The organism is Curtobacterium sp. MEB011 (assembly GCF_030209655.1).
In the GTDB taxonomy this organism is placed as follows: domain Bacteria; phylum Actinomycetota; class Actinomycetes; order Actinomycetales; family Microbacteriaceae; genus Curtobacterium; species Curtobacterium poinsettiae.
Genome location: NZ_JARVRN010000006.1, coordinates 340,448 through 398,118 on the forward strand (window position 1 = coordinate 340,448; position 57,671 = coordinate 398,118).

A 57,671-nucleotide genomic window follows, 5' to 3' on the forward strand; every position below is an offset into this window, starting at 1 on the left:
GCCCGACCCCGTCGTGACGATGTTCATGTCGGTGTCGGCGGCGGAGTCCTCGGTGTAGGCCAGGTCGAGCATCGGCTCGCCCTTGACGATGCCGACGGAGATCGCCTGCACACTGTCGGTGAGCGGGGTGGCCTTCTTGGCGATGAAGCCCTTGGCGCGCCCCCACTCGATCGCGTCGACCATCGCGACGTACGCGCCCGTGATCGACGCCGTGCGGGTGCCGCCGTCGGCCTGCAGCACGTCGCAGTCGATGACCAGGGTGTTCTCGCCCAGGGCCTTCGTGTCGACGACGGCCCGGAGCGACCGGCCGATCAGGCGGGAGATCTCGTGCGTGCGGCCGCCGACCTTGCCCTTGATGGACTCGCGCTGCATGCGCTCGTTCGTCGACCGCGGCAGCATCGAGTACTCGGCGGTGACCCAGCCGGTGCCCTTGCCGGCGAGCCAGCGGGGCACGCCGTTGGTGAACGACGCGGTGCAGAGCACCCTGGTGTCACCGAACGAGATGAGCGCGCTGCCCTCGGCCTGCGAGCTCCACCCCCGCTCGATCGTGACGGGACGGTGGTCGGTGGCGGTGCGGCCGTCGACGCGGAGTGTGTCGGTCATGGGGTCCTTTCGGTGCGGGGCAGCGTGATGGCCCCCGTCTGGAGGTGGCCGACGCTCGAGACCTCGGGTCCGAGGAAGCGCCGGGCGAGCCGGATGAAGCCGTTCTTGTCGTCGCCCGTCGCCTCGAACGAGTAGGTCGGGGCGGTGGTCGCGGTGCGCTCGAGCCCGTGCTCCACGAGTCGGCGGTAGACGTCGTTCGCGGTCTCCTCGGCGCTGGAGACGAGCGTGACCTCCGGACCCATGACGAACTGGATCGCGGCGGACATCAGCGGGTAGTGGGTGCAGCCGAGCACCAGGGTGTCGACGTCGGCGGCGCGGATCGGGTCGAGGTACCCGGCCGCGACCGCACGGAGCGACGGCGACGAGGTGTCACCCGCCTCGACGAACTCGACGAACCGCGGGCACGCGGCCGTGGTCAGCCTGACGTCGGCAGCGACCGCGAAGGCGTCCTCGTAGGCGCGCGACGCGATGGTGCCGACGGTGCCGATGACCCCGATGCGGCCCGTCCGGGTCTGCTTGACGGCGGCGCGGGCGGCCGGCTGGATGACCTCGACCACCGGGATGCCGTACGCCTGCTCGTAGCGTTCGCGGGCGTCCCGGAGCACGGCGGACGAGGCGGTGTTGCACGCGATCACCAGCGCCTTGACGCCCTGGTCGACCAGGTCGTCCATGACCTCGAGCGCGTAGCGGCGGACGTCCGCGATGGGCTTCGGACCGTAGGGCGAGTGCACGGTGTCCCCGACGTACCGGATGCTCTCGCGCGGGAGCTGGTCGATGATGGCGCGGGCCACCGTGAGCCCACCGACCCCGCTGTCGAAGACTCCGATCGGTGCATCCGTCACGGCACCAGCGTACCGACGCCCGCCGACGAGCACCGACGCGACCACGCGCGCCACGCTGGCCGGGCGCACGGGGTGATCCGGGCCTCCCCACCGGCACGTCACTAGTGTCGGAGACGTGACCAGCGCGCTCCTGACGGACCAGTACGAACTCACCATGGTCGACGCGGCCCTGAAGGACGGGACCGCCGACCGGCGATGCGTCTTCGAGGTGTTCGCCCGGCGGCTGCCGGACGGCCGCCGCTACGGTGTCGCGGCCGGCCTCGGACGCTTCCTCACCGCCCTCGGCGACTTCCGCTTCGGCGACGAGGAGATCGGGTTCCTGCGCGACCGCGGCGTCATCGACGCCGGCACCGCGGCGTGGCTCGCCGACTACCGGTTCACCGGCGACGTCCGGGCGTACCGCGAGGGCGAGGTGTACTTCCCGAACTCCCCCATCCTGCAGATCGAGGGCACCTTCGCCGAGGCCGTCGTGCTCGAGACCCTCGCGCTGAGCATCTACAACGCGGACTCCGCGATCGCCTCGGCCGCCGCCCGCATGGTGTCCGCCGCAGACGGCCGCCCGCTCGCCGAGATGGGTTCCCGCCGCACCGGCGAGTGGAACGCCGTCGCCGCCGCCCGTGCCGCGTACATCGCCGGGTTCGGCGCGACGAGCAACCTCGAGGCCGGGCGCACCTGGGGCATCCCGACGATGGGCACCGCCGCGCACGCCTTCACGCTGCTGCACGACTCCGAGGAGCAGGCCTTCCGCTCGCAGCTCGACGCGCTCGGCAACGCCACGACCCTGCTCGTCGACACCTACGACATCGAGGCAGCCGTGGAGACCGCCGTCCGGCTCACCGACGGCAAGCTCGGCGGCGTCCGGATCGACAGCGGTGACCTGCCGTCGGTCGTCGCCGCGGTGCGCGCACAGCTCGACCGGCTCGGCGCGACGAGCACGAAGATCACGGTGACGAACGACCTCGACGAGTACACGATCGCCGCACTCCGAGCCGCCCCGGTGGACTCGTACGGCGTCGGGACCTCGGTGGTCTCCGGCTCGGGGCACCCCGCCGCCGGCATGGTGTTCAAGCTCGTGGCACACCGGGACGCCGACGGTGGTGACTGGGTCCCCGTCGCCAAGAAGTCAGCCGACAAGGCGTCGATCGGCGGCCGGAAGGAGGCGGGCCGACGCCTCCGCAACGGCGTCGCCACCGCCGAGGTCGTGCTCACCGGAGCGCAGGTCGGTCCGGATGAGCGACCGCTCCTCGTCCCCGTCGTCACCGGCGGCGAGGTCGACCCGGCGTTCCTCGGCACGCAGGGCGTCGAGGCCGCACGCGCGCACCACAAGCGCGCGAAAGCGGAGCTGCCCGCCGACGCGTCGCGCATCGGACGTGGCGACCCCGCCATCCCGACCCTGGTGATCTGACGTCGCGGCGCGCGCCGCGCACATCGTGTCGCGTCGCGTCGCGTGCCCGCTTGGTGAGCAGGAATGGTCGCCTGCCCGACGGCGACCCGACCGCTTCTGCTCACGATGCGCAGCCGGCGGACGCGGCAGACGGACAGGAGGCCCGTGGCGGCGTCGCCACGGGCCTCCTGTCCGCCTGGCGGTCGCGTCTACTCGGACTTCATCTTCTCGTAGATCGCCTTGCAGTCCGGGCAGACCGGGAACTTCTCCGGGTCGCGGCCCGGGATCCACTTCTTGCCGCACAGGGCCTTGACCGGCTTGCCGGACAGGGCCGACTGCAGGATCTTGTCCTTCTTGACGTAGTGCGAGAACCGCTCGTGGTCACCGGGTTCGATCGCTTCTTCTTCGAGGAGCTTCTCGAGCTCCCGGTCCATCACGTCGAGGCCGCCGCCTGGTTCCGTCATGCTCATGGTTCCAGGGTACGACGGTCCGCCCTCGGGCGCGCCGCCCGTCCCGCTCGTCGCGCTGTGCCGCTGGGCCGTTAGTCGCGCTGTGCCGCTGGTTGCGTCGTGCCGCTAGTTGCGCTGTGCCGCGGCGAGCAGGTCGGGGCCGCGTCGGTCGAACAGGCGTCCGCCGACGGAGATACCGATGACGAGCACGACGGCACCGACCCCGATGCCCACCAGGAGCGTCAGCACCGACCACGGCTCCGGACCCTGCACGACGGCGAGCACCGCGAGACAGGCGGCGGGGACCGTGCAGAGCACGATGCCGATCACCATGGAGGCCTGCGCCACCGTCGCCGTGACGCCGGCGGCCTGCGGCTGCTGGAACGGGTGATCGCCCGGGCGCACCGTCGGGTACGGCATCAGCACCGACAGGACGCTCGACAGCCCGAGGCCGGACAGCAGTGCACTCGCACTCACACCGATGAGCAGCGGGAACGCCGCCCAGTCGCCGAACAGCCGTGCGGAGAGCGCGGCGCCGGCGACGATCGCGGGCGCTCCCACGACCAGCACGGGCACGACGCGACCGAGCCGATCGCTCCACCCGGGCGCACCGGAGGCGACGTGCAGCCACACGGCCGTGTTGTCGTAGGAGACGTCGTTGTGCGGCAGGAACCCGGCGATGAGGGCCATCAGCGGCAGCGGCACGAGCGCGGTCCACTGCCACGGCACCCCGGCGACACCGAGCGGGATCACGACGATCGGCACGAGCAGGATGATCAGGTACGACGTGCGGTACCGCGGGTCGCGCACCCAGTAGGTGAGCGCCCGGGCGGCGACGGCGGACACCGGGGCCGACCCGAAGCGGTCGAACCAGCCGAGGCCCTGGTACCGGCGAGTGCGGGGTCGGTCGTCGACGGTCTCGAGGGCACGGCCGACGAGCGACCACCACGCCCACGCGAGGAGTGCGACGACGACGACCGCGATCAGGAGCTTCAGGAGGCCGGCACCGACGTGGCCGCTCGCGACCTCGGCCGGCACGGCCCAGGCGGCGCCCCAGGGGGTCCACCCGGCGACGTCCGCGACGCGCTGCATCTCGGCGCCCTGCGGATCGAGCCACTCGACGCGCAGCAACAGCGCCACCGTCGGGATCGAGAGGACGACGATGACGAGGGCCACCAGCCACCCGGCGTCCCGGGAGCGGTCCGGGCCGATCAGCCGCGAACCGACGGTGCAGCACACCCGGATCAGCAACGCGCAGGTCGCGACGCCGAGCAGACCACCGACGACCGCGAGCAGTCCGAGCCCGGGGTCACGGGCCCAGGCGACGACCTGACCGGCCGCGACGACGACCACACCGATGACGGGGATGCCGACGAGTCCGGCGACCACGAGCCCGATCGCCAGGCGACGTCGCTCGATCCCGAACACGGCGAAGCGCCGCGGGTCGAGCTGGTCGCTCCGCCCGACGACGAGTGGCACGACCGTGAACCCGAAGGCGATCAGGGTGCCGACGGGCACGACCACGGCGCGTGCGACGTCCGGGTCGGCGTCGCCGAGCGCGATCGTCCGCGACGCGACGAACACGGCGGCGAGGAGACCGACGAGGCTGGCGAGCACGACGGCGACGGAACGGCGGGCGGTGCCGCGGACCTCGCCCGCGAGCAGGTCCGCCCTCAGCCGGAGAAGCTGTGCAACCATTCCATGCTCTCTGCGACGACACGACCGCCGGCGAGTTCGACGAACTTGTCCTCGAGGCTCTTGCGGCCGCGGACCTGGGCCATGGTGCCGGACGCCAGGACCTTGCCGCCGACGATGATGGCGACCGAGTCGCAGGTGCGCTGCACGAGCTCCATCGAGTGGCTCGACAGCACCACGGTGCCGCCGCCCCGGGTGTAGCGGCGCAGGATGTCCGTGATCGTCGCGGCGCTCACCGGGTCGACCGACTCGAACGGCTCGTCGAGCACGAGCACCCGCGGTGAGTGGATGAGGGTCGCGGCCAGGGCGATCTTCTTCGCCATGCCGACGGAGTAGTCGGCGACCTGGCGCCCGAGCGCCTCGCCCAGCCCGAAGGCCTCGGCGAGGTCGGCGCTGCGCTTCCGGGCGGTGGTGCCGTCGAGCCCGCGGAGCGTGGCCGAGTAGTACAGCAGCTGCGCACCGGTCAGCCGGTCGAACAGGCGGAGCCGGTCCGGCAGGACTCCGAGGCTCCGCTTCGCGGCCGTGGGGTCGGCCCACACGTCGTGGTCGAGCACGGTCACCGAGCCGGCGTCGGGGCGCAGCAGTCCGGTGATCATCGAGAGGGTCGTCGTCTTGCCGGCGCCGTTCGGGCCGACCACGCCGAAGATCGAGCCCTGCCGGATCTCGAGGTCGACCTCGTCGACGGCCAGGGTCTGTCCGTACCGCTTCACGAGGCCGCTCGCCGCGAGCACCACGGGTTGGAGCGTCTGGGGTTGCTTCGGCGCGGCGGTGCGGGGTGCACGCTTCTTCGCCGCGGGCGAAGCGGCGGTGGTCGCCTGGTCGGCGTCGCCCGTCGCGTCGTCGGCGGCCGTCGGCGCGGGAGGCTCGGCCTCGGTCCGCGGGGCGGCCTTCGTCGGGCGCTTGGTGCGTCCCTTGCCGCCGCGCGCCTTCGCGGGGCGCGGCGCGGCTGCCGGGGTCGGGGCGTCTGCCGGGCCCGGAGCCTCGTCGGAGCGGGCGTCCGTCACGCCGTCGGCGCGGGTGCCCGTCGTCTCGTCGGTGCTGGCGTCCGTCGTCTCCCCGGTGCGGGTGACCGTCGTCTCGCCGGTCATCGCGTCATCAGTGGCGGTGTCGTCCGCATCCGTGTCCCCCGTGTCGTCGTCTGCTGCGTCCTCCGCAGCCGCGGCGGTGTCCGCGTCGTCGGCGTCCCCCGCCTCGGTCATCCAGGCAGCGTCGGCCGTGGCGTACACGTCCTCGTTCTCTGCTCGCGCTGGCATCGACCCACCGTACCAACGGTCTCCGACCGGCGGGGACCGAGTCGGCCAGGGTCACGAATTGAGTACGAAGCGCGCCGACCCGTACCCAGCGAGGGGGTGTTTCCGTATCATTCACCAGGGCACGAAGGAGTGTTCACCACTTGGAAACCTGCTCCAGCAGGCGATCCCGGCGGCCTCCTCGCAGCGACTTCCACGTCGACGCGACCGGTTCTCGGGCAACTCGGACGTTGGAAGCGCAGACTCGACGAGGCCCGCCCGTACCCCAGGGTGCGCGGGCGGACACCAGAAGGGACCAGCATGACCACGCAGATAGTGATCCTCGCAGCGGGGATGGGCAGCCGGCTCGGCCGCAGCCTGCCGAAGCCGCTCACGGAGCTCAGTGACGGCCGCACCATCATGCAGCAGCAGTTCGACAACATCCGCGCCGCGTTCGGTTCGAGCGCCCGCGTGACGATCGTCGTCGGCTACAAGTCGGAGCACATCGTCGAGGCCTTCCCCGAAGCGAACTTCGTCTACAACGAGTCGTACGACTCCACGAACACCTCGAAGAGCCTGCTGCGCGCGCTCAAGGCCACCGGCAAGAGCGGTGTCCTCTGGATGAACGGCGACGTGGTCTTCGACCCGATGGCGCTCGTCCGTGCGGCCGACATGATCGACGAAGGCCGTTCCTTCGTCAGCGTCAACACCGACAAGGTCTCCGACGAAGAGGTCAAGTACACGGTCGACGCCGAGGGCTTCATCCACAAGCTGTCCAAGCAGGTCGTCGGGGGTCTCGGCGAAGCCGTCGGGATCAACTACGTCTCCGCGGCCGACAAGCAGGCCCTCATCCGTCAGCTCGGTCGCGTCGACGACCAGGAGTACTTCGAGGGCGGCATCGAAGCTGCCATCGCCGAGGACGGGCTACGCTGGACGCCGATCGACATCTCCGACCTGTACGCGGTCGAGATCGACTTCGCCGAGGACCTCGAGCGCGCGAACAACCTGTTCGCCTGAACCACCCGTCAGGACCCCTCGGCGGTTCCGCCCGAAGGGAAACCGTGACCACAGCGAGTGCGCCGACCGCGCCCGCGGCTGCCGCACCTGCGAGCGCCCGGAGCGCCGGTCGGCGCTATCGTCAGGCCCTCTGGCTGCTGACCGTCCGCGACCTCCGCGTCCGCTACTCGACGTCAGCGCTCGGCTACGTGTGGTCGATCCTCGACCCGCTCGTGATGTCGGGGATCTACTGGTTCGTCTTCACGCAGGTCTTCCACCGCGGTTCCGTCGGTGAAGATCCGTACATCGTGTTCCTGCTGTCCGCGCTGCTGCCGTGGATGTGGTTCACCGGCGGGGTCTCGGACTCCACCCGGGCGTTCATCAAGGAATCGAAGCTCATCCGCTCCACCACCATCCCCCGCACGATCTGGGTGGCACGGATCGACGCGTCGAAGGGCATCGAGTTCCTGCTGAGCCTGCCGGTCCTGGCGGCCTTCGCGATCGCGACGGGTGCGCACCTGCACTGGCAGGTCGTGTTCTTCCCGTTGGCGATCGTGCTGCAGTGCGCGCTGGTCTACGGCCTGGGGCTCATCGTCGCGCCGCTCGTGGTCTTCTTCCGCGACCTCGAGCGGGCCACCAAGCTCGTCCTGCGGTTCCTGTTCTACGCGTCCCCGATCATCTACGGCACCCACGCGCTGCCCTCTGCACTGCGCGACATCGCCGCGGTCAACCCGCTCACCGGCATCTTCGGCATGTACCGTGCGGCGTTCTTCCCGGGCCAGCTCGACTGGCTCGAGGTCTGCGCGTCGGTGGTCGTGACCGGCATCGTGCTCGTGATCGGGTTCGCGGTGTTCCGCCGCAGCGAGCACCGCGTGCTGAAGGAGCTGTGATGACCGCGACCGACCAGACCCGGCGCACCGAGACCGTCGCACCGGTCATCTCCGTCCGCGGCGCCGGCATCTGCTTCAAACGCAACCGTCGGGCGAGCCGGAACTTCAAGGACCTGTTCGCCGGGCGTGGACGCCGCAAGCGCGCCGACGAGTTCTGGGCCCTGCGCAACGTGTCGTTCGACGTCCGCCCGGGCGAGGCGATCGGGGTCGTGGGACGGAACGGCCAGGGCAAGTCGACCCTGCTGAAGCTGGTGGCCCAGGTCATGTTGCCCGACGAGGGCCGCGTCGACGTGGGCGCCGGCGTCGCGCCGCTCATCGAGATCACCGGTGGGTTCGTCGGCGACCTCACGGTCCGGGACAACGTGTACCTGACGGCCGGTCTGCACGGCATGTCACGGGCCGAGATCCGCGATGCCTTCGACGAGATCATCGAGTTCGCCGAGATCGCGGACTTCGTCGACACCCCGTACAAGCACCTGTCGAGCGGCATGAAGGTCCGCATCGCGTTCGCCGTGATCTCCCGGCTCGACGAACCGGTCATCCTGGTCGACGAGGTCCTGGCCGTGGGCGACAAGGCCTTCCGCGAGAAGTGCTACAAGCGCATCGAGGAGCTCCTGGCCGGCGGTCGGACGCTGTTCTTCGTCTCCCACAGCGACAAGGACCTCCGTCGTTTCTGTGATCGCGGGCTCTACCTCGACAAGGGTCGTCTGCAGCTCGACGGCACCATCGAGGCCGCGCTCGCCCGGTACGCGGCGGACTACGGCTCCTGACCGGCCGGGGTACTCCCCCGCACGAACGCGCGCACCGGTGGCCCCCTCCACAGCCCCCGGTCCTCGTGGCCGCAACCGGGGTCCCGCCGTCGGACCCTCCCCCTAACGTTCCCCCCATGCACCACCCACCAACCGCGTACGCCGTCCCGTTCGCCGTCGACCGATCGCACGCACCGCGCCGGTACGACCTCGTCAACACCGGCTCCGAGCCGGTCGACGGGCTCTCCCTCACCCATCTGGGCAACGGCTACTGCCCACCGCTCGCGGTGCGTCGCCTCGACCCGGGCCGTTCGCTGTCCCTGGCGGTCTTCGGTGCCGACCCCGAGGACACCGGGGTCGTCATCGTGCGGTGGCGCCGACCCGACCGCTCCGAGTACCTCTGGCGGATGTCGCTCGTCGGGCCGGGCCTCCAGCCGTGACGCGGCCCGAGCACCCGGCACCGGAGATCCGGGGTGACGACGGAGCGTCAGCGCCCGTCGCGTTCGGCGGCGACGGTCCGCCACCGTTCCAGCAGCCACTCCACGGCGGCGTGGAACCGCTCCGTGGCGGCGCCCGGCGTCGTGTCGCCGAAGTACCGGGCGACCCAGTGCTGCAGACGTGCGAGCTCCTCGGCGTCGCTCGCAGCGGCGTCGACGCGGGCGATCACCGATGTGGCGTCGGCCGCGGTCAACCAGTTGGCGTCGCTCAGGTACCCACGCTCGTCGACGTCGGCCTCGGGCGAGACCGGACGCGTGACGATGAGCGGCTTGCCCACCGCGAGCCGGTCGTAGATCATCGCGCTGATGTCGGTGATCGCCACGTCGGCGTCCGCCAGCTGCCAGCCCAGGTCACCACCGTCGTCGTACAGGTGGTGCGCCGCAGGGTCGGCGGTGTTCGCGGCGCTGATCGCCGCGACGATCCGTTCGTGCGCCGCGCGGTACGCCGGGTCGAGCACGCCGCTGCGCGGGTGTGGGCGGTACACCAGACGGTGTCGGCGCGACGCGAGCACCTGGTCCGCGATGACCGTGCCGTGCGACGCGATCGACCCGTACGCCGCGGCGCCGCGGTCGCCCTCCCACGTCGGGGCGTAGAGCACGACGGTCCGGTCGTCGTCCGGGTACGGAGCCGCTCCGGCGAAGTGGTCGGCCTGCGGGCGTCCGATCGCGATCGTCCGGGCGTCCAGGTCGTAGTCCCACAGTGCCTCGGCCAGTCGGTCACGCGCGGCATCGCCCGCGACCAAGGCGTAGTCGTACGCCTTGAACTGGTTCGTGGTCATGTACATCTTGTCGCTCTCGCCGTGGTTGACGAAGACGTGCCACATCCGCCCGTACCGCATCATCTGGAAGTTGCGGGCGTTCTGGTTGACGTACAGCACCACCTTCGGCGCCTGGGTGTCGACGAAGTGCTCGAGGTCGACCACCTGCCGGGCGTAGACCGCGGGCACGGGCGACTCGTCGAGCAGCGTCAGCATGGTCCCCGGGCTCCGCGAGATGATCGCCACCGGGTGCGTCTTCGCGAGCTCGGCCAGCGGTGCGTACCACTGACGCACCTGGTACATGTTGACCGGGCCGTCGGCGAAGTACACGGCGATCTCGATCGAACCGGGCTTCGGCTGCCGCGCGGACGGCAGTCGCTGTGCGAGCTGACGACGGCTCCGGCGTGACGTCAGGAGTCGCTCGGCGAGCCGCAGTGCGGTCCGTAGGTCGCTGATGATCGACATGGTGCTTCTTCCGGGTCTGCTCTGGCGGGACGGGGCTGACGGGTCAGACGACCGGTGGCCGCCCTGCGATGGTCATCCGTGCGACTGTGAGCCAGCCCATCGGCCGGGCCGGTCCGCAGTCGGTCGTCCAGCCTTCACGGATCGCTCCGAACCAGGTGGCCAGCCGGCGGGGATGACGCCACCAACGTGCGATCTGGATCACGGCCCACGACCCCACGTACAGCGGCCGCAGCACCGCCGGCAGGTTCCGGCGAGCGAGCCACACCCGGTTGCGGGCGTTCAACCGGTAGTACTCGGCGTGCCGTGCCGGGTCGATCGCGGGGTGGTGCGCGACGAGGTCCCCGGCGTACCAGGTCCGTCGCCCGGCGTCCCAGACGCGCCAGGCGAGCTCGATGCCCTCGTGGGCGTAGAAGTACTCGGCGCCCCAGCCACCGACGACCCGGTACACGTCCATCGGCAGCACGACGGCGCCTTCCCAGACCGAGAAGACCGGCGACGAGTGGTCCGGTTCGCCCTTGCGGATGCGCGGCACCCACCGGCGCGGGTTCGCGGCGCCCGTGGGGTCGACGACCCGTGGTTGCACGAGGCCCAGCGACGGGTCGTGCTCGAACAGCGCGATCGCGTCCCGCAGGAACGTCGGCGACGGCACGGATGCGTCGTCGTCGAGGAAGAACACGTAGTCGCCGTCGACGGCCTCGGCCCCGGCGTTCCGCCCCGCAGGGATCCCGACGTTCTCGGGCAGGGCCAGCGCGCGCACGCCGTCCGGCAGCCCGGTCGGCGCCCAGCCGTTGCCGACGCAGACGACGTCGAGCTCGACACCCTGCTGCGCGAGCACACTGTCCAGACCGCGGCGCAGGTCGTCCGGCCGGGTGCCCTGCGACAGGCTCACGACGGCGACGCGCGGTCGTTCGCGGTGCACCACCGCGTGGCGACGGCCGGTGCCGGGGACGGTCGTGCCCTCGGTCACGCCTTGACCCGCTTCGACGCGATGATCGCCAGGAAGTGCCCGGCCGTCGCGAGCACGGCCAGCGGCAGCAGTGCACCGACCAGGATCCGGCTGGCCAGCGGGTCGCCGATCACCAGGGCGACCAGGGCGAAGACGAAGGCGAGCATGCTCAGCTCGACCGAGTGGTACAGACGATGGAACGGCAGGAACTTCGCCAGTCGGCGGAGCGAGGCGAGCTTGCGGCCGGACGGCGCGGTGGAGGCGTCCCGCCGGTCGACCAGCTTGTCGAGCCCGGCGTTCGCGCGGGCCACGTGCACCATGTCGTTGAGGGCCTTGTTCAGCACGATGACCAGGCCGAGTGCGCAGCCGATCGTGGTCCACATCCAGTCCGCGTCGTGGATCGGCCACGTGGCGGCCCGGATGCCGAGCGCGACCGGGATCAACCCCTCGGTCGTGTAGTGCCCGACCTTGTCCAGGAACACACCGGCGGGCGACTTGGTGCCACGCCACCGTGCGACCTCACCGTCGGAGCAGTCGACGAGCATCTGCAGCTGGCCGAGCACCAGCGCCAGTGCCGCGCCCCAGATGCCCGGGATCAGCAGGGCGGCAGCGACGCTCCACCCGACCAGGATCATCAGGCCGGTGACCTGGTTCGCACTGACACGGGTCTTCAGGAGCACCCAGGTCAGGTACGGCGAGACGTCGCGCAGGTACAGCGATGCGGTCCAGTGCTCGGCGTTGGCGCGCGCACGGACCTCGTCCGGCTGGGCGACGGCGCGGAGTTCGGCGATCGAGGTCGGCCGTGCGGATCCGCGGCCGGTCGTGGGCTGGTCGGTCATTCGGTCACCGTCCCGTGTGGGTGGTCAGCTCGGACGTGCGGGTCAGGAACCCGATGATGAACCCGAGCCCCCATCCCACGTGGATGCAGGGCAGCACGACGAGCAGCCAGAGGAGCGTCGGCAACCCGGAACGGCGCGCCACCGCGACCGACCCGAGCACGACGAAGAGCAGGTAGACGACGGGCACCACGAACCCGAGCAGCGCCCAGGCGAGCGGGGTGGCCAGCGCGGCGCCGACGATGCCGACGAGCCCGGCGACGATGCCCAGGGCCATCGCCGCGACCATGGCCGGCGGCACGAAGTACCGCAGCCCGTTGTTCGCCGGGAACCGACGGGCGAGCTCGCCGCGCCAGAGACCGGTGGCGACGAACTGCCGCACCAGGCGCTTCAGGCTCGGCCGCGGGCGGTACGTGACGACGAGCTCCGGCGTGAACCAGACGGTCCCGCCGGTCTGCCGCAGCCGCCGGTTGAGCTCCCAGTCCTGTCCGCGCTTGATGCCCTCGTCGAAGAGTCCGACGTCGAACAGCCGCTCCCGTCGGAACACCCCGAGGTAGGCGGTCTCGGCCGGGCCGGCGGTGCCGCCGACGTGGTGCGGCGTGCCACCCAAGCCGACGCGACTGCCGTAGGCCAGCGCGACGGCCCGTTCGAAGGGGGTCCGGCCCTCGGCGCGCATGATCCCGCCGACGTTGTCCGCACCGGAGTCCAGGAGCGTGCGCACCGCGATGCGCGTGTAGTCGGTGGGCAGGACCGAGTGCGCGTCGACACGGATGACGACGGGGTGCACGGACGCCCGGATCGCGACGTTCAGCCCGGCGGGCGTCGAGCCGATCGGGTTGTCGATCGCGCGGATCCGCGGGTCGGCTGCGCTCATCTCGGCGACGAGCTCGTTCGTGCCGTCGATCGACGGTCCGAGCGCGAGGATGACCTCGAACGGGCCCGTGTAGTCCTGGTCGAGCAGACTGCCCACGGCGGCCCGGACCTCGGTGACCTCGTTGAGCACGGGCATCACGTACGAGACGCCCGGCAGGGGCTGTCCGTCTGACTGCATGCGTACCTCGGGGTGCTGGCTGGCGGCACGGGACGCACCGGGGCGGTGCCGCCCCGCAGAGCGACCATGAGCCTATCAAGAGGCCGAACCGCTCACCTGCGTCGGCGCGGGACGCATCCCGTGACGGACGGGAGGCCCGGCGCACGTCGTGCCCCGGGCCTCCTGTCCGCCGTGTGGTGGCGTCAGCCCTTGCTGTCGAACGTCCCCAGCTTCACGTCGGCCTGGCGGGTCTGGCCGTCGCGGATGAAGCTGATCGTCGTCGAGGCGCCACCCGCGAAGAAGCGCACCTGCGCGGTCAGGTCGGTGGCGTTCGAGACGGACGCCGAGCCGATCTTGGTGACGACGTCGCCCTTCTGCAGACCGGCCTTCGCCGCGGCACCGCCGTTGGAGACCGACTTGATGAGAGCGCCCACCTGCGTGGCGCTGGCCTCGTCGGTGGCGTCGCCGACGGTTGCGCCGAGGAGACCGTGGGTCGCCGAACCGTTGTCCTTGATCTCGTTCGCGACCCGCTTGACCAGGTTCGCCGGGATCGAGAAGCCGACGCCGATGCTGCCGGCGGCCGACTCCGACGACGACGAGCTGCCGGCCGAGGCGATGGCCACGTTGATGCCGATCAGGCGGCCCTTCGAGTCGAGCAGTGCGCCGCCGGAATTGCCCGGGTTGATCGACGCATCGGTCTGGATGACCGGGAGCGAGACCGTGGTGTTCGCCGACGAGCTGCTGCCGTTGTCCCCGTTTCCCCAGAAGTCGAAGGGACCCGAGCCGCCGTTGCCGCCCTCGTTCGAGTCGCCGCCCTCGCTGGGGGCGCTCGAGGTGACCTGGATGCTGCGGTTCAGCGTCGAGACGATGCCGTCGGTGACGGTGTTCGACAGACCGAGCGGAGCGCCGATCGCGACCGCGGTGTCGCCGACGTTGAGCTTGGACGAGTCCGCGAACTCCATCGGCTTGAGGTCGGTCGCGTCGATCTTGATGACCGCGAGGTCGACCGTCGGGTCGGTGCCGATGAGCTTGCCCGCGTAGATCTTGCCGTTCGAGGTCGTCACGGTGATGCGGCCGTTCGAGCTGTCGCCGTCGAGGGTGACCACGTGGGTGTTGGTGACGATGTAGCCGTCCTTGCTCATCACCACACCGGAACCGGTGCCGGCCTCGTTGCTCGCGGACACGTTGATGGTGACGACCGACGGGGTGGCCTGTGCCGCGACGGCGGTGACCACGGTGGCGGAGTCGTAGTCGTTGACGGTCAGGTTGCCGCCCTGCGACGAACCGGAGGACACGACGCTGCCCCCGTCGTTGGTCGCCGACGAGGCGAGCCACCCGGCGCCGCCACCCACGAGCCCCGCAACGACGACACCGGCGATGATCGGCAGGAGCAGCTTGTTGCGGCCCGAGCGGTCCTTCGTCGTCGTGGTCGCGGCTGCGCCGGAGGCGTCGTCGCTGAAGTAGTGGCCGTTGCGCTGGTTCGAACCGTCGACGTCACCGAAGCCGCTCGTGGCCGACTGCGGGGCCGGTGCGGACGCGGTCGCGTACTCGGAGGACGAGCTCGGCGCGGCCGAGGACGTCGGCTGGGCGTACTCGCCGTAGCGGGGACGGTCGCCGACCGGCTGGCCGTACGGCGACTGCTGGCCGTACGGCGACTGCTGGCCGGCGGGGTTCTGGGGCTGCTGGCCGTACTGGCTCTGCTGGCCGTACTGCGTCGGCTGGCCGTACTGCGACGGCTGGCCGTACTGGCTCTGCTGGCCGTACGGGTTCTGGCTCTGCTGGGCCTGCTGGCCGTACTGCGACTGCTGTCCGTACGGGTTCTGGCTCGGCTGCGGCTGCGACTGGCCGTACGGTGACGTCTGCTGCCCGTATCCGCCCTGCTTCGCACCCGAGGAGTCACCGGAGACAGCCGGGTACGGTGCGGTGTAGCGGTCGGTCGGGTGCTCCGTCGACGACGGGATCACGTCCGTGTTGTCCGGGGTCGTCTCGTCGCTCGGGTTCTGGTTCTGGTTGTGGTTCTCGTCCTGGTTCGGGCGAGGGGTCTCGTCCGGCTGGTCGGAGTCGTTCGGCATCGACGTGTTCCCTCTCGTGGCCGCTGCTGCGGCGTCCTCACTGGCGGCAGGCGGAGCCGCATCGTCCGGACGGCGGTCGTCGCCCTGCCCGTTGGGCGTGGTGTCGGTCATGCTGGACGTGCTCCTTTCAAGCTTGTGCAGTCTGTCGCAAGCACCTGAGCGGTCCTTCTGTCGAGGCTGCGAGCCACCCCTGGCGATCTTATGCGTGCGCTGAACGACGGGACCCAGTCCACAGCGGGACGGACAGCTAGGTTGGGGACCGTTCAGCGCGACACGTCGTCGCCCGCACCGGAGGGAACCACATGCGCCAGGCAGGACCGTGGCTGCGAGCCGCCGACGGAGCGATGCTGCTGGGCCCCGACGGGGTCCCCGCACCGACGGTGTTCGCCGAGATGAGCGCCCTCGCCGCCACCACCGGTGCGGTCAACCTGGGGCAGGGCTTCCCGGACGAGGACGGTCCGGCCGCGGTGCTCGAGGCCGCGGTGCAGGCGATCCGCGACGGCGTGAACCAGTACCCGCCGGGCCGCGGCACCCCCGACCTGCGAGCGGCGATCGCCGAGCACCAGCAGCGGTGGTACGGCCTCCAGGTCGACCCCGACCGCGAGGTCCTGGTCACCGCCGGCGCGACCGAGGCGCTGGCCGCGACGCTCCTCGCCCTGGTCGAGCCCGGCGACGAGGTGATCACCTTCGAGCCGTTCTACGACGCCTACGGGGCACTCGTCCGGCTCGCCGGCGGCGTGCACGTCACGGTCCCCCTCACCGCACCCGACTTCCTGCCCGACGAGCGGACGCTCCGGGCGGCCTTCACCGACCGCACCCGCGCCGTGCTCGTGAACACCCCGCACAACCCGACCGGACGGGTCCTGCCCACCGAGGTCCTGCAGACGATCGTCGACCTGGCCACCGAACGCGACGCCGTGATCATCACCGACGAGGTCTACGAGCACCTGACGTTCGACGTCCCGCACACGCCCATCGCCACTCTGCCGGGCGCCGCCGAGCGGACCGTCTCGGTGTCGAGCGCTGGCAAGACCTTCAACACGACCGGCTGGAAGATCGGCTGGCTCACCGCTCCCCCGACACTCGTCGACGCGATCACGACGGTCAAGCAGTACCTGACGTTCGTGAACGGCGCACCCTTCCAGCCGGCCGTCGCCGTGGGCCTCCGTCTGCCCGACACCGTGTTCACCGGCATCGCCGCCGACCTGCGCGCGAAGCACGAACTGCTCGCCGACGGGCTGACGGCAGCGGGCTTCGACGTGATGCGACCGGACGGCGGGTACTTCGTCCTCGCCGACGCCGCCCCCCTCGGGTACGACGACGCCCGCGCGTTCTGCCTCGAGCTGCCCGCCCTGGCCGGGGTCGCCGGGGTGCCGGTCTCGGCGTTCGTCCGCCCGGACCACGTCGCCGGGTACCGGTCCCTGGTGCGCTTCGCGTTCTGCAAGCGTCGGAGCGTGCTCGAGGACGCCGCCGCACGTCTGGCGACCCTCGGATCGCGCCCACGCGCCTGAGACGCGACCGCGTCGGGACGCGACGGACGTGTCAGCGCTGCCCCGGGCCTCCAGGCGGGGTGCGCACGGACACGTCGTAGCGCCGCAGCGACAGCGACGGGTTCACCCGACGGACGGTGTCCGTGACGGTGGTGTCGATCGTGGCGGTGAGCAGGACCGGCGCGGCGCCGGCCGAGGCGACTGCGACGCCCGACGGGTCGAGGACGACCGAACCGCCGATCCCGATCGGCGGCGTCTGGCCGACCCCGACGATCCAGACGGTGTTCTCGATCGCACGTGCGGTGAGGAGCGTTCGCCAGTGGTGTTCCTTGCCGGGGCCACGCACCCACTCGGCAGGGAGCACGACGACGTCGGCCGCACCGGTCTCAGGGGCGGCGAGTCGACGGGTGACCTCCGGGAACCGCAGGTCGTAGCAGGTCTCGAGACCGATGCGGAGCCCGCCGAGTGTGAAGACCGGGAGCTGCTTCGGGTCGCCGGACTCGATGCGGTCGGACTCCCGCGACCCGAACGCGTCGTAGAGGTGGACCTTCCGGTACGTCGCCGCCAGGTCCCCCGAGGGGAGCACCGCGACCAGGGTGTTCCGGAAACGCTGTGGCGTGTCCGCCGACTCGGCGACCCCGACGACCAGGGCGATGCCCGTCGCCCGGGCGATGTCGCGGAGGCCCGTGACGAACGGGCCGTCCAACGGCTGTGCGGCGGCCACGAACCGATCGTCGATGTCTGCGGAGAAGTACGAGGTGTACTCCGGCGTGACGAGGAGGTCCGCGCCCCGGGCTGCCGCGTCGACGGCGGCGGTGCGCACGGTGGCGAGGTTGGCGACGGGATCGTCCACGGGGGCGAACTGCGCCGCCGCGATCGTGAGGGTGGCCATGCGGCGAGCGTACCCGGGGGCCGGCACACGAAGAAGGCCCCGGTCCTGTTGGACCGGGGCCTTCATGTGACGCTTGGTTGCGGGGGCAGGATTTGAACCTACGACCTCTGGGTTATGAGCCCAGCGAGCTACCGAACTGCTCCACCCCGCGGCACGTTTAGAAGCCTACACGGGGCCGTGGCGGGACACAAATCGAGTGCCCCGCCACGGTGTGTCAGTTGTCGTTCTCGGCTGCTGTCGCTGCCTCGATCGCGTCCTGGAGGCGCTGGTCGGCTTCCGCCGCAGCGACCAGGTCGTTGTCGGCGTAGGCCTCCTGGCGGTCCTGCAGGGCCGCCTTGGCCTCGGACAGCGCCTTCTGCAGCGCGTCGTTGTCGGTCGAGCCGGAGCCCGTCGAACCACCGGTCGAACCCTCGCCCGAGCCCTCGCCCGACCCGGACGAACCCGAACCGGAGCCCGCGTCCGAGCCGGATCCGCTGCCGGAACCGGAACCAGAACCGGACCCGCTGCCGCTGCCGCTCGCACCGGAGTCACCCGCTGCGGCGCCCGAGTCACCACCGAACAGCGAGTTCAGGGCCTCGTCGAGGGTGTCCTCGAACGCGATCTTGTCGCCGAAGGCCACCAGGACCTTCTGCAACAGCGGGTAGGAACCACTCGAGGTCGACTGGACGTAGACGGGCTGGACGTAGAGGAACCCACCGCCGACCGGGAGCGTGAGCAGGTTGCCCTGCTTCACGGTCGAGTTGCCGCGCTTCAGGATGTTCAGCTCCTGCGACACGTTCGAGTCACCGTTGAACAGGCTCTGCACCTGTCCGGGCCCTGGGATGTTGTCGGTCTTCGGCATCGTCAACAGCGTGAGTTTGCCGTAGCCCGACCCCTTCTCGCCCTTGCCGGCACCACCTGCATCGGAGTTCACCGCCAGGTAGCCGGTCAACACGTTGCGGTTGTTCGCGCCCGCGGTCTGCTGTGGGATGTACGTCGTGTACAGCGAGTAGGCGGTCCCCTGCCCCGGCACCTTCATGGTCAGGTAGTACGGGTCCTGCAGGTTCGCGCGGTTGGCCGTCGTCGTGGTCTGCGCCCCGAGCGCGTTCGTCGACGTCGCCGCGGTGTCGGCGTCACTGTCCGACGTCGCCGTGCTCGTCGGTTCCTGCGGGGTGTTCCACGCGTCGTCACCCGAGTAGAACGAGTTGGCGTTGGTCACGTGGTACGTGCCGAGGATCGAGCGCTGCACCTTGAACAGGTCGGTCGGGTACCGCACGTGGTCGAGGAGTTCGGCGCTCATGCTCGACACCGGCTTCATCGACGTCGGGAAGATCTTCTGCCACGTCTTCAGGACCGGGTCCTTCGTGTCCCACGTGTACAGGGTCACCTTGCCCGTGTAGGCGTCGACCGTGGCCTTGACCGAGTTCCGGATGTAGTTCACCTGGTCGGTGCGGTACGTCGAGGACTCGGCACCCGCGATGCTGTCCGACAGGCTCTGGCTCTGCGAGTACGGGTAGGCGTCGCTCGTGGTGTAGCCGTCCACGACCCACTGGATGCGGTGGTCGACGATCGCCGGGTAGGCGTCGCTGTCGACGGTCAGGTACGGCGCCGCCTTCTGCACACGGGTGATCGGGTCGCGGTCGTAGAGGATCTGCGAGTCCTTGTTCACCGCGTTCGAGAGCAGGATCTGCTCCGACTGGAACTTCGCGGCGTAGACGAGCCGGTTGAAGAAGTTGCCGAGGCTCGGCCCGCCGTTCCCGGCGTACGTGGTGGTGGCGTTGCCGCCGTTGTCGTCGTCGGAGCCGGACGGGTAGTCGAGCTCGACGTTCTTCGTGCCCTTCGGCGCACCGACGATCGAGTACGGCGGCGAGGTCTCACCGAAGTACACGCGCTGCTGGAAGTCGCCCAGCGCACCGTTCGACGGGATGCCGGACTCGAGGAACACCGGCTTGCCGTCACTCGCGCGCTGGTTGCCGTAGGCCGCGGTGACGCCGTACCCGTGGGTGTAGACGAACGCCCGGTTGTACTGGGTGTTCGCGGCCGAGCTGAGGCCGTCGAGGTCGATGTCGCGGACCGCGATCACGGTGTCCTCGGTCTCGCCCTTGACGTCGTAGCGGTCGACGTCGAGCTCCTTCGGGAACTGGTAGTACTGCCGGTACTGCTGCAGCTGGCTGAACGTGTCGGAGACGATCTTCGGGTCGATCAGGCGGATGTTGGCCGTCGTCTGGGCGTCCTGCGCCAGTGCGCCCGAGCTCGCCTCGGTCGTGGCGTCGTAGTTCTGCTCCTCGACACCGGCGACCCCGTACGCGTCACGGGTGGCCTTGATGTTCCGCTCGATGTAGGCGGACTCGAAGGTCCGCTCCGAGGGCTTCACCTGCAGCCGCTGGACGACCCACGGGTAGATGCCGCCGATCACGATCGCGGCGACGAGCAGCAGGCCAGTGCCGACGATCGAGATGCGCCAGCGGCCGATGACCGCCGTCAGGATGAAGAGCAGCGCGACGATCGCTGCGATGCCCGCCATGATCTCGCGACCCGGGATCACCGCGTTGACATCGGTGTACTGGGCACCGGTGATGAGCGAGTTCGACTTCGTCAGCGCCGCGTACTGGTCGAGCCAGAGGCTGACCGCCTGCAGCGCGATGTAGAGCGCCGCAGTGACCGCGAGCTGGATGCGCGCAGCGCGGGAGATCCGGACCTCACGACCACCGAAGCGGAGTGCGCCGTAGAGGTAGCTCGCGGCGAGCGCGGCGAGTCCGGCGATCAGGACGACGGCCGACGAGTAGGCCACGATCGAGCGCCAGAAGGGCAGCTCGAACACGTAGAACCCGATGTCCAGGCCGAACTGCGGGTCGGTCTTGCCGAACGGCGTCCGGTTGAAGTACTCGAGGACCATGCTCCAGCGGCCGGCCGTCGAGAGCCCGGCGAAGATGCCGAGCACCACGGGGATGCCGATCATGACGGCGCGTCGCAGCGGCTCGATGACCTGCTGGTAGCGGTCGAGCTGCGAGTTGAGCTTCGCGTAGACCGGACGGAACCGGAACGCGAGCGCGATGCTCACGAAGACCGGGACCGCCATGCCGAGGAAGCCGGCCACGAACATCAGCGTGCCGGCGATCCACCGGGTCGTGAGGACCTGCTGGAATCCGAGCTGCGCGAACCACGCGTAGTCGGTGTACAGGCTGGCGAAGATGAAGAAGGCGATCACCAGTGCGGCCAGCACGATGATCGTGACCACGATCGGGACCCGCGGCGAGCGCCGCCCCGAGGTGGACGAGGTTGTCGTCACTTGATGTGCTCCAGACGTGTCGGACCGGCGGGCCCGGCTCGCGGCGGGCCGTCAGTGACACTGATCCTATGGGACCGGACCGGGCGTGAAGCTGTACGGGGGCTCAGGGACGGGTCAGGAACCGCAGCGGGCGAGCTTGGCGGTGCTCTTGCCGTCGGCGATCGTCTGCAGGTCGGTGACCGCCTGGTCGAGGGTTGCGACGCTGTAGACGTCGAGCCCGTCCGGCACGTGCCCGACGACCTCGTCGCAGTTGTCCGCGGGGGCCAGGAAGACCGTCGCACCCGCGTCGGCCGCCCCGTAGAGCTTCTGGCGGATGCCGCCGATGGGACCGACCTCGCCGTCGGCGGTGATCGTTCCGGTACCCGCGACGTGCTTGCCGCCGTTGAGCTTGCCCGGCGTGATCTCGTCGATGATCCCGAGCGCGAACATCATGCCGGCGGACGGCCCGCCGACGTCCTGCAGCCGGATAGACACCTTGAACGGGAAGTCGTAGCGCTCGGTGACGCCGACGCCGAGCAACGCCGTGCCCTGCTCGCTGCGGGGCGTGACCCGGAGCTCCTTCGTCGCGCCGCCCCGCTCGACGGTGACGGTCGCGGGTCGCGAGGTGCCGTGCTGCGCGACGGCTTCGCGCAGGCTCGTGGCGTCGGCGTTGGTCGTGAGCGACTTGCCGTCGAACGCCGTGATCACGTCACCCTTCTCGATCGCACCGTCCGCTGCCGAGCCCTCCTGCACGGCGCTGACCTCGAGCTCGGTCGGCAGGTCGTTCCCCTGCTGGATGAGCGCGGCTGCGACGGCCGACTGCTGCGACGCCTGCATGTCCGCGGAGTCACGCTCGTTGACCTGCTCGGTGGTGGTGCCGCTCGGGTAGATCGCCTCGACCGGGATCACCGCCTGCGACCGGGTGAAGATCGCGCGGATGACGCTGGTCCACGACGGGCGGTTCGTCGCGTCGCCCTGGATGCCGACGGTGAGCATGTCGAGGGCACCCGCCGTCGGGTACGTCTCGTGCCCGGAGACCTGGATGAGCTTGACGTCCTTCGCGTCCTTGCCGGTGCCCTGCTGCTGCGTGCCGATGGTGTTGTAGACCGGTCCGGGCACCTCGATGAGGTACGGACTGGGCAGCAGGCTCGCCAGCAGGCCCAGCACGACGGCGCCGATCAGGAACGCCCACCCGACCCTCCGGGCACGCGAGCGACGACGGGGCGCGGGGGCGAAGAGGGTCACGCGGGGTCCTTCCAGATGGGCACCCGCGCCTGGCGGCAGGGTGGTCGCCCACGCCTGGCAGCGGGGCTGTTCGCCCTGGGCGCAGCACTTCGGGCGTTCCCACGGGGGCATCCCAGGTGCGGCCCCGTGAGCAGCGATTAGCGTAGTCGGCATGCCTGATGAACCACAGCCGGGGCCGGACGACGACTTCCAGGAGATGCTGCGCAAGCTGCTCTCGGGCGAGGGGCAGATCGACCCGTCGCAGCTCGCCGGTGCCGCCGGTCTGCCGAACGACCCGGCCTCCGTGGCGAACCTGATGAGCCAGCTCCAGCGCGCCGCGCAGTCCGGCGGCGACGGCATCGACTTCTCGGCCACCGCCGAACGTGCAACCGCCATCGCCCGCGACGGCGGTCACGCAGTCGACCCGGCCACCTCGCAGGCGGCCGACCAGGCGTTCCAGGTCGCTGCACTGTGGCTCGACGAGGTGACGACGGTCGCCGAACTGACCGCAGCCCCGAGCCTCTACACGCGTGAGCAGTGGGCGAAGGCCACCACCCCGGTGTGGACGCAGATCGCCGAGCCCGTCGCCTTCAGCATCGCCGACGCCCTGACCGAGGCGATCGACCAGCGTGCGCCCGAGCAGCTCAAGGCGATGCTCGGGGACGTCTCGAAGGCGATGCGCGGCATCGGCGGAGCACTCTTCGCGATCCAGCTCGGCCAGGTCGTCGGGCAGCTCTCGAAGGAGGTCGTGTCCGGCGGCGACGTCGGCGTGCCGCTCCTCGACGAGCAGGTCGCCGCGCTCCTGCCGCAGAACGTCGCCGAGTTCGCCGAGGGCCTCGACGTCTCCGAGGACGAAGTCCGCATCTACCTGGCCGTCCGCGAACTCGCGCATGCCCGGCTCTTCCGGTCGGCACGGTGGCTCCGGCTGCACATCATCTCGTCGATCACGGACTACGCGCGGGGCATCCACATCCCGTTCGACCGCGTCGAGGAGCTCGCGGCCGACATCGACCCGACCAACCAGGAGCAGCTGCGCGACGCACTCGCCTCGGGTGCCCTCATCCCGCCGCGCACTGCCGAGCAGGACGCCGCACTCGCGCGGCTCGAGACGATGCTCGCGCTGGTCGAGGGCTGGGTGGACACGGTGACCGCCGCGGCGACCGTCCGTCTCCCCAAGGCCGGAGCGATCGCGGAGATGGTGCGGCGTCGTCGGGCCGCCGGTGGCCCCGCCGAGTCGGCGTTCGCCACGCTGGTCGGCCTGGAGCTGCGTCCGCGCCGTCTGCGCGAGGCCGCGGCGATGTGGCAGCGGGTGACCGACGAGCTCGGTGCCGAACAGCGCGATGCCCTGTGGGCACACTTCGACCTCGTGCCGACCTCGGACGACGTCGACGCGCCCGACGCCCTCGTCGCACGGCTGCGGAACCCGTCGCAGACCGACGAGGACGACGCGTTCGACAAGGCACTCGAAGACCTGCTGAACGACTCGACCGGGGCACGCCCGCACGAGGACGAATCCGGCCACGTGGCCGACGACCCCGAGGGCGGATCGGGCGACGGTCCAGGGGACCACACGGGCGACCCGCCCCGCTGAGTTCTCCACAGATCCGCTCCGTGACCCCACGCGTGCCGCCCACTCCGGCACCGTGGGGTCATGGGCATCCGCATCGATCCGACACTCGAGTTCGTCTGGCGTGACCCCGCCACGGTCCAGCTCGGGGTCGATCCCCCGCGTGCCGTCGTCGCTGTGCCCACCACCGGGGAAGAGCGGTTCCTCAACGGCCTCCGGCGCGAGACCGGGCACGACGTGCTGTCCGGCCTCGCGGTGGCATCGGGCTGCTCCCCGGAACGTGCGGCCGGGGTGCTCGGCGCTGCGTCGCCCGCAGTGGTCGAGGTCCTGCCCGAGCCGCTCGAACGCATCGAGGTGCACGGCCCCGGCGTCCTCGCCGACACCGTGGCGACGTTCCTCACCGGCGAGGGCGTGACGGTCAGCCGAACCACCTCCCCGGCCGGGGGTCCCATCACACTGCCCGACCCGGAACCCCGGCTCGCGGTGGTGGTGGCCGACCACGTGGTCGACCCGGCGCTCCGTGCCGCGTGGACCCGTCGTGGCGTGCCGCACCTGGCGGTCGTGGTGGGGGACGGCCGGGTCCGCCTCGGGCCGTTCGTCGTGCCGGGAGCCGGCCCCTGCCTGCAGTGCGCGGAGTACGCACGCGTCGACGACGACCCGGCCTGGCCGGCCATCGCGGCCCAGGTCTGGGGTCGGCACCCAGCGCCGCTGTCGCCGTGGCGGTCGGCGGCGGTGGCCGCAGCCACGGCACGGATGCTGCTGGAACGGCTCCCGCTCCGGACGCAACGTGCCGAGCCCGACCAGGTCGTCTTCGAGCGGGACGACCTGTCCGTCAGCCGTTCCCCGGTCCGGCCCCATCCGCGATGTGCGTGCCGAGCGCTGCCAGGAACCGACTCGGAGCCCGGGCTCCCCCACGCGTGGACCCCTGTTGCGACCACGTGATCGTGACGGATCGGCGGGCGCGGGTCAGCCCGACGTAGAACAGCCGTCGTTCCTCGTCCACCTCGGTGTCGGTCGACGCGTGCGAGATGGGCAGCAGCCCCTCGGCGGCGCCGGCGATGACCACGTGCGGCCACTCCAGACCCTTCGACGAGTGCAGCGTCGCGAGCGTGACGGCGTCGACCTCGGGTTCGTGGTGCGTCGCCGCGCGATCGACCAGGTCCTGGGTGAACTGCTGCATCGTCGTGCCCGCGGGGGCGTCCTCGGCCAGGCCCATGATGGCCTGCAGCGCCTCCCACTGCTCGCGCACTGCGCCCGTGCCCTCGGGCGGCGTCTCCGTCCAGCCGCTGACCTGCAGCACGAGCCGGACCCGTCGGGTCAGCTCGTCGTCGGTCTGCCGGATCGCCTCGCCGCGCATGTGGTGGACGGCGAGCTTGACCTCCGGGCGGTTGAAGAACCGCGTGCCGCCCTGCACCCGGTACGGGATCCCGTTCCGGCCGAGGGCGGACTCGAGCGCGGCGGACTGCGCCCCGACGCGGAAGAGCACGGCGCAGTCCCCGAAGGACGCGCCGGCCCCGACGAGCTCCGCGATCCGGCGGGCGATGGTCTGCGCCTCGTCACCGTCGTGGACGCAGGCCAGCACGACCGGGTCCGGGCCCGGTTCCTGGCTCTGGGCCACCAGGTCGAGCGCCCCGGGCTGACCGCGCATCAGCGTGTTCGCAGCGGACACCACCTCGCGCGTGGAGCGGTAGTTGCGTTCGAGCCGCAGGACCGATCCGCGCGGGAACTCCGACCCGAACCCGAGCAGGTAGTCGCTCGACGCCCCTGCGAACGAGTAGATGGTCTGACTGGCGTCGCCGACGACGCACAGGTCGTCGCGCCCGCCGAGCCAGGCGCGCAGCAGGTCGTGCTGCACCGGCGAGACGTCCTGGTACTCGTCGACGACGAAGAACCGGTACTGCTGCCGCACGTACGACGCCACACGGGGCTCGGACTCGACCATGCCGAGGGTCGCCAGCAGGACGTCCTCGAAGTCGAGCTGCCGCCGGTCGTCCTTCAGCCGCTCGTACGCCTTCATCAAGTCGATGACCCGGCGCGGCGTGGTGTCGCGCGGCATCACCCGGTCAGCGGCGGCGGCCTCGTACTCGTCGAGCGAGAGCATCTGCACCTTGCGCCACTCGACCTCGGCGGCCAGGTCGCGGAGCACCGGGGTGTCGACGTGCATGCCGACCGTGTCGGCGGCGTGCGCGATCATCCGCCCCTTGGACTCGACGATCTTGGGGGCGTGCCCGCCGACGGTGTCCGGCCAGAAGTAGCTGAGCTGCGCCATCGCTGCGGCGTGGAAGGTGCGTGCCTGCACCGTCCCGGCACCGAGCGCGCGCAGTCGCGACCGCAGCTCACCAGCGGCACGGCTCGTGAACGTCAGCGCGAGGACGTGGTTCGGGGCGTAGGTCCCCGTGGCGACCCCGTAGGCGATGCGGTGCGTGATCGCACGCGTCTTGCCCGTCCCGGCACCGGCCAGCACCGCGACCGGTCCGAGCAGTGTCCGGGCGACCGTCCGCTGCTCGGTGTCGAGCGCGGCGAGCAGTTCGTCGGGCGACGGCGGACGGGGTTCGACAGCCCCTGCGCCGGCTGTGCCGCGCGGACCGGCGACGCTCACGGCAGGTCCAGCGGCCCGCCGTACCACTCCTCGATGATGGCGCGGGCGATCGAGGTGCGTCCGGGCAGCAGCAGGGTGTCCCCGGCACGCTCGCGGATCTCGTCGCGCGAGAACCACCGCACGTCCAGGATCTCCACACCGTCGGGGCGGGCGGTCGTCGGGTCACCGCCTGCTGCACGCGCACGGAAGCCCACCATCAGCGACGCGGGGAACGGCCACGGCTGCGAGCCGAGGTACTCGGGCTCCTCGACGCGGACGCCGGATTCCTCCCAGACCTCGCGGCGGACGGCGTCCTCGAGCGACTCCCCCGGCTCGACGAACCCGGCGAGGAGCGAGTACCGGTCGGCGTCCCACGCGGCGTTCGAACCGAGCAGGATCCGGTCGTCGGCGTCGACCACCCCGACGATGATCGCCGCGTCGGTCCGGGGGAACAGGTCGTGCCCCTCCGGGTCGCGACGGACCCATCCACCGCTCACGACGGCGGTGGGCGATCCGGTGCGCGGGGAGAAGCCGTGCACTGCGTGCCAGTTGGCCATCGCGACGGCTTCGACCGCCAGTCCCTGGTCGCGCGGCGAGAGCTCGGTGCCGAACATCCGGAGGCTCTGCCAGGCGTCGTCGTCGGGTTCGATGGCGGTTGCCGTCGCGCTGTCGATCAGCGCAGCGACGAAACGGGTCCCCGCCGCGGCGTCCGGGGCGTCCGAGACAGCTCGGCCGAGGTACAGGGTGACGGTCTCGACCGGGATCTGGGCCGCGGTCACGAAGCGCAGGGTCCCGTCGGCGTTCCGGAGCATCTCGGCGCCGCGGACCGGCAGGTACCGGGTGCGCTCGTCCTGGCGCAGGACGCGCTCGAGGTCGTCGGTCGTGCGGAACTCGGCGTCGCGGTCGAGTTCGTTGCGGGAGAGCGGGAGCCGGGCGGCGAACTCGACGGTCACGGCGGGAGAGCTCCTCGGATCGGGTGCGGACGTGCAGGAGACGTGCGGTGGGCGTGCGGGCCGCCGAACAGCGTGGCGTGCAGCCGTGCACGCGTCACGCGCCTACCCTGAGGGGCATGGCGGGATCCCAGTTCACTCTAGCCGCGTTGGCGACGACGGCCGTTCCAGGTCTCCTCGTCACGGGCACGCGCACGCTCGGCTCGGCCGCGGCCGGCGACTACGAGTCGGCGCTCCTCCGCGACGCCGACGGCACCGAGATCGTCATCCGCCGCCCCCGGAACCAGCGCGCCGAGGCCCGCCAGTCGGCCGACCTCGTTGCCATCCGGGCGCTGAGCGCCGGGATCCGCACCCGCTTGCCGTTCGGCGTCGTCGAGTACCGCGGCCAGGCACCGATCGGATCGACGCGCGCCATCGTCACGACACGGCTGACCGGGACCCACCCGACGCTCGCGTCACTCGTCGAGCGCCCCGACCTCGCCACCAGCGTCGGCCGTGCCGTCGCCGCGATCCACCAGCTGCCGACGAGCTTCGTCTCCGACGCGGGCCTGCCCTCGCTCACACCGTTCGAGGTGCTCCGGTCCGCCGTCTCGGTGATGGACCGTGCCGTCGCGACCAAGCTCGTCCCCGCCGCGCTCGTCGAGCGTTGGGAGGGCGCCGCACGCGACCAACAGCTCTGGCAGTTCACGCCGACCGTCGTGCACGGCTCGCTCGGCACCGGCGCCCTGCTCGTCGACGGTGACGCGGTCACGGGGATCCTCGACTGGGGCGAGCTGCGGCTCGGCGACCCGGCCAAGGACCTCGCCTGGGTGCTCGCCGGCCGTCGCGACGCGTTCGAAACCGTCCTCAGCGCCTACGAAGCGAACGGCGGCGGTCGCGACCGCCAGCTCGCACAGCGTGCACGTGTGCACCACGAGCTCGAGACAGCGCACTGGCTGCTGCACGGCGTCCAGGCGAAGAGCACCGAGGTCGTCGACGACGCCGTCGCGATGATGCACCGCCTGGTCGACGCTGTGCACGCCCCGAGTGCGGAGCCGCTGCAGTCCGTGTCGCCGGAGACGATGGAGATCGGCGAGGTGGAGCAGCTGTTGTCCTCCACCGAGCGTCGCCACGGCTGACCCCGGATCGCGCCGCCGCACGTCGGTCACGACTCCCCGCTCGGTTCCGCGGGGCGGTCACAGATCGTCGGCTGCGTCGCGTCCATCCGACGGTCTGTGACCGCTCGCTGCGCCGAAGGCGGGGTGTCGTGACCGGTTCCGGTCGTCGGCTCGCGTCCGGGACGCGACCGTCTGGAGGCCCGGTGCCGGTCCGGCGGACCGGCACCGGGCCTCCAGGGCGGAGCACGACCGGCGGAGCACGACCGGGCGGAGCACAACCGGGCGGAGCACGACCGGCACAGCGCGCTGCAGGCGCAGTGCGGCGACACGGCAGGTGCGGTTCTTCCGGCACGTCCCGTCAGGCGCGTCCAGCGGCGGGCGCCGCGCGCGACACGGCAGGCGCGGCAGGTCCGGCGCGGCCCGCGCCGGACGCACCGCGGGCGGTCGCGCGCGCCTTCCGCCTGCCGCGGGACGTCAGCTGCCGATGGCCTCCGACCACGCGCGCTCCAGGCCGGCGCGGTCCAGCAGCTCGGACGGACGGACCTCGAGGTCATCGGCGACGAAGTAGAACACCGCGTCGACCTGGTCGAGCGGCCGTCCGGTGAACTCGGCGTACGCGACGCGGTACAACGCGAGCTGCAGGGTGCGACGAGCCAGGTCGTCTGCCCCCGAGGGAGCCTTGCCCGTCTTCCAGTCGACGACCTCGGCACGCCCGTCGATCTCGTAGACGGCGTCGAGCTTGCACACGACGCTGTGCCCGAGGAACGGGATGTGGATCTCGCGTTCGACCTCGATCGGTGTCAGCCCGGCCCACCGTGAGCGGGCGAACGTCGCCTGGAAGTCCGCGAGTCGGCGGGCGTCGTCGTCGGTGACCACGGCGTCCGGCGATGCGTCGACGAGGTCGTCGGCGTCGAGGTCGAGCTCGCCGTCCCAGACGTCGAGGGTCTCGAGCCCGCCACCGCTCCGCGCCCGCTGCTCCACCCACTGGTGGAAGAGCGTGCCGAGACGGGTGGCACGGTACGGTCGCTCGGGCATCGGCCGGCGGAGCCGCTCGGCCACGGAGTCGGGTTCGGTCAGGTAGTCCTTGAAGCCCGACGCCGGGACGCGGTGCGGGACGGCGACCGCGTGCTTCGCGTTCCGGGTGGCGTGCCGTTCGGCGAGCAGCAGGTCGATGTCGGCGGCGAAGCGCCCGGCGGCTCCGGGGTTCGCGTTCCGCACCCGCTCGGCCGCAGCCAGGACCCGCGGCGCCCGCTGCCCGAACGGCACGTGCGGCCAGGTCTGGGTCGCGCCGCTCTCCCCCATCGGGTTCTCGTCGTGCACCGTCGTCTCCGGGATCGCCGCGCCGTCGATGACGTCGGCGTCCACCAGGTCGCGCAGGTAGCGGCTCGGTTCGGTGGGTCGGACCCCGCCGGCCCAGAACGAGCCGGACACCAGCAGGTCGTGCTTGGCGCGGGTCAGGGCGACGTAGGTGAGCCGGCGTTCCTCGTCCTCGTTGCGGGCCTTCACCTGTTCCTTGAAGGCGTCGATCGCCGTGGTGACGTCCTTCTGGGTCTCCTGTCCGCGCCAGGCGAGCCGGGGCAGCTCCGCGGCGTCCCCGCGGAACTCGTACGGCAAACGGCCGAACCCGAGCCAGCCGGACGAGCCCTCCTGCGGACGCGCGGGCAGACCGCCCTCCACCATCCGGGGCACCGCGACGGCGTCCCACTCGAGCCCCTTGGACCCGTGGATCGTCAGGATCTGCACGGTGCCGGCCTCGGGCTCCTCGGAACGCGGGCCCATGTCGTCACGCCGGGCTGCGGCGTCGATCCAGCCGAGGAACGAGCCGAGGTCGGCGCGGTCGTCGGTCGACACGAAGCCGGCGAGCTCGTCGATGAAGGCGTCGAGGTACGCGCCGCTGCCCTGTTCGTGCGCGGCGACCTCGATGTCGAGTCGCATCTCCTGCACGACGAGCGTCACGAAGTCGACCAGGTCACTCCCCGCGCGTGAGCGGAGCATCGCGAGCTGCCCGCCGAGCGCGCGCATCCGGCTGCGACCGGCGGCGGTGATGCCCTCGAGCGCACCGTGCTCGTCGGGCGCGGTCGCGACGAAGTCGAGCGCGTCGACGATCGACCCGTGCTCCCCTGCGGCGACCGAGGCCCGGAACGCCGCGGTCAGGTCGTCGTCGAGACGCTGCTGGGTGTGGTCGCGCTGGAACAGCCACCGGGCGAGCTGGTGCAGGGCGACGATGTCCGCCGCCCCGACCCGCCACCGCGAGCCCGCGAGCAGCCGGATCAGGTCGTTGCCGGCCGCCGGGTCGTGCAGCACGCGCAGGCATGCCACCAGGTCGACGATCTCCGGGCGCTGGAGCAGTCCTCCGGTCCCGAGCACGTGGTACGGCACCCCGCGGGCACCGAGCGCCGCTGTGAACGCCGCGAGGTCCTTCCGGGCCCGCAGCAGCAGCGCCATCGAGCCCGCCGGGGCCCGCCGGCGGTGGTCCTGGAACCACGCCGCGACCTCGTCGGCCTCTTCCGGCAGGGTCTCGGGGAACACCACCCGCACGGTGCCGGCGTCGGCGCCCGGTCGCGGCGAGAGCCGTTCGACGTCGACCTCGGACGCCTCGGACAGCGGCGCCACGATCGCGTTCGCCCCCGCGAGCACGTCGACCGGGTTCCGCCAGCTCGTCGACAGCGCGAAGGTCACCGGCTCGGCCACGCCGGGTTCGTCGCCCCCGAAGTCGTGCGGGAACCGGGCGAGGTTCGCCGCACTCGCCCCACGGAACCCGTAGATCGACTGGTGTGGGTCGCCGACCGCCATCACCGAGTGCCCGCGGAACAGCCGGGCGAGGAACCGGGTCTGCACCACCGAGGTGTCCTGGTACTCGTCGAGGAGCACCACGCCGTACCGACTCCGCAGGTCGTCGACGACGCGCGGTGCCGACTCGGCCGCGGCGAGCGCCAGGGCGATCTGGTCGGAGAACTCCACGAACCCGCGGTCGACCTTCTGTCGACGGAACTCGGCGACCAGGTCGGCCAGGGGTTCGAGGGCGCCGATGGCGGCGACCGCGTCGGTGATCGCCTTGTACGGCTTGCCCCGGTTGCCGGGGAGTTCGAGCAGCTCGGAGAACTCGATGGCGAACCGGCGCAGGTCTTCTGGTTCGACGAGGTGTTCGGAGGTGGCGCCGGCGAGCGCGACCACGGCGGCGGTCAGGGTGTCGACGTCGCGGTCGAGTCCGGCGAGCCGGTCGTCGCGGGCGGCCACCACGACCCGACGGGCGAGCTGCCAGGCCGAGGGTTCGGTCAGCACCTGGGACTCGCCGTCGCGGCCGACGAGCAGGGCGTTCTCGCGGAAGACCGCGTTCGCGAAGGCGTTGTACGTCGAGACGGTGGGCGCTTCGAAGGCGTCCCCCGGGGTGATCAGCCCGACGTCCTCGAGCGCGCGGATGCGGTCGTTGATGCGGACCGACAGTTCGCCGGCGGCCTTGCGGGTGAAGGTCAGGCCGAGGACCTCGTCGGGGCGGACGAGCCCGTTGGCCAGCAGCCAGACCACGCGCGAGGCCATCGTCTCGGTCTTCCCGCTGCCCGCTCCGGCGACGACCAGCGCAGGCACGAGCGGCGACTCGATGACGGCGCGCTGCTGGGCGGTGGGACGGGGGCGGCCCAGCGCGTCGGCGATGGCGTCGGCACCGTGCCGGATGACGGGCGGCGCAGCAGCAGCAGCCGTGTCGGTCGTCTCGGTCGGGTCGCTCACCAGGTCACCTCCGCCACCACGTGGATCCGGCACTCGACCCCGGTCCGGGCCTTCTCGCAGTGGTCGTCCACGTTCGCCACGAACGTCCGGCCGGCCATGCCCCGCGCCACACCGTGCAGGCGCTCGCGGTACGCCTCGCGCGCCTCGGCGTCGAACGCGTGCTGCGTCCGCTCCGAGAAGGCGTGGCCACCGCGGGGGTTCTGGACGAAGACCAGCCGCGCATCGGTCATCGGGGAGCCGGCGGGTACACCGTCGACCGCGCCGTCCTCGACCGCGAGTTGGTAGGCACCGAGCTGCGGGTGTTCCGGCATGTCGTTCTTCTCGCTGGGCATCGAGCGGCCGGTCTTCAGGTCGACGACGCTGACACGGCCGTCGGGGTCGACCTCGATGCGGTCGATGCTCCCCCGGATGCGTGCTGGACCGGTCACGAGCGCGAACGAGGTCTCGGCGCCGAGCAACTGGCGCCCGGCGCTGGCGAAGGTGCGGAGGTAGTCGCTCAGTCCCTCGATCATCCGCCGCGTCCGCGCGCGCTCGCGGTCGGCGACCCAGGGCGACTCGAACGTGAGCTCGTCCCACCGTGACTCGACCCGCTCCCACAGCGACTCGACGTCGATCTCGGTGGCGTGCTCCATCGCTTCGTGCACGATGGTGCCGATGCCCATCGCCGGGCTCGGGGCACCGCCACCGAAGGTCTGCGCGAACCAGTGCACCGGGCACTCCTCGAAGGTGCCGATCCGTGACGGCGACACCGACACGGCCGGCGCGACGGGCTCCCCGCCCTCGACCTCGGGCACGGGCTCGGCGTCGAGGTCGACCAGGGGTTCGTCGGTGGTCGGCTCGGCGAGTCCGTACCACTCGTCCGGAGCCGCCCCGGGTACCTCTGCCTCGGCCAGGCGGGCCAACGCGGACGCGGCTTCGTGGTCGCCGGAGCCCACCACCCGTCGGCGCAGCGACCCGGCGAGCCCGCGCAGCGAAAGTGGATGAACGGTCGGCTGGCGGTCCGGCGGGACCGGGACGAGACGGACGAAGGGCGACGGTGACTCGTCGTCGTTCGCGACGGTGCCGATGACGACCTGCGTGGTCGCGCGGGACACCGCCCGGGCGAAGAGTCGGAGTTCGTCGGCGACGACGGCGGCGCGGTCGTCGATGGGCGAACGCTCGACACCGGCGGCCGCGCGCACCAGGCCGTCCGGGTCGAGCAGGCTGCCGCGCACCCGGGTGTTCGGCCAGACACCGTCCTGCAGGCCGAGCACCACGACCACGTCGCACTCGAGTCCGATCGTCGCCGAGGGGGTCAGCACCCGCACACGGCCGGCGGTCCGGTCGGGGCCGATCGAGTCCTCGGGCAGGTCGGCACCGAGCAGGTCGTCGACGAAGACCCGCGCGGGGGCGTCCGGCGTGCGCTCGACGAAGCGCTTGGCGGCGGTGAACAGGCCGACGACGGCGTCCAGGTGGCGGTCGGCCTCCCCCGCACCCACACCACCGGCGGCGGACTGGGCACCCCACGACTTCGCGAGGCCACTGCGTTCCCAGAGCCCCCAGAGGATCTCCTCGATGCTCGACCCCGCATCGGCGTCGGCACGCGCCTGTACCAGGCTCCGGGCAAGTCGGGTCGCACGCCGCGCGAACCCGGCGTCGACCGTCGCCAGTCGCTCCGGTGCGCCCAGCGCCTCGACCAGCAGTTCGTCGGCGGTGCGGCTGCCGTCGCCCGCGAGCTCCTCGCGCCGCAGTGCGAGCCGGAGTCTGCGCATCGCCAGGGTGTCGAGGCCGCCGAGGGGACCCGTGGCGAACGCGGTGGCCAGGGCGGCGTCGAGCGGCAGGACGTCGAGCGCCACCGCAGCCGCGTCGAGCAGCGCCCGCGCCGCGGAGTCGTCGCGCGGACGGACGGGCGCCGCGCCGGCGGTCGCCGGGACCTCGGCCACGGAGAGCGCCCGCACGAGTTCCGGGATGGCAGCGCCGCTCCGGGTGACCACGGCCATCCGGTGCCACGGCACGCCGTCCAGCAGGCGGTGTTCGCGGAGTCGACGAGCGATCGCGACCACGAGGGCGGACCGGCTGGCAGCTTCGAGGTGGACGACGGCGTCGGACCGCGCGTCCTGGTGGCTCGCCGCGGCGCTTCTCTGTCGTCCGGCCGCCGCGGTGCCGATGCGGCCCGTGACGCCGGAGACCAGGGCGCGGATCGGCGCGGGGTGCCGGTGGACGGCGCCGAGGAACAGCTCGTCGACGCGGTCCACCCCGAGTCGCACGGCGAGCCGTCCGAGCACGTCCGGTTCGGCGCCGCGGAACGCCGAGGCGGCGATGTCCGGGTCGCCGAACGCGACGATCTGCACCCCGGAACGCGCGAGGGCTCCGAGCAGGGCGATCTCGCCCTCCACCAGTTCTTGCGTGTCGTCGACGACGACCAGCCGCAGGGCGGCGATGCTCGCGGGGAGCTCGTGCCGCAGCACCGCGGCGGTGGCGTACGCCACGAGCTCGCCGGAGTCGAGTCCGGTCGGCCGGAACGCGGTGACCGAGGCGCGGTAGTCGTCGACGAAGTCACCCACGGCGTGCCACTCGGGTCGACCGAGCTCGTCGCCGAGTTCGCGCATGTCGTCGGGCTCGACACCAGCGGCGACCGCGCGCATCATCACGTCGCGGAGTGCGGTGCGGAACCCGGCGCGTTCACGGACGACCGCGGTGATCGGGTCGGGCCAGGCCGGACCGGCTGCGTCGAGTTCGTGCCCGGCGAGCAGGTCGGCGATGATCCGGTCCTGCTCGCCACCGGTCAGCAGCGTCGGGGGTTCCTGCCCCTGCACCGCCGCCGCGTGCGTGACGATCTGGAACGCCAGGGAGTTCACGGTGCGTGCGAGGGCCCCGGGAACGACCCGGTCGACCGTCCGCGCCAGTCGGTCGCGCAGCGCCGTCGCCGCTGTGCGTGCAGAGGTCAGTGCCAGGACCGTCGCGTGCCCGTCCGGGGTGATCGCATCGGGGCGGTTCAGGCGGTCGGCGACCAGGCGAGCGAGCGTGGTCGTCTTGCCGCTGCCCGGGGCGCCGATCACCGCACCGTGGCGGCCGTCCGGCAAGGCGAGCACCGCAGCCTGCGAGGGGTCGTCGACCAGTGCGCGCGCGAACCCGGTGTCTTCGGGAGCGGGCATCAGCGTGGTCTGCGGCACGCTCGTACGGTACCGAGGACCGCCGACAGCACCGCCCCGGACGCGCGGGGCACCGGTCGTCCGACCGCCCGAGTGCGCCCGCGGCGAACGGCCGATGCCGCACGGGACCGCTCGGATACGCTGTGCTCGTGGACATCAAGATCGGCATCATCAACAGCCCGCGCGAGATCGCGTTCGAGACCGCCCAGACCGCGGACGAGGTCGAGAAGGCCGTGTCCGAGGCGCTCACCGCGAAGTCGACGCACCTGTCGCTGCAGGACGACAAGGGCCGTCGCTTCATCGTCCCCGTCTCGGCCCTGGCGTACGTCGAGGTCGGCGCGGAAGAGGCACGGCGCATCGGCTTCGTCGCCTGACGACGTGGAACTGCTCTTCGCCGTCCTCGGCGGCATCATCATCGGCGCGGTCGCGCATGTGATCCTGCCGTGGCGGTCGAACCGCGGCGTGCTCGTCGGCCCCGCTGCCGGCGGCATCGCCGCAGCCGTCCTGTGGGAAGCGCTGACCTGGGCCGGGTGGCGGTACGACGGCACCTGGATCTGGGTCGTGGCCCTCGTGGGGGCCGGCGTGGTCGCAGTCGTGGTCGAGTGGCTCCTCGGAACCCGGCGCGACAAGGGCGACGCCGCGTACTACGAGCAGCTCAAGACGCGCGGCGCCTGACACTCGGGCAAGCCCGACACCCGAGCAAGCCAACGATCGAGCAAGCGTGACGCTCGATCGAGCGTGAAGCTCGAGCGGGCCTGCCGCTCAAGCCGTCAGGCCGAGCGCGTCCATCCGTCGGGTGTGCGCGGCGATGAGCTCGGTCCAGACCGGCTCCAGTCGCTCCTGGTCCTCACGGGCGTGCGACGCCAGGGCGGACCGGGCGACGAGCAGGGTGTCGCCCACCAGACGCCGTCCCCACATCGCCAGGCGCGATCCGATCTGCGGGTCGTCCTCGATGTGGGCAGTCAGCTCCTCGACGACCGCCGCTTCCTCGCGCGCGTCGAACACCGAACGCAGCCGCTGCCGCACGTCGATCGGCAGCGAGCGGAGCAGGTTGCCGAACAGGTCGTTCAGGATGCCGGCCGTCACGTAGCCGGTGAGCATCGACTCGTACCAGTCGGCACCGCTCGTCCGTTCGAGGAACAGGTCGATCGCCTCGCGGTGCGGTGCCATCAGCGCCGCCGGGTCCCCGCCGGTGCGCTCGATCTCGGCCACAATCGTGCGGTGCCGCTCGAGCGCCGTGGTCGCGAGCACCCCGGTGACCAGACGGCCGGAGAGCGTCGGTGCCGAAGCACCGGCTCGTCCCATCGTCTCGTAGACGGAGAGCTGCAGGTAGGCAGCCTGCCCCAGGTAGACGTCGAGCTCCGGGGTGACGTCGTCGAGCGCGAGCCGCTTGACCTGCGCTGCTCCGCGCGGGTTCCGCGACGCGAGCCATGCGGCAGCGAGCTGCGCCGCGCGCTTCCGGTTCCACCACGACACCACCCGACCAGCATAGAGGGCACCCGCCGGTCACCCGCCCGACGCCCAGCGGCGCCAGCCGGTCACCCGCCCGACGCCCAGCGGCACCCGCCGGGCGCCCGCCCCGACGTCCAGCGGCACCCCGGAGTGCCCCGGACCACGCGCCCGTCGGTAGACTGGCCCGGACTTCCACCAGAACTAAGGTGATTCTTTGACTTTCTCAGACCTCAACATCGACCAGGACATCGTCGATGCACTGGCCGGCAAGGGCATCATCGAGCCCTTCCCGATCCAGGAACAGACCATCCCGCTCGGCCTGACCGGCCAGGACATCATCGGCCAGGCCAAGACGGGTACCGGCAAGACCCTCGGGTTCGGCCTGCCGCTGATCCAGCGACTCGGTGCCGACCCGGCCCACGGTGTGAAGGCGCTCGTCGTCGTCCCGACCCGTGAACTCGCGGTCCAGGTCACCGAGGACCTCGAGCTCGCGGCGTCCAACCGCCCGACCACGGTCGTCTCGATCTACGGCGGCAAGGCCTACGAAGGCCAGGTCGAACAGCTCAAGGCCGGCGCCCAGATCGTCGTCGGCACGCCCGGGCGACTCATCGACCTGCAGCGGCAGCGTCTGCTCGACCTCTCCCACGTGCAAGAGGTCGTGCTCGACGAGGCCGACCGCATGCTCGACCTCGGGTTCCTGTCGGACATCGAGCGGATCTTCCAGGCGGTCCCCGAGGTGCGGCACACGATGCTGTTCTCGGCGACGATGCCCGCGCCGATCGTCGCGCTCGCACGACGGTTCATGAGCCGTCCGGTGCACATCCGGGCGACCGACCCGGACGAGGGCCTCATGCAGGCCAACATCAAGCACCTCATCTACCGCGCGCACTCGCTGGACAAGGACGAGGTCATCGCCCGCATCCTGCAGGCCGAGGGTCGCGGCAAGACCGTGATCTTCACGCGCACGAAGCGTGCCGCGGCGAAGCTGGTCGAGGAACTCAAGGACCGCGGGTTCAACGCGGCAGCGGTGCACGGTGACCTCAACCAGGAGCAGCGCGAGCGCGCCATGGCGGCGTTCAAGGCCGGCAAGCGCGACGTGCTCATCGCCACCGACGTCGCCGCCCGCGGCATCGACGTCGACGACGTCACGCACGTGATCAACCACACGATCCCGGACGACCCGGACACCTACCTGCACCGCGCCGGCCGCACCGGCCGCGCCGGCAAGACCGGCATCGCGGTCACGTTCGTCGACTGGGACGACCTGCACAAGTGGACGCTGATCGACAAGGCCCTCGAGTTCGGCATCCCCGAGCCCGTCGAGACCTACTCGTCGTCGCCCCACCTGTTCGAGGAACTCGACATCCCCAAGGGCACCAAGGGCCGTCTGCCCGGCTCGTCGTCGCACGCGGCTTCTGCCGGTGCCCCCGCCGAGAAGCGCAGCAGCGACCGCCCGGCGACGGGTTCACTTGACGCGTCGCGTTCGCGGTCGCGCAGCCGCACCCGGTCAGGAGGCTCGGAGCAGTCCGCCCCGCAGGCTCCGGCAACCGAGTCGGTCGCCCCCACGGCCGTGGCCGGTACCGAGGACGGCTCCGCCGCCGAGGGTGGTTCCACCGACGGCGCCGCGAAGCGTCGCCGCCGTCGCCGCCGTCGCGGCGCCGGCACCGGCGATGCCTCGGCGACCGCCTCGGCACCGCAGGGAACGTCGGACGGCGAGTAGCGCCTCCAGACCGAAGGGCCCGTCGCTGACGCGACGGGCCCTTCGTCGTCCCCACCTGCCGACTACCCCCGCGAAAGCGACAGATCGCCGCGAACCGTCGGCGGGAATCTGTCGCTTTCGCGGAGGGGTCAGGCCGCCGCGAGCGAGATGTGTCGCTTCGGTGAGACGAGCCTCGGGTCAGGACAGGCGCGAGCCGGGGCCGACCACGGGGGCGCTGCCCGTGGCCTGGGCGACGATGGCGTCGAAGGACACGCGCGCGGTCCGGTGTTCCCCCAGCCGGTTCGGCTTGCCGGTGCCGTGGTAGTCGCTCGAACCGGTGACGAACAGGTCGTAGCGGGTCGCCCAGTCGAGCAGGGTGCGCTTGCCGTGCGCCAAGTTCTCGCGGTGGTCGACCTCGAGACCGCCGAGCCCGGCGTCGACCAGGGAGCGGAGCATCGGTTCGTCGATGACGATCCCGCGCGACGACGCCGCCGGGTGCGCGATGACGGGCACGCCGCCTGCCTGCCGGATGAGCTCGACGCCGCGCAGGGGCGACGGTGCCTCGTGGGGTTCGTAGTAGCCGGAAGCCGGGTGCAGGATGCCGCGGAACGCCGCCGACCGGTCGGACTCGAGCCCACGGGCGACCAGGGCGTCCGCGATGTGCGGGCGGCCGATCGTGGCGCCGGGGCTGGACTGGGCCAGGACGTCGGCCCAGGTGATCGGGTGGTCCTCAGCGATGCGGTCGACCATGCGGTGCGCGCGCGAGAGCCGACCGTCGCGGATGCGGGTCGTCTCCTCGACCAGACCGGGGTGCTCGGGGTCGACCAGGTAGCCGAGCACGTGCACGCTCCGGTACCCGATCCGCGTGCTCAGCTCGAGCCCCGGCAGCAGGGTCAGGGGCAGCTCGAGTGCCGCGGCCGTGGCGTCCGCCCACCCGGCCGTCGTGTCGTGGTCGGTCAGCGCGACGGCGTCGAGTCCGGCGGCCGCGGCTGCTCGCACGAGCTCCGCGGGACGCTCGGTGCCGTCGGAGACACTGGAGTGCGCGTGCAGGTCGATGAACGGGTCTGGCACGTGGCCAATGCTATCCACAGGTGAGCGGCCGCACAGGCCGGGTGTCGTCCGGCGGTGCGATGATGGACGCATGGCCGACACGACTCCCCGCGCGACGAGCAACCGATCCACGACCCCCGGGTCCTCGACCTTCAAGGACTTCATCGGGTCGCAGTGGGCCGAGCGCGACGAAGCGCAGCCCGAACCCCGCGAGCAGGCCGCGTTCGCCGCCGAACGTCGCGCCCGCATCTCCGAGCTGCACCCGGGCCGCACGATCGTGGTGCCCGCCGGACAGGCCAAGGTCCGCTCGAACGACTGCGACTACCCGTTCCGCCCGCACTCCACCTTCGCGCACCTGACCGGCTGGGGCACCGACACCGTCGTCGGCTCCGTGCTCGTGATGACGCCGAACGGCTCCGGGCACGACGCCACGCTGTACTTCCGCGCCACCGCGGGCCGCGACTCGGAAGAGTTCTACGCCAATCCCGAGATCGGCGAGTTCTGGGTCGGTCCGCGCCCCTCGCTCGACGCCGTCGCCGCCGACCTGGGGCTGGCCACGGCCGAACTCGGTGCGTTCACCGCCGTCGCCGACGCGCTCGACGCCTCGGCGCTGCTGGTGCGCGAAGCAGACGACGACCTGACCCGGTCGCTCGACACCCGCATCGGTGCGGCGATCGGTGGCGTCGACGAGACCGACGACTCCCCGGCGACCGACGACCTGCTCGCCCGCGACCTGTCCGAGCTCCGACTGGTCAAGGACGCGTACGAAGTCCGTGAGCTCCGCAAGGCCGTCGACGCCACGAAGCACGGGTTCGACGACGTCATCGCCGACTTCGACGCCGTGCTCGCCCATCCGCGCGGGGAGCGCATCGTCGAGGGGACGTTCAACCGGCGGGCCCGCGCCGACGGCAACACCGTGGGCTACGACACCATCGCCGCTTCGGGCCACCACGCCTGCATCCTGCACTGGACCCGCAACGACGGCGCCGTGCAGCCCGGCGACCTCATCCTCATCGACGCGGGGGTCGAGGTCGACTCGTTCTACACCGCCGACATCACCCGCACGCTGCCGGTGAGCGGCACGTTCTCGCCCGTGCAGCGCATGGTCTACGAAGCCGTGCTCGAAGCCGCCGACGCCGCCTTCGCGATCGTCAAGCCGGGCATCACGTTCCGCCAGGTGCACGCCACCGCGATGCAGGTCATCGCGCGGAAGACCGCCGAGTGGGGCTTCCTGCCGGTCTCGGCCGCCGAGTCGCTCGAGCCGGACAACCAGTTCCACCGCCGCTACATGGTGCACGGCACGAGCCACCACCTCGGCCTCGACGTGCACGACTGCGCGAAGGCCCGCCGCGAGATGTACCTCGACGGCACCGTGCAGGCCGGCATGGTCTTCACGATCGAGCCCGGGCTGTACTTCCAGCAGGACGACCTGACCGTGCCCGAGGAGTTCCGCGGCATCGGCGTCCGCATCGAGGACGACATCCTGGTCACCGAGGACGGCGCCGAGAACCTGTCCGTCGGTATCCCCCGGACCCCCTCGGAAGTGGAGGGGTGGATCGCCCGTTCCGGCCGCTAGCGTGAGCGGGTGACGACGCCCGAGGTCTCCCCGAACACCTTCTCGATCGAGGTCGAGCACTTCGACTCACCTGACGCCCAACGGCTCCGCGCCGCACAGCGACTGGAGATCGACCGGGCGCACGGCGGCGACACCGAACCGGGCGAGAAGCCGACCGCCGACTCGGTCTCTGTGTTCTTCGTCGCGCGGGACGAGTCGGGCACCCCCCTGGCGTGTGGGGGCCTGCGCGTGGTCGACGACGGCATCGCCGAGATCAAGCGGATGTACGTCCGGCCGGAGTCACGCGGGTCGGGTGTCGCCGCCGAACTGTTGCGTCGGTTGGAAGAGGCCGCGCTCGACCTGGGCTCCCCGGCGCTCGTGCTCGAGACGGGCACGGAGCAGCAGCGCGCCGTCGGGTTCTACCAGCGCGAGGGCTTCCGGCGGATCGCGAACTTCGGGCCCTACGTCGGTGCGCCCCTGTCGATCTGCTACTCGAAGGTCCTCTAGCGCGGCGACGCCGACCGGGCCTGCCCGGACCGCGCCGCGCGAAAGCCCGGCTCGCGCGCGCCCGAGCCCGCTCGGCTCTCGGTCACGACGTGCCGTCGGCCCGAGGCCGAGCGGTCGCGAACCGTCGTCTGGGCCGGCGCCGAACGACGATCTCCGACCGCTCGAGGCCTCGCGTGCGGGGTGTTGCGACCGCCCGGACCGCCCGACCGTCCGGACTCAGGCAGCGAGGTCGCACGAAGTGCCGCCCGTGCAGCTCGGCGGCGACAGTTCGTGCGACCTCGGCGGACGTGAACGGCGTGTCGAGCGATCTCGCACGACCCGAACTCGCGCGACCCGACCTCGCGCGACCCGAGGACGACGCCGGTCGCGCCAGCCGGAGCCCGGCTAGCGGCGGTCGCTGTTCCCGTCGCCATCGCCGTCACGCTGGGCGTCCGGCGAGGACGAGGGCTCCGGCGGCGTCGCACCGGCCACCCGCTCGCCGTAGCGCGGCGGCTCCTCGGGCCGACGCTCCGGAACCGGCGGGGCCGCGGGGGCGGCAGCGGTCTCCGGGGTCTCCCCGTACCGGGGCCCGTCGTTCGTGCCGTAGCGCGGCGGGCCCGAAGGCGCAGCCGTCTGCGCGCCGGGGGCCGACGTGCCGGGGTGCTGCGGGCCTCCTGGCTGCTGGTGCGGGGTGGCGTGCCCGCCGTACGGCGACTGCTGCTGCGGCGGGACCCCGCCGGGGCCCGGGCGCCACTGCTGCTGCTGCTGCTGCTGCTGCTGCTGGGGAGCGTCGTTCCAGTGCGTGGACGGGGTCGCCCCGTGCTCACCGAGGATCCGCTGCGCCTGCCCGGTCAGCTGCGGGTTGACGACGATCTGGTAGTTCGTGGCGAGCACCTGGTGGACGCTGGTGAAGTCACGCTGCCGCTTGGTGATGGCGAACGAGGCGATGCCGTAGAGCATGCCGAACGCGGCACCGATGATCGCCGCGGCGAGGATCAGGCCGCCGGCGCTCGGCGAGAAGAGCGTGAGCACGATGCCGAAGAAGATGCCGAGCCACAGACCGGACAGCGCACCGGCGATGGCGGCGCGGCCGTAGGTCATCTTGCCGGTGACCCGTTCGACCGTCTTCAGGTCGTTGCCGACGATGGAGAGCTGGTTGACGGGGAAGTCGGCCTCGGCCAGCTTCGCCACCACACGCTGCGCGTCGGGGTAGCTGTCGTACGTTCCCAGGACGTCGCCCTTGGGCAGCGTCGGGAACGCCTGGGCGGTCCTGCCGGCGAAGGGGCTCTGATTGCTCACCCAGCCATCATTCACCGCACACCTTGCAATCGCACGTGCACTCTCAGGGAAGCCGCCGACCGGCGCGGGCGAACGCGCGCACCCGAACGACTACGCTGGGTCGGGTGAGCGCCACGAAGGTCTTCGTCGCCCGCCTCGCCGGGTGCTCCGTCTTCGACCCCGCGGGCGACCGCGTCGGACGGGTCCGGGACGTCCTGGTCGTCTACCGCCGGGCCGATCCCCCGCACGTCGTCGGGCTCATCGTCGAGGTGCCCGGCAAACGCCGCATCTTCGTGAGCATCGGCCGGATCACCTCGATCGGTGCCGGGCAGGTCATCACGACCGGCCTGGTGAACATGCGCCGCTTCGAGCAGCGCGGCGGCGAGGTCCGCGTCATCGCCGAGATGCTCGGCCGCAAGGTGCTCATCAAGAACCAGCGCATCCGCGCCACCATCGAGGACGTCGCGATCGAGGACCGCGGGCAGGGCGACTGGGAGGTCGCGCAGCTCTTCCTCCGCAAGCCGAAGACCACGCCGTCGCCGTTCGGCAAGGGCCCGACGACCTTCGCGACGTGGAACGAGGTCACCGAGGACGAGCTCCCCGGCGAGGCCCAGTCCGCCGAGCACGTCATCGCCGCGTACTCCGACCTGCTGCCCGCCGACCTGGCGTCGACGCTCCTCGACCTGCCCGCCGAGCGTCGGTTCGAGGTCTCCGAGGAACTGCCGGACGACCGCCTCGCCGACGTGCTCGAGGAGATGCCGGACCAGGAACGCATCGAGATCCTCACCCGGCTGACGGACGCCCGTGCCGCCGACGTCCTCGACCAGATGCAGCCCGACGACGCGGCCGACGTCCTGGCCCAGTTCTCCGATGAGCGGAGCGAAGCCCTCCTGCAGCTCATGGAGCCGGAAGAGGCGCAGGACGTCCGCATGCTCCTGGAGTACGAGCCGGACACCGCCGGTGGTCTGATGACCACCGAACCGGTGATCGTCTCGGCCGACGCCACCGTGGCCGAGGGCCTGGCCCTGGTCCGCCGCCACGAGCTCGCGCCGGTGCTCGGCGCCGCCGTCTGCGTCACCCTGCCGCCGTACGAGCCGCCGACCGGTCGGTTCCTCGGGCTCGTGCACTTCCAGCGGATGCTCCGCTACCCGCCGAACGAGCGGCTCGGCACGCTCATCGACCAGCAGACCGAACCGGTCCGGGTCGACGCGAGCGCCGCCGAGGTCACCCGCATCATGGCGACCTACAACCTGCTCTCCGTGCCCGTGGTCGACGACGCCCACCGTCTCGTCGGGGTGGTGACGATCGACGATGTCCTCGACCACGTCCTGCCGGACGACTGGCGAAGTCAGGGCGAGGGGGAACCCTCACCGCTTCCACGCCAACGCCCGCGCAGGACACCCGTGACGACGGGAAGGAGGACCACCCGTGGCCCGAACGGATGACACCCGTCGCGACCGTGACCGGCAAGAGGTCCGGCTCGACTCCCCCAAGGGCATGCGTACGCGCGTGCTCCCCAGCCGGCGCCGTGGTCGCGGGGACACCTTCGGTCGCGCGACCGAGGGCATCGCCCGGGGCATGGGTACGCCGTGGTTCCTCATCGGCCTCACGCTGTTCTGCGTGGTCTGGATGGGCTACAACACCCTGGCGCCGAAGCCGTGGCAGTTCGACTCGGCGGCGATCGGCTTCACGGCGCTGACCCTCGTGCTCTCGCTGCAGGCCTCGTACGCGGCCCCGCTGATCCTGCTCGCGCAGAACCGGCAGGACGACCGCGACCGCGTGCAGTTCGAACAGGACCGCCAGCGTGCCGAACGCAACCTGGCCGACACGGAGTACCTGGCCCGCGAGGTCGTGGCCCTGCGCCTGGCGATGCGGGACATGGCGTCCAAGGACTTCATCCGTGCCGAGCTCCGCTCCCTGCTCGAGGAACTCGACCGCCGCGACGCCGACGAGGCCGGCTACGCGGACGAACACGACAGCTCCACCCGTGGCTGAACCCGTCCCCACCGACGATCAGCTCGGCACGGCGGTCCTCGCTGCGCTCGGCCGCGTCATCGACCCCGAGATCCGTCGCCCAGTCACGGAGCTCGACATGATCCGTGGTGTCGACGTGCAGCCTGGAGGCTCGGTGCGCGTCGACCTGCAGCTCACGATCGTGGGGTGCCCCGCCGCCGACACCATCGAGCGCGACGTCCGCGTCGCCGCCGCGTCCGTCCCGGGGGTCGCCGCCGTCGACGTCGACGTGTCCGTGATGGACCCGGCGACACGCGCCGCGCTGACCGAGCGGCTCCGCGCCGGCCGGCCGAAGGGCGTGCAGTTCACGGCGGACTCCCTCACCCGCGTCATCGCCGTCACGAGTGGCAAGGGCGGCGTCGGCAAGTCCACCGTCACCGTGAACCTCGCCGTCGCGCTCGCCCGCCGGGGCCTGCGGGTCGGGGTCGTCGACGTCGACGTGCACGGCTTCAGCGTGCCCGGGCTGATGGGCCTGACCGACGAGCACGGGGTCGCGCCGCGTCCGACGCGTGTGGACAGCATGATCCTGCCGCCGGTGGCCCACGACGTGAAGGTCGTGTCGATCGGCATGTTCGTCGACGACGTCTCGACCGCGGTGTCGTGGCGCGGACCGATGCTGCACCGCACCGTGAACCAGTTCCTGACCGACGTGTTCTTCGGCGACCTCGACGTCCTGCTGCTCGACCTGCCCCCAGGGACCGGCGACGTCGCGATCTCGGTGGGGCAGCTCCTGCCGCACGCCGAGGTGCTGGTCGTCACGACCCCGCAGGCCGCCGCCGCCGACGTCGCCGAGCGCAGCGGGATCGTCGCCCGGCAGACCGGGCAGCGGGTCATCGGCGTGGTCGAGAACATGTCCGGGCTCGTGCAGCCGGACGGGTCGATCCTGCACCTGTTCGGCGAGGGCGGTGGTGCGGAGACCGCATCGCGGCTCTCCCGCGGGCAGGACGCCCCCGTCCCGGTGCTCGGCAGCGTGCCGCTGTCGGTGCCGCTGCGCGAGGGCGGCGACGCAGGGGTACCGGTGGTGCTCGGCAGCCCGGAGGACCCGGCCGCGGTGGCCCTGACCGCGATCGCCGACCGGATCACCACGATGGGGCGCGGGCTCGCCGGCCGGAAGCTCGGGCTCTCACTGTCCTAGGCTCGTGGGCATGAGCACGGATCACGTCGACGTCGACTGGAAGCACGCACGCGCCACGAACCAGGCGAACTGGGACGACCGGGTGCCGATCCACGAGGGTGCCTACGAGATCGACGCCCTCGTCGACCCCGACCACCGCTCAGACGTCGTGCGTGAGGACCTGCCGGCGCTGACGCCGTGGCTGCCGAACGGCTCGCTCGACGGCCTCGACGTCTGCCACCTGCAGTGCCACATCGGCACCGACACGGTGTCGCTCGCCCGCGAGGGTGCCCGGCTGACCGGCGTCGACTTCTCGCCCGCAGCACTCACCTCGGCCAGTGGGCTCGCATCGCGACTCGGCATCGACGTCACCTGGGTCGAGTCCGACGTCCTCGACGCCCGGGCCGCCGTCTCCGGGGACTTCGACGTCGTGTACACGAGCATCGGCACGATCTGCTGGCTCCCCGACCTCGACCGCTGGGCCGCCCAGGTCGCCGGACTGCTGCGCCCCGGCGGGGTGTTCTTCATCCGCGACGGCCACCCGGCCCTGTACGCCCTCGACGAGGACGCGGACGAGCTCGTCACCCGGTACCGGTACTTCCCCGACGGCACGGCCCAGCAGTGGGACGACGCGGGCACCTACGCCGGCGACGGCACGGTGGCGAACACCCGCACCTTCGAGTGGCCGCACCCGCTGTCCGAGATCGTGAACGCCCTGCTCGGCGCCGGGCTGCGGCTCCGCCGGCTCGACGAGGGCCGCACGCTGCCGTGGCGCTTCAGCGCGCGCATGGTCGAGACCGGCACCGGTTCGTGGGCCTGGCCGGAGCACGACCGCGACCGCATCCCCACGACCTACACGATCGTCGCCGCCCGCGACTGACGACGCGACCCCATGGCGGACCGGAGGCCCGTGGCGGATCCGCCACGGGCCTCCAGTCCGTCAGGTGGTGACGCGACGAGCGTCAGGTGGTGACGCGACGAGCGTCAGGTCGCCTCGGCGTCGAAGGGCGCGGCCTCACCGGCGGCCAGGGGCACGACGGGAGCCGTCGCACGCACCTTGGACGCGGAGACCTGTGCGGTCTGCACGGCTGCGGCACTGGAACCGGAGTCGAGCAGGGCGTCACGGATGATGCGTCTCGGGTCGTACTGGCGCGGGTCGAGCTTCTGCCACTCGATGTCGTCGAACTCGGGGCCCATCTCATCGCGCATCCGCTCCTTGGCGGTGTCGGCGAACCGGCGGACGGCCTTGACGAACTCGGCCAGCTTCTGGGCGTACATCGGCAGGCGCTGCGGCCCGAGCAAGAGGACGCCGATGACCCCGATGATCAGGATCTTGTCGAGCGGGATGTCCACGCGAGCGAGCCTAACGCGTGCTGCTGCGTTGCACCTCTAGAGTTGTCTCCCGAACGGAGTGTGCGTGTCAGAGAAAGAGTCGAACTGGAAGTTCGCCGAGGACATCGTCTCGGAGACCGAGGCGATCGCCCGTGCTCGTGAGCACTCCCTGGAACTCGGGGTCGAAGCGATCTCGCCCGCGATCGGTGCACAGATCGGGGTCATCGCCGCAGCCTCGCGAGCCACGAGCATCATCGAGATCGGCACCGGTCTCGGCGTCTCCGGCCTGTACCTGCTCGCCGGTGCCCCGAACGCGACCCTGACCACGATCGACGTCGAGGTCGACCACCAGCAGTTCGCCCGTGACGCCTACATCAGCGCCGGCACCGCCCCCGCACGGATCCGGCTCATCCCCGGTCGGGCCAACCAGGTGCTCCCCCGCATGAACGAGGCCTCGTACGACGTCGTCCTCGTCGACGCCGACCCGGAGCACGTCATCGAGTACGTCGAGCACGGGCTGCGCCTCGCACGCCTGGGCGGCACCGTCCTGGTACCGCACGCCCTGTGGCGCGGACGCGTGGCCGACCCGGTCAAGCGCGACCGTGCCACCACGGACTTCCGGCTGCTGCTGACCGAGGTGTCGACGTCGGGTGCGGTGCGCAGCGCGCTGTCGCCGGCCGGTGACGGGCTGCTGCAGCTGACGAAGGTCACCAACTAGTCCTCGGCCCGCCGGCGCTCACGCGGGTCAGTCGAGGTGCCGCAGGTACCGCTCCGGGGACTCGAGGAACGCCCGCTGGTTCCGCACCAGGTCGAGCTCACTCCACTCGGCGCGCCGCAGGCCCCATTCGCCGACCTCGTGGATCGTCGCGCCCGGGAACGCGGCCAGCACGGGTGAGTGCGTCGAGAGCACGACCTGTCCGACACCGCTCTCGACGATCGACCGCAGCAGGGCGATCAGGGTGAGGCAGCCCGAGAACGACAGGGCTGACTCCGGCTCGTCGAGGATCCAGAGCCCGGGCCAGCGCGCCCGGTCGATGACGAAGTCCAGGAACGCCTCACCGTGGCTGCGCTCGTGGAAGACCGGTTCGGGGCGACTGCGGTTCGGGTGCTCCTCGAGGTAGGTGAAGAAGCCGTGCATGGTCTCAGCACGCAGGAAGAAGCCACCGCGGGGCGCACCGAAGTCACGTCGCAGGGCGATGTGCTGCCACAGGTCCGACTCGGACGGGCGGGTCGAGTGGTGCGCCCCGGTCGAGCCGCCTTCCGGGGACATCCCGAACGCGAGCGCGATGGCCTCGATCAGGGTCGACTTGCCGACACCGTTGTCCCCGACGAACACCGTCACCGGGTCCAGGTCGAGGCCCTCGTCGAGCAGCTGCCGGATCGGCGGGAGCGTGGCCGGCCACTCGTCGCGCGGCATCGGGTCCGGGTCGCGGTACTCCTCGACGCGTCGGATGGGCAGGTGGGTCCTCGGCACGGCCCCATCCTGCCGGAGCCGACCGACACCGCGTGTGGACGCCCGCTACCGGCGGGCAGACGGAAAGCCCGGAGCGTACACGCTCCGGGCCTTCCGTTCTGGTGCTTCGACGTACTAGGCCGAGACGACCTCAGCGAGTGCGTCGTGGAGTTCCTTGGCCTCGGCATCGTTGACCGAGACGACCAGGCGGCCTCCACCTTCGAGCGGAACCCGCACGATGATGAGTCGACCCTCCTTAACAGCCTCCATCGGCCCGTCACCGGTCCTCGGCTTCATGGCTGCCATCAGATGTCCCCTTTCGTGCAGTAAATGCAGCCCCATTATCCCGTATGGAGGGGGCAACTGCGAAACCGCCCAGGTTGGGGGTGTCGGATGTGGCGTTCCGGTGCTCCGCAGAACGCAGATCCACGGGCCTTCCGGTGCTCCGCGTCGATCACGGCGGGGTCCAGTCGTAGCCGTCGATCCACCACGTGTAGTACAGCCAGACCCACTGCAGCCCGACGAACGCGACGACGACGGCCACGCGGTACACCCGCGACCGCGGCAGCGCGACGATGCCGAGCAGCGGCGCGATCGGCACGAGGATCCGCCAGGTGCTCGACTGCGGGAAGAACACCGCGAGCAGGTACACCAGGTACGCCACACCCCACAGTCGCAGCTCGATCCCGATCCGGCGCGCGGCGGGCATGCTCACGAACGCGGCGAAGCCGACGAGCACGACGACGAGCAACAGCGCCCCGGCCGGCTGCCCGAACCACCACCCGAACCCCTGCACCCACGGCGCGAAGGGCACGAGCTCCTTCCACCCGATGTACGACGAGCGCCAGGCGAGCTCGGTGTCCGTGTACGCCTTCGGCACCCCGGTGACGGCCCACGCGATCGCCGGCCACGCCAGACCGACCAGGCCGGACACCGTGGCGACGACCGCGGGCGGCACGAGGCGGCGGAGGGTCAGCGGCTCCGACGACCGCACCCAGGCGGGGCGGATCGCCCACGCGACCACGAAGAGCACGACGAGGAACGCGAAGGCGAGCCCGGTCGGCCGGGTCATGCCGAGCAGCAGCACGACGGGGAGCATCGCCCACCAGCGTCGGTCCACCATGAGCAGCAGCGCGACGAGCAGCAGGAACAGGCCCATCGACTCCGCGTAGGCCACCTGGAACACCGCCGACACCGGTGCGACGCAGAACAGCACCGTGGCGAACGTCGCCCGCGCGGGGTCGAGGAACCGGCCCATCAGCCGGCGGAACACCAGCGCGGCGCCGAGGCCGGCGAGCAACGACACCGAGACCGCGACGAACTCGAACGGCGCTCCGGTGAGCAGCATGAACCCGCGCACCAGGAACGGGTACGCGGGCATGAACGCCCACGCGTTCTCGGTCACGTGACCCGCGGCGTCGACCGGCAGCGTCGACGGGTACCCACCCGTGGCGATCACGCGGTACCACGCGCCGTCCCAGATGGACGCGAACGACAGGTAGCCGGGGCTCTGGACGGTGAACGAGTTCGCCGCCTGCACGCCGGCGAAGACGAGCATCATCGCGCCGGTGACGAGCCGCGCCAGCACGTAGACGACCGTGATGCGCACCCACCAGGGCACGACCCGGTACCGGGCCCGCCAGCGGTTCCGAGCAGGGGTCCTCCGGGTGGCCCCCGCCGTCGTCAGGCCGTCAGCCACCGACGCAGCCCGGCCTCGACCGCGGTGATCTGCGCGACCGGGACCTGCTCGTCGTCGTGGTGGGCGAAGACCGGTTCGCCGGGGCCGTAGTTGACCGCGGGGACGCCGAGGCCCGAGAACCGTGCGACGTCGGTCCAGCCGTACTTCGGGCGGGGTGCCGGTCCACCGACGGCAGCCACGAAGTCCTGCGCGAGCGGAGCGTCGAGCCCGGGACGGGCACCGGCAGCGAGGTCCACGATCGTGACCTCGTAGCCGTCGAACAGCTCGCGGATGTGGGCGACGGCCTCGTCGGCCGAACGGGACGGGGCGAACCGGTAGTTCACGTGCACCATCGCCTCGTCCGGGATGATGTTGCCCGCGATGCCGCCGCTGATGCCGACGGCGTTCAGACCCTCGCGGTACTCGAGCCCGTCGACCGTGACGGTGCGGGGCTCGTACGCGGCCAAGGTGGCCAGGATCGGGGCGGTCTTGTGGATGGCGTTGTCGCCGATCCAGCTCCGGGCGCTGTGCGAGCGCTTGCCGAACGTGCGGATCTCGGCGCGGAGGTTGCCGTTGCAGCCGCCCTCGATCTGCGCCCCGGACGGCTCACCGAGGATCGCGAAGTCGGCGGCGAGCAGCTCGGGCCGCGTGCGGGCCAGACGACCGAGGCCGTTCAGGGCGTCGCTGACCTCCTCGTGGTCGTACCAGACCCACGTGACGTCGACCGAGGGGTCGGCCAGGTCGTACGCGAGCTTCAGCTGCACCGCGCAGCCGGCCTTCATGTCGACGGTGCCGCGGCCCCAGAGGATCTCGGTGCCGTCCTCGGTGGTGCGGAACTCGGTCGGCAGGTTGTCGTTGAGCGGGACGGTGTCGATGTGCCCCGCGATGACCACCCGGCGGTCGCGGCCCAGGTTCGTCCGCGCGACGATCGCGTCGCCGTCGCGGATGACCTCGAGGTGCGGCAGCGGGGCGAGCACGGCCTCGATCGCGTCGGCGAGGGCCTGCTCGTTGCCGGACACCGACTCGATGTCGCAGATGGCACGGGTGATGTCGATGGACGAGGCGGTGAGGTCGAGGTGCTCCGGCATGCGGGCAGCCTACCGGCCGACCCTCGCACCGCCCCGGCAGTCCGGCCGAACGGGATCCCCGCCGCCCCGGCCGTCCGGGCGGACGGTGTCCCTCCGACGGCCGCTCGGTACCCTGGAGCCGTGACCGACACGACTGCCTCCGACCGCCCGACCCACGCCTGGGGCCACGGCCTCGCGACGATCGCCGCCGACGGCACGACGCTCGACACCTGGTACCCGGAGACCCACCTCGGCGCCCTGCCCGCCGACGCCGTGTTCCCCGCCGAGCTGCAGGCGCACGTCGGCGACGACCCCCGCCGCGAGGTCCGGATCGAGGCCGTCACCACCGAGATCTCGATCGACGCGAGCCCGACGAGCACCCCGGACGCGTACCTCCGCCTGCACCTGCTGAGCCACCTGCACGTCCGCCCGAACGAGGTCTCCCTGGACGGCGTCTTCGGCCACCTGCCGATCGTCGCGTGGACGAACGCCGGCCCCGTGCACCCCGAGTCGCTGACGCGCCTGCGCCCCGCGCTGCAGCGCGCCGGCATCGCCGTGCACGGCATCGACAAGTTCCCGCGCCTGCTCGACTACGTCGTGCCGGACCGCGTCCGGATCGCCGACGCGAGCCGCGTCCGCCTCGGCGCACACCTGGCACCAGGTACGACGGTCATGCACGAGGGCTTCGTCAACTTCAACGCCGGCACCCTCGGTGACGCCATGATCGAGGGCCGCGTCTCGCAGGGCGTCGTCGTCGGGCACGGCACCGACGTCGGCGGTGGCTCCTCGATCATGGGCACCCTGTCCGGCGGCGGCACACACCGTGTCTCCCTCGGCGAACGTGCGCTCCTCGGCGCGAACGCGGGCCTCGGCATCTCGCTCGGTGACGACTCCGTCGTCGAGGCCGGCCTCTACGTGACGGCCGGCACGAAGGTGGTCCTCGTCGGTGCGGCCCCGAACCCCGACGGCACCCCGAAGACCGTCAAGGCCGCCGAGCTCTCCGGCACCCCGAACATCCTGTTCCGCCGCAACAGCGTCAGCGGCGCCGTCGAAGCCCTGCAGCGCAAGGGCGAGGGCATCCAGCTGAACACCGCGCTGCACGCGTAGCGCCCCGCCCGGCGAGCGGTCACGACACGTCGCCGGCGGGTGCCGAGGGCGCACGAACCGTCGCTCCGGCACCCGCCAGACGACAGTTCGCGACCACCCGGCGCAGGTGAGCGGCGCGTCCCACGATCGCGCACCCACCGACGCACGCACAGGAGGCCCGGAGCCGGCCCACGAGTCCGGCACCGGGCCTCCATGCCGTCGCGTCCAGCGCTCCCCCGCCCCGCGAGCGGGCGAAATGCCGCGGTGCGCCGTCGGCCCCACCGTGGCATTCCGCCCGTTCGATCCGCAGCAGCGCACCCCGCCGACCCTCCGGCCCCTCCCCCGCCTCGACCCGACACGACACAACGCGACGAGCGGGCGGAATGCCGGCGTGCGCCCGCCGCGCGACCCGGGTGTTCCGCCCGCTCGATGTGGCGGCGGGCGCAGACACACGAACGCCCCGCACCACGGGTTCGTGGGGCGGGGCGTTCGGAGTCGGTCAGCGCTCGGGGACGTCGCGCTCGGGCGCACCCACGTAGAGCTGCTGCGGGCGACCGATCTTGTTGAGCGGGTCGTTGTTCAGCTCGCGCCACTGGGCGATCCAGCCCGGCAGACGACCGATCGCGAACAGGACGGTGAACATCCGCGGCGGGAAGCCCATCGCCTTGTAGATGATGCCGGTGTAGAAGTCGACGTTCGGGTAGAGCTTGCGGCTGACGAAGTACTCGTCCTCGAGTGCGATCTGCTCGAGCTCCATCGCGATGTCGAGCAGGTCGTCCTGCACGCCGAGGGACTCGAGGACCTCGTGCGCGGACTCCTTGACGAGCTTGGCGCGCGGGTCGTAGTTCTTGTAGACGCGGTGCCCGAAGCCCATGAGCTTGACACCCTGCTCCTTGTTCTTCACCCGCTCGACGAACCGCGTGACGGGCTCGCCCGAGTCCTTGATCTGCTGGAGCATCTCGAGCACGGCCTCGTTCGCGCCGCCGTGCAGCGGGCCGTACAGGGCGTTGATGCCGGCCGAGATCGAGGCGAACATGTTCGCCTTCGTCGAGCCGACCATGCGCACCGTCGAGGTCGAGGCGTTCTGCTCGTGGTCCTCGTGCAGGATGAGGAGCCGCTCGAGCGCCTTGGAGAGCACCGGGTTCGGCTTGTAGGTCTCGGCCATGGTGCCGAAGTTCAGCCGCAGGAAGTTGTCGACGAACGACAGCGAGTTGTCCGGGTACAGGAACGCCTGCCCGATGGCCTTCTTGTGGGCATATGCCGCGATGACCGGGAGCTTGGCGAGGAGCCGGACGGTCTGCAGCTCGACCTTCTCGGGGTCGTCGACGTCCATGTCGTCCTCGTAGTACGTGGACAGGGCGCTCACGGCGCTCGACAGCACCGACATCGGGTGCGCCGAGTGCGGCAGGGCGTCGAACAGGCGACGGAGGTCCTCGTGCAGCAGGGTGTGCCGACGGATGCGGGCGTCGAACTGCTCGAGCTCGGTGGGGGTCGGCAGCTCGCCGTAGATCAGGAGCCACGCGACCTCGAGGAAGGTGCAGTTCGCGGCGATCTGGTCGATCGGGTACCCGCGGTAGCGCAGGATCCCCTGGTCGCCGTCGATGTAGGTGATCGCGCTCTTCGTCGCACCGGTGTTCACGAACCCGTAGTCGAGCGTGTTCATCCCGGTCTGCTTCTTGAAGGTCGAGATGTCGATCGCGGACGCGCCGTCGACGCTCTGCAGGATCGGGAACTCCGCCGTGCCACCCGGGAACGTCAGCGTCGCGGTCGCGCCCTGCTGTTCGGCGGCGGGACTCACGGGGACGGGCGTGGTGGGCGGTGTGGCCGTCTTCTGAGCGTCATTGGCAGTGTCAGTCACGAGGACAGCCTAATCGCGGCACCTGTCGGTCGTGCACACATCCCAGGTGACGATTTGGTGGTTCCCAGGGATTGCGGGCGCCGGCGGGAGTGCTCGTGTCCGTGCTACGCGGTGCCGAGGCGCCGGCTGCTCGCCAGTCGCTGGGAGGCTGCGGCGATCCGTTCGTCGGTCGACGTCAGGGCCACGCGGACGTGTTCGCCCCCGGCTGCACCGTAGAACGTGCCCGGTGCGACGAGGATCCCGCGGTCGGCGAGCCAGGCGACGGTGTCGAGCGCCGGCTCGCCGCGGGTCGCCCAGAGGTAGAGCCCGGCTTCGCTGTGGTCGATGCGGAAGCCCGCGCCCTCGAGTGCCTGCCGGAGCATGTTCCGACGGGCACGGTAGCGGGCCTTCTGCTGCTGCACGTGGGTCTCGTCCTGCAGCGCGACGACCATCGCCTGCTGCACGGGCAACGGTGGCATCAGCCCGGCGTGCTTGCGGACGGCCAGCACGTCCGCCAGGACCGCGGCGTCACCGGCGACGAAGGCCGCACGGTAGCCGGCGAGGTTCGACTGCTTCGACAGCGAGTACACGCTGAGCACGCCGTCGAGCGAGTCGCCGACGACCCGGGGGTCGAGGATCGTGGGGGTCGGGGTGGTGGCGTACTCCGGGTCCCAGCCGAGCTCGGCGTAGCACTCGTCGCCGACGATGACGGCCCCGAGCTCGCGGGCGCGCACCACGGCGGCACGAAGCTGGTCGATGGTGAGCACGCGGCCGTCCGGGTTGCCCGGGGAGTTCAGCCAGACGAGCTTCGTGGTGGACGGCCACTCGGCCGGGTCGTCCGAGGCGAGGGCGTGGGCCCGGACCAGTGCGGCGCCGAGCTCGTACGTCGGGTACGCCGCTGCCGGGAACACCACGGTGTCGCCGGGGCCGATGCCGAGCCAGAGCGCCAGGCCCGCGATGAACTCCTTGGAGCCGATCGTCGGCAGCGCGTTCGCCTCGGTCAGGGCGACACCGTGCCGCCGGCCGTACCAGTCGGCGATGGCCTGCCGGAGCGCCGGGGTGCCGGCCACCTGCGGGTAGGCGTGCGCGTCGGTGGCGGTGGCCAGGGCGGTGCGAACGACCTCGGGCGTGGGGTCGACGGGCGAGCCGACGCTGAGGTCGACGATCCCGCCCTCGTACGCCGCGGCGCGCTGCTTGAACGGGACGAGCTGGTCCCAGGGGAATTCGGGGAGGTCGAGCGCCACGAGGGGTCCGGTCAGCCGCGGACGGGCTCGGCAGCGACGACGGGGTGGTCCTTGTGGATCACGCCGACCTTCGCAGCGCCACCGGGCGACCCGACCTCGTCGAAGAACTCGACGTTGGCCTTGTAGTAGTCGGCCCACTGGTCGGGCAGGTCGTCCTCGTAGTAGATGGCCTCGACGGGGCAGACCGGCTCACACGCACCGCAGTCGACGCACTCGTCGGGGTGGATGTACAGCGAGCGGTCGCCCTCGTAGATGCAGTCGACCGGGCATTCGTCGATGCAGGCGCGGTCCTTGACGTCGACACACGGCTGGGCGATCACGTAGGTCACGGTTCGGGTGCTCCCTTCGACGAGCGGGTTTGAGTCTACTCGTGGCCCGGGGCCGTCCGGGACCGCAGCCCCGACAGGTCCGGCCACGCGAGGACGAGGGCGGTGATGGCCGCGGGGGCGAAGGTCCACACGTACCCGGCCGCGTTGGCGAGGACGAGCGGCGAGCTCTCGCCACCGAGCGACACGAGCACCTGCGTCGCGACGAGGATGCCGATGCCGATCGCGGCGACCATCGTCCGCGAGCGGTAGACGAGCCGCACGCCCACGGTCAGGCCGAGCACGATGAGGGTGGTGACGACGAGTCCGACCGGGAACGCGCCGAGCGTCTGCTGGTGCGTCACCGTGCCGAGGCCGCCGGCGAGCAGCCCGACCAGCAGCGACACCACGGCCGCCGCGGCCTTGCCCTGACCGGACATCTCGCCGTAGGTCTGCGGCGCCGCCGGCTGCGGGGCCGCGTCGTGCCGGAACGCCTCCACCGCAGGGGCGTGTTGTCGGACACCGTGCGGCATCACCCACGACAGCGCGGCCGGGTCGGCGGGGTCGACGGGGTCGACGGCGACCTGGGAGCGGTACTGCTCGACGGCCGCCCGCACCTTGGCCCGGACCGGCAGGACGTCGACGGTGACGTCGGCCTGCCCGCTGTCGGGGTCGACGATCATCGAGAACGGGACCTCTTCGGCACGGGCCGCGTACTGCGCCGCGTGGTGCATCCGCACGTGGTCGGGGTGTCCGTAGCCGCCGTCGTCGGCGTAGCTGATCACCGCGTCGGCTCCGGTGGAGCGGATGGCTGCGCGCACGTCGTCGACCACCTCGCCCAGGTCGGCCGCGGTCAGCGAGTCGGCCGGGGCGTCGGCCGCAGCGGTGGCCCGGCCGTCCGGGCCCCACTGCATGCCGGAGTCGACGTACCGACGCTCGGGCAGGTCGGTCGGCCGCGCGCCGCGCCCACCGAGCCACAGGTGCTGCGGCCCGCCGAGGGCGGCGAGGGCCGCGGCGATCTCGGTCTCCCGGTGCCGCGCCACCCGCGCGGGGTCGCCCGCGAGCGGAGCCAGCTGCTCCGTGAGCATCTCGCCGCGCTCGCCCCGGGTCGCGGTGAGCACGGTCACCTCGGCACCGCGTTCGAGCAGGGTGGCGATGGTCCCACCCGACGAGAGCGTCTCGTCGTCGGGGTGGGCGTGCACGATCAGGACGCGCTCCGGGCGCATGGTGGGGGCCTTGGACATCGTCCCCAAGGGTACGGGACTAGCGGGGCGTGACGATGTAGGTCGCCGTGACGCCACCGCTGTCCTTGCCGTCCGAGAACGTCAGCACGACACGGTAGCCGTCGCTCCGGAACATGCCGAACGCGCTGGACGAGTCCGCGCGCTTCGCCGACTCGGTGTACCCGGCATCCGTGAGCTGCTGCGCGGCCGTCCGGAAGTCGTCGACGGAGGCCGCCCGGACCTGGGCGACCCACCCGGAGCCGTTCGGTCCGGCTCCCCCGCCCAGCACCGTGCCGTCGACGAGCGGGACGTCGGCCGACGGGAACCCGTCCGGCACCTTGCCGTCGGAGGTCACGTCGGCGCCCTTGAGCGCCGTGTCGAGCGCGCCGTCGATGCCACCGGCGACCGAGGACATGCCGTCCTGGATCGCCTTGCCGTCGATGCCGGCGACCCCGT

Annotated in this window: 49 protein-coding genes, 1 tRNA gene and 1 pseudogene (2 of these 51 running past the window's edge); 20 read left to right on the forward strand and 31 right to left on the reverse strand. The window is 71.6% G+C overall.

What is annotated here, in order from left to right:
• Both rph and murI read right to left on the reverse strand, forming a co-directional pair.
• Nucleotides 1–603, reverse strand: the 5' portion of a protein-coding gene (gene rph / locus QRN30_RS08835) for a ribonuclease PH (RefSeq protein ID WP_194590229.1). 135 nt of this gene lie to the left of the window's left edge; only the first 603 of its 738 coding nucleotides appear in the window; its start codon is at nt 601–603; the stop codon falls past the left edge of the window.
• Nucleotides 600–1,445, reverse strand: a complete 846-nt coding sequence (gene murI, locus QRN30_RS08840; protein ID WP_042539226.1) for a glutamate racemase — start codon at nt 1,443–1,445, stop codon at nt 600–602. The genes rph and murI overlap by 4 nt, the downstream gene beginning before the upstream one ends.
• 112 nt (nt 1,446–1,557) lie before the next feature.
• Here murI and QRN30_RS08845 point away from each other — a divergent pair.
• A pseudogene (locus tag QRN30_RS08845) lies at nt 1,558–2,850 on the forward strand (nicotinate phosphoribosyltransferase); the annotation flags it as partial.
• A gap of 188 nt (nt 2,851–3,038) precedes the next feature.
• Here QRN30_RS08845 and QRN30_RS08850 read toward each other — a convergent pair.
• The 3 genes from QRN30_RS08850 to QRN30_RS08860 form a co-directional block, all read right to left on the reverse strand.
• On the reverse strand, nt 3,039–3,299 hold the full coding sequence (locus tag QRN30_RS08850) for a DUF3039 domain-containing protein (RefSeq protein WP_017887016.1): 261 nt from the start codon (nt 3,297–3,299) through the stop codon (nt 3,039–3,041).
• Nucleotides 3,300–3,404: 105 nt separating this feature from the next.
• Entirely contained in the window at nt 3,405–4,976 is a 1,572-nt protein-coding gene (locus QRN30_RS08855) for a hypothetical protein (RefSeq protein WP_056073005.1), read from the reverse strand.
• Nucleotides 4,952–6,226 (reverse strand): ABC transporter ATP-binding protein, encoded by a 1,275-nt coding sequence (locus tag QRN30_RS08860; RefSeq protein WP_284760913.1) that lies wholly within the window; start codon nt 6,224–6,226, stop codon nt 4,952–4,954. Before QRN30_RS08860 ends, QRN30_RS08855 begins: the two co-directional genes overlap by 25 nt.
• Nucleotides 6,227–6,523: 297 nt before the next feature.
• Here QRN30_RS08860 and QRN30_RS08865 point away from each other — a divergent pair, with 297 nt between their 5' ends.
• The 4 genes from QRN30_RS08865 (at nt 6,524) to QRN30_RS08880 (ending at nt 9,277) form a co-directional block, all read left to right on the forward strand.
• Nucleotides 6,524–7,219: a phosphocholine cytidylyltransferase family protein gene (locus QRN30_RS08865; protein ID WP_017887019.1), complete on the forward strand. Its 696-nt coding sequence runs from the start codon at nt 6,524–6,526 to the stop codon at nt 7,217–7,219.
• A gap of 44 nt (nt 7,220–7,263) precedes the next feature.
• Nucleotides 7,264–8,088: an ABC transporter permease gene (locus QRN30_RS08870; protein ID WP_017887020.1), complete on the forward strand. Its 825-nt coding sequence runs from the start codon at nt 7,264–7,266 to the stop codon at nt 8,086–8,088.
• Nucleotides 8,088–8,858, forward strand: a complete 771-nt coding sequence (locus QRN30_RS08875; protein WP_017887021.1) for an ABC transporter ATP-binding protein — start codon at nt 8,088–8,090, stop codon at nt 8,856–8,858. Before QRN30_RS08870 ends, QRN30_RS08875 begins: the two co-directional genes overlap by 1 nt.
• Nucleotides 8,859–8,974: 116 nt before the next feature.
• Nucleotides 8,975–9,277 (forward strand): hypothetical protein, encoded by a 303-nt coding sequence (locus QRN30_RS08880; RefSeq protein ID WP_017887022.1) that lies wholly within the window; start codon nt 8,975–8,977, stop codon nt 9,275–9,277.
• Nucleotides 9,278–9,324: 47 nt separating this feature from the next.
• On the opposite strand, the gene QRN30_RS08885 is transcribed toward QRN30_RS08880, so the two are convergent.
• The 5 genes from QRN30_RS08885 to QRN30_RS08905 form a co-directional block, all read right to left on the reverse strand.
• Nucleotides 9,325–10,557, reverse strand: a complete 1,233-nt coding sequence (locus QRN30_RS08885; RefSeq protein WP_042539195.1) for a CDP-glycerol glycerophosphotransferase family protein — start codon at nt 10,555–10,557, stop codon at nt 9,325–9,327.
• 43 nt (nt 10,558–10,600) lie between these two features.
• Nucleotides 10,601–11,524, reverse strand: a complete 924-nt coding sequence (locus QRN30_RS08890; RefSeq protein ID WP_374101240.1) for a glycosyltransferase family 2 protein — start codon at nt 11,522–11,524, stop codon at nt 10,601–10,603.
• Nucleotides 11,521–12,342, reverse strand: coding sequence for a CDP-alcohol phosphatidyltransferase family protein (locus QRN30_RS08895; protein WP_071251162.1), 822 nt, complete (start codon nt 12,340–12,342; stop codon nt 11,521–11,523). Before QRN30_RS08895 ends, QRN30_RS08890 begins: the two co-directional genes overlap by 4 nt.
• Nucleotides 12,343–12,346: 4 nt before the next feature.
• Nucleotides 12,347–13,390: a glycosyltransferase family 2 protein gene (locus QRN30_RS08900; protein WP_017887026.1), complete on the reverse strand. Its 1,044-nt coding sequence runs from the start codon at nt 13,388–13,390 to the stop codon at nt 12,347–12,349.
• A gap of 182 nt (nt 13,391–13,572) precedes the next feature.
• Entirely contained in the window at nt 13,573–15,552 is a 1,980-nt protein-coding gene (locus QRN30_RS08905) for a S1C family serine protease (protein WP_284760917.1), read from the reverse strand.
• A gap of 191 nt (nt 15,553–15,743) precedes the next feature.
• Between QRN30_RS08905 and QRN30_RS08910 the strand changes: the two genes are divergently transcribed.
• A complete protein-coding gene (locus tag QRN30_RS08910; protein WP_042539191.1) occupies nt 15,744–16,952 on the forward strand; it encodes an aminotransferase class I/II-fold pyridoxal phosphate-dependent enzyme in 1,209 nt (402 codons plus the stop codon).
• Between the two features lie 31 nt (nt 16,953–16,983).
• On the opposite strand, the gene QRN30_RS08915 is transcribed toward QRN30_RS08910, so the two are convergent.
• The 4 genes from QRN30_RS08915 to QRN30_RS08930 all read right to left on the reverse strand — a co-directional run bounded on the left by QRN30_RS08915 (nt 16,984) and on the right by QRN30_RS08930 (nt 22,315).
• The gene (locus QRN30_RS08915; RefSeq protein WP_284760919.1) at nt 16,984–17,823 is read right to left on the reverse strand and encodes a carbon-nitrogen hydrolase family protein; all 840 of its coding nucleotides are present in this window, start codon (nt 17,821–17,823) and stop codon (nt 16,984–16,986) included.
• A 74-nt stretch (nt 17,824–17,897) separates the two neighbouring features.
• Nucleotides 17,898–17,974: transfer RNA gene (locus tag QRN30_RS08920), tRNA-Met, on the reverse strand.
• Between the two features lie 63 nt (nt 17,975–18,037).
• Complete coding sequence (locus QRN30_RS08925) at nt 18,038–21,091, reverse strand: UPF0182 family membrane protein (RefSeq protein WP_236559552.1); 3,054 nt, start codon at nt 21,089–21,091, stop codon at nt 18,038–18,040.
• Between the two features lie 114 nt (nt 21,092–21,205).
• Nucleotides 21,206–22,315: a YlbL family protein gene (locus tag QRN30_RS08930; RefSeq protein WP_017887031.1), complete on the reverse strand. Its 1,110-nt coding sequence runs from the start codon at nt 22,313–22,315 to the stop codon at nt 21,206–21,208.
• A 151-nt stretch (nt 22,316–22,466) separates the two neighbouring features.
• On the opposite strand from QRN30_RS08930, the gene QRN30_RS08935 reads away from it, so the two are divergent.
• Entirely contained in the window at nt 22,467–23,885 is a 1,419-nt protein-coding gene (locus tag QRN30_RS08935) for a zinc-dependent metalloprotease (protein WP_263137185.1), read from the forward strand.
• Between the two features lie 60 nt (nt 23,886–23,945).
• Entirely contained in the window at nt 23,946–24,803 is an 858-nt protein-coding gene (locus QRN30_RS08940; protein WP_017887033.1) for a TOMM precursor leader peptide-binding protein, read from the forward strand.
• Here QRN30_RS08940 and QRN30_RS08945 read toward each other — a convergent pair.
• On the reverse strand, nt 24,694–26,460 hold the full coding sequence (locus QRN30_RS08945; protein WP_017887034.1) for an ATP-dependent helicase: 1,767 nt from the start codon (nt 26,458–26,460) through the stop codon (nt 24,694–24,696). The two genes, QRN30_RS08940 and QRN30_RS08945, sit on opposite strands and share 110 nt — an antisense overlap.
• Nucleotides 26,457–27,392: an NAD(+) diphosphatase gene (gene nudC, locus QRN30_RS08950; protein WP_056072983.1), complete on the reverse strand. Its 936-nt coding sequence runs from the start codon at nt 27,390–27,392 to the stop codon at nt 26,457–26,459. Before nudC ends, QRN30_RS08945 begins: the two co-directional genes overlap by 4 nt.
• A 116-nt stretch (nt 27,393–27,508) precedes the next feature.
• Here nudC and QRN30_RS08955 point away from each other — a divergent pair, with 116 nt between their 5' ends.
• On the forward strand, nt 27,509–28,507 hold the full coding sequence (locus tag QRN30_RS08955; protein WP_284760920.1) for a phosphotransferase: 999 nt from the start codon (nt 27,509–27,511) through the stop codon (nt 28,505–28,507).
• Between the two features lie 453 nt (nt 28,508–28,960).
• Here QRN30_RS08955 and QRN30_RS08960 read toward each other — a convergent pair whose 3' ends face one another.
• Nucleotides 28,961–32,212 (reverse strand): ATP-dependent helicase, encoded by a 3,252-nt coding sequence (locus QRN30_RS08960; protein ID WP_284760922.1) that lies wholly within the window; start codon nt 32,210–32,212, stop codon nt 28,961–28,963.
• Nucleotides 32,209–35,364: a UrvD/REP family ATP-dependent DNA helicase gene (locus tag QRN30_RS08965; protein WP_259551984.1), complete on the reverse strand. Its 3,156-nt coding sequence runs from the start codon at nt 35,362–35,364 to the stop codon at nt 32,209–32,211. The genes QRN30_RS08960 and QRN30_RS08965 overlap by 4 nt, the downstream gene beginning before the upstream one ends.
• A gap of 128 nt (nt 35,365–35,492) precedes the next feature.
• Between QRN30_RS08965 and QRN30_RS08970 the strand changes: the two genes are divergently transcribed.
• Together QRN30_RS08970 and QRN30_RS08975 are read left to right on the forward strand one after the other, a co-directional pair.
• On the forward strand, nt 35,493–35,717 hold the full coding sequence (locus QRN30_RS08970; protein ID WP_031259670.1) for a DUF3107 domain-containing protein: 225 nt from the start codon (nt 35,493–35,495) through the stop codon (nt 35,715–35,717).
• 4 nt (nt 35,718–35,721) lie between these two features.
• Nucleotides 35,722–36,018, forward strand: a complete 297-nt coding sequence (locus QRN30_RS08975) for a hypothetical protein (RefSeq protein WP_140448450.1) — start codon at nt 35,722–35,724, stop codon at nt 36,016–36,018.
• A gap of 87 nt (nt 36,019–36,105) precedes the next feature.
• On the opposite strand, the gene QRN30_RS08980 is transcribed toward QRN30_RS08975, so the two are convergent.
• Complete coding sequence (locus QRN30_RS08980) at nt 36,106–36,819, reverse strand: ferritin-like fold-containing protein (RefSeq protein WP_231564082.1); 714 nt, start codon at nt 36,817–36,819, stop codon at nt 36,106–36,108.
• A 190-nt stretch (nt 36,820–37,009) separates the two neighbouring features.
• On the opposite strand from QRN30_RS08980, the gene QRN30_RS08985 reads away from it, so the two are divergent.
• Complete coding sequence (locus QRN30_RS08985; RefSeq protein WP_284760923.1) at nt 37,010–38,515, forward strand: DEAD/DEAH box helicase; 1,506 nt, start codon at nt 37,010–37,012, stop codon at nt 38,513–38,515.
• A gap of 177 nt (nt 38,516–38,692) precedes the next feature.
• Here QRN30_RS08985 and QRN30_RS08990 read toward each other — a convergent pair whose 3' ends face one another.
• Nucleotides 38,693–39,565, reverse strand: coding sequence for a PHP domain-containing protein (locus tag QRN30_RS08990; RefSeq protein ID WP_159557595.1), 873 nt, complete (start codon nt 39,563–39,565; stop codon nt 38,693–38,695).
• Nucleotides 39,566–39,635: 70 nt separating this feature from the next.
• On the opposite strand from QRN30_RS08990, the gene QRN30_RS08995 reads away from it, so the two are divergent.
• Together QRN30_RS08995 and QRN30_RS09000 are read left to right on the forward strand one after the other, a co-directional pair.
• Nucleotides 39,636–41,120 carry an aminopeptidase P family protein gene (locus QRN30_RS08995; protein WP_214584873.1) on the forward strand — a complete coding sequence of 495 codons (1,485 nt, stop codon included), beginning with the start codon at nt 39,636–39,638 and terminating at the stop codon, nt 41,118–41,120.
• Nucleotides 41,121–41,129: 9 nt separating this feature from the next.
• Nucleotides 41,130–41,606 carry a GNAT family N-acetyltransferase gene (locus QRN30_RS09000; RefSeq protein ID WP_284760924.1) on the forward strand — a complete coding sequence of 159 codons (477 nt, stop codon included), beginning with the start codon at nt 41,130–41,132 and terminating at the stop codon, nt 41,604–41,606.
• 384 nt (nt 41,607–41,990) lie between these two features.
• Here the strand turns inward: QRN30_RS09000 and QRN30_RS09005 are convergent, their stop codons facing one another.
• Nucleotides 41,991–42,884, reverse strand: coding sequence for a YflT domain-containing protein (locus QRN30_RS09005; RefSeq protein ID WP_284760925.1), 894 nt, complete (start codon nt 42,882–42,884; stop codon nt 41,991–41,993).
• 104 nt (nt 42,885–42,988) lie between these two features.
• Here QRN30_RS09005 and QRN30_RS09010 point away from each other — a divergent pair, with 104 nt between their 5' ends.
• Genes QRN30_RS09010 through QRN30_RS09025 form a run of 4 tightly spaced genes read left to right on the forward strand, consistent with a single transcriptional unit; the run spans nt 42,989 to nt 46,870 of the window.
• A complete protein-coding gene (locus QRN30_RS09010; RefSeq protein WP_017887047.1) occupies nt 42,989–44,308 on the forward strand; it encodes a magnesium transporter MgtE N-terminal domain-containing protein in 1,320 nt (439 codons plus the stop codon).
• Nucleotides 44,309–44,360: 52 nt separating this feature from the next.
• Nucleotides 44,361–44,858, forward strand: a complete 498-nt coding sequence (locus QRN30_RS09015) for a DUF1003 domain-containing protein (RefSeq protein WP_042539423.1) — start codon at nt 44,361–44,363, stop codon at nt 44,856–44,858.
• The gene (locus QRN30_RS09020) at nt 44,851–46,011 is read left to right on the forward strand and encodes a P-loop NTPase (RefSeq protein WP_140448446.1); all 1,161 of its coding nucleotides are present in this window, start codon (nt 44,851–44,853) and stop codon (nt 46,009–46,011) included. Before QRN30_RS09015 ends, QRN30_RS09020 begins: the two co-directional genes overlap by 8 nt.
• Before the next feature lie 10 nt (nt 46,012–46,021).
• Nucleotides 46,022–46,870, forward strand: coding sequence for a class I SAM-dependent methyltransferase (locus QRN30_RS09025; RefSeq protein WP_140448445.1), 849 nt, complete (start codon nt 46,022–46,024; stop codon nt 46,868–46,870).
• A 104-nt stretch (nt 46,871–46,974) separates the two neighbouring features.
• On the opposite strand, the gene QRN30_RS09030 is transcribed toward QRN30_RS09025, so the two are convergent.
• Nucleotides 46,975–47,343: a twin-arginine translocase TatA/TatE family subunit gene (locus tag QRN30_RS09030; protein ID WP_017887051.1), complete on the reverse strand. Its 369-nt coding sequence runs from the start codon at nt 47,341–47,343 to the stop codon at nt 46,975–46,977.
• A 64-nt stretch (nt 47,344–47,407) separates the two neighbouring features.
• Between QRN30_RS09030 and QRN30_RS09035 the strand changes: the two genes are divergently transcribed.
• Nucleotides 47,408–48,040: an O-methyltransferase gene (locus tag QRN30_RS09035; protein WP_017887052.1), complete on the forward strand. Its 633-nt coding sequence runs from the start codon at nt 47,408–47,410 to the stop codon at nt 48,038–48,040.
• A gap of 27 nt (nt 48,041–48,067) precedes the next feature.
• Here the strand turns inward: QRN30_RS09035 and QRN30_RS09040 are convergent, their stop codons facing one another.
• From QRN30_RS09040 to dapE, 4 genes are all read right to left on the reverse strand, one after another.
• Nucleotides 48,068–48,796 (reverse strand): AAA family ATPase, encoded by a 729-nt coding sequence (locus QRN30_RS09040; RefSeq protein ID WP_140448444.1) that lies wholly within the window; start codon nt 48,794–48,796, stop codon nt 48,068–48,070.
• Between the two features lie 114 nt (nt 48,797–48,910).
• The gene (locus QRN30_RS09045; RefSeq protein WP_017887054.1) at nt 48,911–49,081 is read right to left on the reverse strand and encodes a DUF3117 domain-containing protein; all 171 of its coding nucleotides are present in this window, start codon (nt 49,079–49,081) and stop codon (nt 48,911–48,913) included.
• 148 nt (nt 49,082–49,229) lie between these two features.
• Nucleotides 49,230–50,474, reverse strand: coding sequence for a hypothetical protein (locus QRN30_RS09050; protein ID WP_259575768.1), 1,245 nt, complete (start codon nt 50,472–50,474; stop codon nt 49,230–49,232).
• Complete coding sequence (dapE, locus tag QRN30_RS09055) at nt 50,459–51,541, reverse strand: succinyl-diaminopimelate desuccinylase (protein WP_042539349.1); 1,083 nt, start codon at nt 51,539–51,541, stop codon at nt 50,459–50,461. Before dapE ends, QRN30_RS09050 begins: the two co-directional genes overlap by 16 nt.
• A 120-nt stretch (nt 51,542–51,661) precedes the next feature.
• On the opposite strand from dapE, the gene dapD reads away from it, so the two are divergent.
• Entirely contained in the window at nt 51,662–52,627 is a 966-nt protein-coding gene (gene dapD / locus QRN30_RS09060) for a 2,3,4,5-tetrahydropyridine-2,6-dicarboxylate N-succinyltransferase (RefSeq protein ID WP_214563322.1), read from the forward strand.
• A 478-nt stretch (nt 52,628–53,105) separates the two neighbouring features.
• Here the strand turns inward: dapD and QRN30_RS09065 are convergent, their stop codons facing one another.
• The 5 genes from QRN30_RS09065 to QRN30_RS09085 form a co-directional block, all read right to left on the reverse strand.
• Nucleotides 53,106–54,404 carry a citrate synthase gene (locus QRN30_RS09065; RefSeq protein ID WP_017887058.1) on the reverse strand — a complete coding sequence of 433 codons (1,299 nt, stop codon included), beginning with the start codon at nt 54,402–54,404 and terminating at the stop codon, nt 53,106–53,108.
• 164 nt (nt 54,405–54,568) lie between these two features.
• Nucleotides 54,569–55,687, reverse strand: coding sequence for a succinyldiaminopimelate transaminase (gene dapC, locus QRN30_RS09070; RefSeq protein WP_259496525.1), 1,119 nt, complete (start codon nt 55,685–55,687; stop codon nt 54,569–54,571).
• Nucleotides 55,688–55,698: 11 nt separating this feature from the next.
• Complete coding sequence (gene fdxA / locus QRN30_RS09075) at nt 55,699–56,016, reverse strand: ferredoxin (protein WP_017887060.1); 318 nt, start codon at nt 56,014–56,016, stop codon at nt 55,699–55,701.
• A gap of 35 nt (nt 56,017–56,051) precedes the next feature.
• Entirely contained in the window at nt 56,052–57,236 is a 1,185-nt protein-coding gene (locus tag QRN30_RS09080; protein ID WP_259551974.1) for a PIG-L family deacetylase, read from the reverse strand.
• Nucleotides 57,237–57,255: 19 nt separating this feature from the next.
• On the reverse strand, nt 57,256–57,671 hold the 3' portion of the coding sequence (locus QRN30_RS09085; protein ID WP_071251921.1) for a hypothetical protein. 133 nt of this gene lie beyond the right edge of the window; only the last 416 of its 549 coding nucleotides appear in the window; its start codon lies beyond the right edge, outside the window; it ends in the stop codon at nt 57,256–57,258.

What these genes read in the sequence shown, in the direction of transcription:
- QRN30_RS08850 (WP_017887016.1), bottom strand. Translation starts at nt 3,299, where the DNA reads ATGAGCATGACGGAACCAGGCGGCGGCCTCGACGTGATGGACCGGGAG.
- QRN30_RS08855 (WP_056073005.1), bottom strand. Translation starts at nt 4,976, where the DNA reads ATGGTTGCACAGCTTCTCCGGCTGAGGGCGGACCTGCTCGCGGGCGAG.
- QRN30_RS08860 (WP_284760913.1), bottom strand. Translation starts at nt 6,226, where the DNA reads ATGCCAGCGCGAGCAGAGAACGAGGACGTGTACGCCACGGCCGACGCT.
- QRN30_RS08865 (WP_017887019.1), top strand. Translation starts at nt 6,524, where the DNA reads ATGACCACGCAGATAGTGATCCTCGCAGCGGGGATGGGCAGCCGGCTC.
- QRN30_RS08875 (WP_017887021.1), top strand. Translation starts at nt 8,088, where the DNA reads ATGACCGCGACCGACCAGACCCGGCGCACCGAGACCGTCGCACCGGTC.
- QRN30_RS08880 (WP_017887022.1), top strand. Translation starts at nt 8,975, where the DNA reads ATGCACCACCCACCAACCGCGTACGCCGTCCCGTTCGCCGTCGACCGA.
- QRN30_RS08885 (WP_042539195.1), bottom strand. Translation starts at nt 10,557, where the DNA reads ATGTCGATCATCAGCGACCTACGGACCGCACTGCGGCTCGCCGAGCGA.
- QRN30_RS08895 (WP_071251162.1), bottom strand. Translation starts at nt 12,342, where the DNA reads ATGACCGACCAGCCCACGACCGGCCGCGGATCCGCACGGCCGACCTCG.
- QRN30_RS08900 (WP_017887026.1), bottom strand. Translation starts at nt 13,390, where the DNA reads ATGCAGTCAGACGGACAGCCCCTGCCGGGCGTCTCGTACGTGATGCCC.
- QRN30_RS08905 (WP_284760917.1), bottom strand. Translation starts at nt 15,552, where the DNA reads ATGACCGACACCACGCCCAACGGGCAGGGCGACGACCGCCGTCCGGAC.
- QRN30_RS08910 (WP_042539191.1), top strand. Translation starts at nt 15,744, where the DNA reads ATGCGCCAGGCAGGACCGTGGCTGCGAGCCGCCGACGGAGCGATGCTG.
- QRN30_RS08915 (WP_284760919.1), bottom strand. Translation starts at nt 17,823, where the DNA reads ATGGCCACCCTCACGATCGCGGCGGCGCAGTTCGCCCCCGTGGACGAT.
- QRN30_RS08935 (WP_263137185.1), top strand. Translation starts at nt 22,467, where the DNA reads ATGCCTGATGAACCACAGCCGGGGCCGGACGACGACTTCCAGGAGATG.
- QRN30_RS08940 (WP_017887033.1), top strand. Translation starts at nt 23,946, where the DNA reads ATGGGCATCCGCATCGATCCGACACTCGAGTTCGTCTGGCGTGACCCC.
- QRN30_RS08955 (WP_284760920.1), top strand. Translation starts at nt 27,509, where the DNA reads ATGGCGGGATCCCAGTTCACTCTAGCCGCGTTGGCGACGACGGCCGTT.
- QRN30_RS08995 (WP_214584873.1), top strand. Translation starts at nt 39,636, where the DNA reads ATGGCCGACACGACTCCCCGCGCGACGAGCAACCGATCCACGACCCCC.
- QRN30_RS09015 (WP_042539423.1), top strand. Translation starts at nt 44,361, where the DNA reads ATGCGTACGCGCGTGCTCCCCAGCCGGCGCCGTGGTCGCGGGGACACC.
- QRN30_RS09025 (WP_140448445.1), top strand. Translation starts at nt 46,022, where the DNA reads ATGAGCACGGATCACGTCGACGTCGACTGGAAGCACGCACGCGCCACG.
- QRN30_RS09045 (WP_017887054.1), bottom strand. Translation starts at nt 49,081, where the DNA reads ATGGCAGCCATGAAGCCGAGGACCGGTGACGGGCCGATGGAGGCTGTT.
- dapE (WP_042539349.1), bottom strand. Translation starts at nt 51,541, where the DNA reads ATGCCGGAGCACCTCGACCTCACCGCCTCGTCCATCGACATCACCCGT.
- QRN30_RS09080 (WP_259551974.1), bottom strand. Translation starts at nt 57,236, where the DNA reads ATGTCCAAGGCCCCCACCATGCGCCCGGAGCGCGTCCTGATCGTGCAC.